Source organism: Argonema antarcticum A004/B2, assembly GCF_023333585.1.
Lineage (GTDB): Bacteria > Cyanobacteriota > Cyanobacteriia > Cyanobacteriales > Aerosakkonemataceae > Argonema > Argonema antarcticum.
The window spans coordinates 63,666-113,538 of the sequence record NZ_JAIQZN010000010.1 but is presented as its reverse complement, the minus strand read 5'-3'; the positions used below and the strand labels follow the sequence as shown (position 1 = coordinate 113,538).

Annotated in this window: 58 protein-coding genes and 2 pseudogenes; 32 read left to right on the top strand and 28 right to left on the bottom strand. The window is 44.3% G+C overall.

Features of this window, described 5'->3' with window-relative positions:
- The coding region (locus LAY57_RS06990) for a tetratricopeptide repeat protein (RefSeq protein ID WP_249065629.1) at nt 1-973 on the bottom strand (973 nt) is incomplete at its 3' end.
- 48 nt (nt 974-1,021) lie between these two features.
- Between LAY57_RS06990 and LAY57_RS06985 the strand changes: the two genes are divergently transcribed.
- The 16 genes from LAY57_RS06985 (at nt 1,022) to LAY57_RS06915 (ending at nt 8,500) form a co-directional block, all read left to right on the top strand.
- Nucleotides 1,022-1,237: a DUF6888 family protein gene (locus LAY57_RS06985; protein WP_249065628.1), complete on the top strand. Its 216-nt coding sequence runs from the start codon at nt 1,022-1,024 to the stop codon at nt 1,235-1,237.
- Nucleotides 1,221-1,445 (top strand): DUF6887 family protein, encoded by a 225-nt coding sequence (locus LAY57_RS06980; RefSeq protein ID WP_249065626.1) that lies wholly within the window; start codon nt 1,221-1,223, stop codon nt 1,443-1,445. Before LAY57_RS06985 ends, LAY57_RS06980 begins: the two co-directional genes overlap by 17 nt.
- Before the next feature lie 77 nt (nt 1,446-1,522).
- Nucleotides 1,523-1,735, top strand: a complete 213-nt coding sequence (locus tag LAY57_RS06975) for a DUF6888 family protein (RefSeq protein ID WP_420839070.1) — start codon at nt 1,523-1,525, stop codon at nt 1,733-1,735.
- The gene (locus tag LAY57_RS06970; RefSeq protein ID WP_249065623.1) at nt 1,719-1,967 is read left to right on the top strand and encodes a DUF6887 family protein; all 249 of its coding nucleotides are present in this window, start codon (nt 1,719-1,721) and stop codon (nt 1,965-1,967) included. Before LAY57_RS06975 ends, LAY57_RS06970 begins: the two co-directional genes overlap by 17 nt.
- On the top strand, nt 1,939-2,193 hold the full coding sequence (locus tag LAY57_RS36430; protein WP_420839069.1) for a DUF6888 family protein: 255 nt from the start codon (nt 1,939-1,941) through the stop codon (nt 2,191-2,193). The genes LAY57_RS06970 and LAY57_RS36430 overlap by 29 nt, the downstream gene beginning before the upstream one ends.
- On the top strand, nt 2,177-2,410 hold the full coding sequence (locus LAY57_RS06965) for a DUF6887 family protein (RefSeq protein ID WP_249065622.1): 234 nt from the start codon (nt 2,177-2,179) through the stop codon (nt 2,408-2,410). The genes LAY57_RS36430 and LAY57_RS06965 overlap by 17 nt, the downstream gene beginning before the upstream one ends.
- 65 nt (nt 2,411-2,475) lie before the next feature.
- Nucleotides 2,476-2,679 (top strand): DUF6888 family protein, encoded by a 204-nt coding sequence (locus LAY57_RS06960; RefSeq protein ID WP_249065620.1) that lies wholly within the window; start codon nt 2,476-2,478, stop codon nt 2,677-2,679.
- Complete coding sequence (locus LAY57_RS06955) at nt 2,676-2,909, top strand: DUF6887 family protein (RefSeq protein ID WP_249065618.1); 234 nt, start codon at nt 2,676-2,678, stop codon at nt 2,907-2,909. The genes LAY57_RS06960 and LAY57_RS06955 overlap by 4 nt, the downstream gene beginning before the upstream one ends.
- On the top strand, nt 2,875-3,165 hold the full coding sequence (locus LAY57_RS06950; RefSeq protein WP_249065617.1) for an element excision factor XisI family protein: 291 nt from the start codon (nt 2,875-2,877) through the stop codon (nt 3,163-3,165). The genes LAY57_RS06955 and LAY57_RS06950 overlap by 35 nt, the downstream gene beginning before the upstream one ends.
- A 46-nt stretch (nt 3,166-3,211) precedes the next feature.
- Complete coding sequence (locus LAY57_RS06945) at nt 3,212-3,439, top strand: hypothetical protein (protein WP_249065615.1); 228 nt, start codon at nt 3,212-3,214, stop codon at nt 3,437-3,439.
- Entirely contained in the window at nt 3,429-3,851 is a 423-nt protein-coding gene (locus LAY57_RS06940) for a putative toxin-antitoxin system toxin component, PIN family (protein ID WP_249065614.1), read from the top strand. The genes LAY57_RS06945 and LAY57_RS06940 overlap by 11 nt, the downstream gene beginning before the upstream one ends.
- Before the next feature lie 71 nt (nt 3,852-3,922).
- Entirely contained in the window at nt 3,923-5,284 is a 1,362-nt protein-coding gene (locus LAY57_RS06935; RefSeq protein WP_249065613.1) for a cystathionine beta-synthase, read from the top strand.
- Nucleotides 5,281-6,420: a cystathionine gamma-synthase gene (locus LAY57_RS06930; RefSeq protein WP_249065612.1), complete on the top strand. Its 1,140-nt coding sequence runs from the start codon at nt 5,281-5,283 to the stop codon at nt 6,418-6,420. The genes LAY57_RS06935 and LAY57_RS06930 overlap by 4 nt, the downstream gene beginning before the upstream one ends.
- 144 nt (nt 6,421-6,564) lie before the next feature.
- Nucleotides 6,565-7,239, top strand: coding sequence for a protein-tyrosine phosphatase family protein (locus LAY57_RS06925; protein WP_249065611.1), 675 nt, complete (start codon nt 6,565-6,567; stop codon nt 7,237-7,239).
- A gap of 42 nt (nt 7,240-7,281) precedes the next feature.
- Nucleotides 7,282-7,599 carry a hypothetical protein gene (locus tag LAY57_RS06920; RefSeq protein WP_249065610.1) on the top strand — a complete coding sequence of 106 codons (318 nt, stop codon included), beginning with the start codon at nt 7,282-7,284 and terminating at the stop codon, nt 7,597-7,599.
- A gap of 88 nt (nt 7,600-7,687) precedes the next feature.
- Nucleotides 7,688-8,500 (top strand): hypothetical protein, encoded by an 813-nt coding sequence (locus tag LAY57_RS06915; RefSeq protein WP_249065609.1) that lies wholly within the window; start codon nt 7,688-7,690, stop codon nt 8,498-8,500.
- Nucleotides 8,501-8,529: 29 nt separating this feature from the next.
- On the opposite strand, the gene LAY57_RS06910 is transcribed toward LAY57_RS06915, so the two are convergent.
- The 4 genes from LAY57_RS06910 to LAY57_RS06895 all read right to left on the bottom strand — a co-directional run bounded on the left by LAY57_RS06910 (nt 8,530) and on the right by LAY57_RS06895 (nt 11,757).
- A complete protein-coding gene (locus tag LAY57_RS06910; RefSeq protein ID WP_249065608.1) occupies nt 8,530-9,066 on the bottom strand; it encodes an MgtC/SapB family protein in 537 nt (178 codons plus the stop codon).
- Between the two features lie 200 nt (nt 9,067-9,266).
- Nucleotides 9,267-10,205, bottom strand: a complete 939-nt coding sequence (locus LAY57_RS06905) for a sulfite exporter TauE/SafE family protein (protein ID WP_249065606.1) — start codon at nt 10,203-10,205, stop codon at nt 9,267-9,269.
- Between the two features lie 277 nt (nt 10,206-10,482).
- Nucleotides 10,483-11,070: a Crp/Fnr family transcriptional regulator gene (locus LAY57_RS06900; protein ID WP_249065604.1), complete on the bottom strand. Its 588-nt coding sequence runs from the start codon at nt 11,068-11,070 to the stop codon at nt 10,483-10,485.
- Nucleotides 11,071-11,184: 114 nt separating this feature from the next.
- Nucleotides 11,185-11,757, bottom strand: coding sequence for a cupin domain-containing protein (locus LAY57_RS06895; RefSeq protein ID WP_249065603.1), 573 nt, complete (start codon nt 11,755-11,757; stop codon nt 11,185-11,187).
- A gap of 374 nt (nt 11,758-12,131) precedes the next feature.
- On the opposite strand from LAY57_RS06895, the gene LAY57_RS06890 reads away from it, so the two are divergent.
- The gene (locus tag LAY57_RS06890; protein WP_249065602.1) at nt 12,132-13,148 is read left to right on the top strand and encodes a sulfate/molybdate ABC transporter ATP-binding protein; all 1,017 of its coding nucleotides are present in this window, start codon (nt 12,132-12,134) and stop codon (nt 13,146-13,148) included.
- 33 nt (nt 13,149-13,181) lie between these two features.
- On the opposite strand, the gene LAY57_RS06885 is transcribed toward LAY57_RS06890, so the two are convergent.
- The 3 genes and pseudogenes from LAY57_RS06885 to LAY57_RS06875 all read right to left on the bottom strand — a co-directional run bounded on the left by LAY57_RS06885 (nt 13,182) and on the right by LAY57_RS06875 (nt 14,326).
- Nucleotides 13,182-13,580, bottom strand: a complete 399-nt coding sequence (locus LAY57_RS06885; protein WP_249065600.1) for a YidH family protein — start codon at nt 13,578-13,580, stop codon at nt 13,182-13,184.
- Nucleotides 13,581-13,708: 128 nt separating this feature from the next.
- Nucleotides 13,709-13,978 (bottom strand): annotated as a pseudogene (gene tnpA / locus LAY57_RS06880) (IS200/IS605 family transposase); the annotation flags it as partial.
- Nucleotides 13,979-14,032: 54 nt separating this feature from the next.
- Nucleotides 14,033-14,326, bottom strand: coding sequence for an FmdB family zinc ribbon protein (locus LAY57_RS06875; RefSeq protein ID WP_249065598.1), 294 nt, complete (start codon nt 14,324-14,326; stop codon nt 14,033-14,035).
- A 163-nt stretch (nt 14,327-14,489) separates the two neighbouring features.
- On the opposite strand from LAY57_RS06875, the gene LAY57_RS06870 reads away from it, so the two are divergent.
- The 4 genes from LAY57_RS06870 (at nt 14,490) to LAY57_RS06855 (ending at nt 20,684) form a co-directional block, all read left to right on the top strand.
- Nucleotides 14,490-14,753, top strand: coding sequence for a hypothetical protein (locus LAY57_RS06870; RefSeq protein WP_249065597.1), 264 nt, complete (start codon nt 14,490-14,492; stop codon nt 14,751-14,753).
- Between the two features lie 217 nt (nt 14,754-14,970).
- On the top strand, nt 14,971-17,622 hold the full coding sequence (locus LAY57_RS06865) for a CHAT domain-containing protein (protein ID WP_249065596.1): 2,652 nt from the start codon (nt 14,971-14,973) through the stop codon (nt 17,620-17,622).
- 306 nt (nt 17,623-17,928) lie between these two features.
- The gene (locus LAY57_RS06860; protein WP_249065595.1) at nt 17,929-19,869 is read left to right on the top strand and encodes a CHASE2 domain-containing protein; all 1,941 of its coding nucleotides are present in this window, start codon (nt 17,929-17,931) and stop codon (nt 19,867-19,869) included.
- Nucleotides 19,870-19,874: 5 nt separating this feature from the next.
- A complete protein-coding gene (locus tag LAY57_RS06855; RefSeq protein ID WP_249065594.1) occupies nt 19,875-20,684 on the top strand; it encodes a DUF928 domain-containing protein in 810 nt (269 codons plus the stop codon).
- 98 nt (nt 20,685-20,782) lie between these two features.
- On the opposite strand, the gene LAY57_RS06850 is transcribed toward LAY57_RS06855, so the two are convergent.
- Together LAY57_RS06850 and LAY57_RS06845 are read right to left on the bottom strand one after the other, a co-directional pair.
- Complete coding sequence (locus LAY57_RS06850; RefSeq protein WP_338022368.1) at nt 20,783-21,844, bottom strand: glycoside hydrolase family 10-like protein; 1,062 nt, start codon at nt 21,842-21,844, stop codon at nt 20,783-20,785.
- Nucleotides 21,845-21,932: 88 nt separating this feature from the next.
- Nucleotides 21,933-24,212, bottom strand: coding sequence for a GAF domain-containing protein (locus LAY57_RS06845; RefSeq protein ID WP_249065590.1), 2,280 nt, complete (start codon nt 24,210-24,212; stop codon nt 21,933-21,935).
- Nucleotides 24,213-24,667: 455 nt separating this feature from the next.
- Here LAY57_RS06845 and LAY57_RS06840 point away from each other — a divergent pair, with 455 nt between their 5' ends.
- From LAY57_RS06840 to thrC, 3 genes are all read left to right on the top strand, one after another.
- Nucleotides 24,668-24,928 (top strand): MoaD/ThiS family protein, encoded by a 261-nt coding sequence (locus LAY57_RS06840; protein WP_249065589.1) that lies wholly within the window; start codon nt 24,668-24,670, stop codon nt 24,926-24,928.
- Nucleotides 24,929-24,960: 32 nt separating this feature from the next.
- On the top strand, nt 24,961-25,128 hold the full coding sequence (locus LAY57_RS06835) for a hypothetical protein (protein WP_249065587.1): 168 nt from the start codon (nt 24,961-24,963) through the stop codon (nt 25,126-25,128).
- A 668-nt stretch (nt 25,129-25,796) separates the two neighbouring features.
- Nucleotides 25,797-27,098: a threonine synthase gene (thrC, locus tag LAY57_RS06830; RefSeq protein WP_249065642.1), complete on the top strand. Its 1,302-nt coding sequence runs from the start codon at nt 25,797-25,799 to the stop codon at nt 27,096-27,098.
- 85 nt (nt 27,099-27,183) lie between these two features.
- On the opposite strand, the gene LAY57_RS36140 is transcribed toward thrC, so the two are convergent.
- Together LAY57_RS36140 and LAY57_RS36135 are read right to left on the bottom strand one after the other, a co-directional pair.
- Nucleotides 27,184-27,351, bottom strand: a complete 168-nt coding sequence (locus LAY57_RS36140; RefSeq protein ID WP_338022367.1) for a hypothetical protein — start codon at nt 27,349-27,351, stop codon at nt 27,184-27,186.
- Nucleotides 27,302-27,406: pseudogene (locus LAY57_RS36135) on the bottom strand (hypothetical protein); the annotation flags it as partial. The pseudogene LAY57_RS36135 and the gene LAY57_RS36140, both read right to left, overlap by 50 nt.
- Nucleotides 27,407-27,478: 72 nt before the next feature.
- On the opposite strand from LAY57_RS36135, the gene LAY57_RS06820 reads away from it, so the two are divergent.
- Nucleotides 27,479-27,754 carry a MoaD/ThiS family protein gene (locus LAY57_RS06820; RefSeq protein ID WP_249065585.1) on the top strand — a complete coding sequence of 92 codons (276 nt, stop codon included), beginning with the start codon at nt 27,479-27,481 and terminating at the stop codon, nt 27,752-27,754.
- A 49-nt stretch (nt 27,755-27,803) separates the two neighbouring features.
- Complete coding sequence (locus LAY57_RS06815; RefSeq protein WP_249065583.1) at nt 27,804-28,487, top strand: DUF2996 domain-containing protein; 684 nt, start codon at nt 27,804-27,806, stop codon at nt 28,485-28,487.
- Between the two features lie 271 nt (nt 28,488-28,758).
- On the opposite strand, the gene LAY57_RS06810 is transcribed toward LAY57_RS06815, so the two are convergent.
- Nucleotides 28,759-29,226 (bottom strand): NINE protein, encoded by a 468-nt coding sequence (locus LAY57_RS06810; protein WP_249065582.1) that lies wholly within the window; start codon nt 29,224-29,226, stop codon nt 28,759-28,761.
- A 284-nt stretch (nt 29,227-29,510) separates the two neighbouring features.
- Between LAY57_RS06810 and acsF the strand changes: the two genes are divergently transcribed.
- Both acsF and LAY57_RS06800 read left to right on the top strand, forming a co-directional pair.
- Nucleotides 29,511-30,587: a magnesium-protoporphyrin IX monomethyl ester (oxidative) cyclase gene (acsF, locus tag LAY57_RS06805; protein WP_249065580.1), complete on the top strand. Its 1,077-nt coding sequence runs from the start codon at nt 29,511-29,513 to the stop codon at nt 30,585-30,587.
- Nucleotides 30,588-30,779: 192 nt separating this feature from the next.
- Nucleotides 30,780-31,481: a hypothetical protein gene (locus LAY57_RS06800; RefSeq protein WP_249065579.1), complete on the top strand. Its 702-nt coding sequence runs from the start codon at nt 30,780-30,782 to the stop codon at nt 31,479-31,481.
- Between the two features lie 274 nt (nt 31,482-31,755).
- On the opposite strand, the gene LAY57_RS06795 is transcribed toward LAY57_RS06800, so the two are convergent.
- The gene (locus LAY57_RS06795) at nt 31,756-32,223 is read right to left on the bottom strand and encodes a GAF domain-containing protein (protein ID WP_249065578.1); all 468 of its coding nucleotides are present in this window, start codon (nt 32,221-32,223) and stop codon (nt 31,756-31,758) included.
- A gap of 214 nt (nt 32,224-32,437) precedes the next feature.
- On the opposite strand from LAY57_RS06795, the gene LAY57_RS06790 reads away from it, so the two are divergent.
- Nucleotides 32,438-33,001, top strand: coding sequence for a Uma2 family endonuclease (locus LAY57_RS06790; RefSeq protein WP_249065577.1), 564 nt, complete (start codon nt 32,438-32,440; stop codon nt 32,999-33,001).
- Between the two features lie 129 nt (nt 33,002-33,130).
- Here LAY57_RS06790 and LAY57_RS06785 read toward each other — a convergent pair whose 3' ends face one another.
- The 12 genes from LAY57_RS06785 to LAY57_RS06730 form a co-directional block, all read right to left on the bottom strand.
- A complete protein-coding gene (locus tag LAY57_RS06785) occupies nt 33,131-34,315 on the bottom strand; it encodes a type I restriction endonuclease (protein ID WP_249065576.1) in 1,185 nt (394 codons plus the stop codon).
- 368 nt (nt 34,316-34,683) lie between these two features.
- Nucleotides 34,684-36,264, bottom strand: a complete 1,581-nt coding sequence (locus LAY57_RS06780; RefSeq protein ID WP_249065575.1) for an AMP-binding protein — start codon at nt 36,262-36,264, stop codon at nt 34,684-34,686.
- On the bottom strand, nt 36,264-36,656 hold the full coding sequence (locus tag LAY57_RS06775; protein WP_249065574.1) for a hypothetical protein: 393 nt from the start codon (nt 36,654-36,656) through the stop codon (nt 36,264-36,266). Before LAY57_RS06775 ends, LAY57_RS06780 begins: the two co-directional genes overlap by 1 nt.
- Complete coding sequence (locus LAY57_RS06770; RefSeq protein WP_249065572.1) at nt 36,649-36,825, bottom strand: hypothetical protein; 177 nt, start codon at nt 36,823-36,825, stop codon at nt 36,649-36,651. The genes LAY57_RS06775 and LAY57_RS06770 overlap by 8 nt, the downstream gene beginning before the upstream one ends.
- Before the next feature lie 42 nt (nt 36,826-36,867).
- Nucleotides 36,868-37,806 (bottom strand): GNAT family N-acetyltransferase, encoded by a 939-nt coding sequence (locus LAY57_RS06765; RefSeq protein WP_249065569.1) that lies wholly within the window; start codon nt 37,804-37,806, stop codon nt 36,868-36,870.
- Between the two features lie 40 nt (nt 37,807-37,846).
- Nucleotides 37,847-39,001, bottom strand: a complete 1,155-nt coding sequence (locus LAY57_RS06760; RefSeq protein ID WP_249065568.1) for a BtaA family protein — start codon at nt 38,999-39,001, stop codon at nt 37,847-37,849.
- 95 nt (nt 39,002-39,096) lie between these two features.
- Complete coding sequence (locus tag LAY57_RS06755) at nt 39,097-41,754, bottom strand: PEP/pyruvate-binding domain-containing protein (protein ID WP_249065566.1); 2,658 nt, start codon at nt 41,752-41,754, stop codon at nt 39,097-39,099.
- 46 nt (nt 41,755-41,800) lie between these two features.
- Entirely contained in the window at nt 41,801-42,715 is a 915-nt protein-coding gene (locus tag LAY57_RS06750) for a UbiA family prenyltransferase (RefSeq protein WP_249065564.1), read from the bottom strand.
- 4 nt (nt 42,716-42,719) lie between these two features.
- Nucleotides 42,720-43,223 carry a hypothetical protein gene (locus tag LAY57_RS06745; RefSeq protein ID WP_249065563.1) on the bottom strand — a complete coding sequence of 168 codons (504 nt, stop codon included), beginning with the start codon at nt 43,221-43,223 and terminating at the stop codon, nt 42,720-42,722.
- A 31-nt stretch (nt 43,224-43,254) separates the two neighbouring features.
- The gene (locus tag LAY57_RS06740) at nt 43,255-44,283 is read right to left on the bottom strand and encodes a hypothetical protein (RefSeq protein WP_249065561.1); all 1,029 of its coding nucleotides are present in this window, start codon (nt 44,281-44,283) and stop codon (nt 43,255-43,257) included.
- A gap of 16 nt (nt 44,284-44,299) precedes the next feature.
- The gene (locus tag LAY57_RS06735) at nt 44,300-45,457 is read right to left on the bottom strand and encodes a radical SAM/SPASM domain-containing protein (RefSeq protein ID WP_249065559.1); all 1,158 of its coding nucleotides are present in this window, start codon (nt 45,455-45,457) and stop codon (nt 44,300-44,302) included.
- Between the two features lie 130 nt (nt 45,458-45,587).
- Complete coding sequence (locus tag LAY57_RS06730; protein WP_249065557.1) at nt 45,588-46,385, bottom strand: PEP-CTERM sorting domain-containing protein; 798 nt, start codon at nt 46,383-46,385, stop codon at nt 45,588-45,590.
- A 466-nt stretch (nt 46,386-46,851) separates the two neighbouring features.
- On the opposite strand from LAY57_RS06730, the gene trxA reads away from it, so the two are divergent.
- Nucleotides 46,852-47,181, top strand: coding sequence for a thioredoxin (trxA, locus tag LAY57_RS06725; RefSeq protein WP_249065556.1), 330 nt, complete (start codon nt 46,852-46,854; stop codon nt 47,179-47,181).
- Between the two features lie 86 nt (nt 47,182-47,267).
- Here trxA and LAY57_RS06720 read toward each other — a convergent pair whose 3' ends face one another.
- Nucleotides 47,268-47,417, bottom strand: a complete 150-nt coding sequence (locus LAY57_RS06720) for a hypothetical protein (RefSeq protein ID WP_249065555.1) — start codon at nt 47,415-47,417, stop codon at nt 47,268-47,270.
- 9 nt (nt 47,418-47,426) lie between these two features.
- On the opposite strand from LAY57_RS06720, the gene LAY57_RS06715 reads away from it, so the two are divergent.
- Both LAY57_RS06715 and LAY57_RS06710 read left to right on the top strand, forming a co-directional pair.
- Nucleotides 47,427-48,596, top strand: coding sequence for an LL-diaminopimelate aminotransferase (locus LAY57_RS06715; RefSeq protein WP_249065639.1), 1,170 nt, complete (start codon nt 47,427-47,429; stop codon nt 48,594-48,596).
- A 502-nt stretch (nt 48,597-49,098) separates the two neighbouring features.
- Nucleotides 49,099-49,476 carry a response regulator gene (locus LAY57_RS06710; RefSeq protein ID WP_249065554.1) on the top strand — a complete coding sequence of 126 codons (378 nt, stop codon included), beginning with the start codon at nt 49,099-49,101 and terminating at the stop codon, nt 49,474-49,476.
- On the opposite strand, the gene LAY57_RS06705 is transcribed toward LAY57_RS06710, so the two are convergent.
- Nucleotides 49,446-49,679 (bottom strand): hypothetical protein, encoded by a 234-nt coding sequence (locus tag LAY57_RS06705; RefSeq protein ID WP_249065553.1) that lies wholly within the window; start codon nt 49,677-49,679, stop codon nt 49,446-49,448. The two genes, LAY57_RS06710 and LAY57_RS06705, sit on opposite strands and share 31 nt — an antisense overlap.
- Nucleotides 49,680-49,873: the final 194 nt, after the last annotated feature.

Sequence of the window (49,873 nt, the reverse complement as noted above, 5' to 3'; positions counted from 1 at the left end):
GGGTGCGAACAGTGAGTGCGGCGGTGTAAAATTCGATCGCTTTTTCGATATTCTCTGCCCTCTCTCCCCTGATTCTGGAATAGTAGGCAGCAGCCAGATTATTTTGCGTCATTGCCCAATTTTCGGGAAAGGCATCGGGGGTGCGAACAGTGAGTGCGGCGGTGTAAAATTCGATCGCTTTTTCGATATTCTCTGCCCTCTCTCCCCTGATTCTGGAATAGTAGGCAGCAGCCAGATTATTTTGCGTCATTGCCCAATTTTCGGGAAAGGCATCGGGGGTGCGAACAGTGAGTGCGGCGGTGTAAAATTCGATCGCTTTTTCGATATTCTCTGCCCTCTCTCCCCTGATTCTGGAATAGTAGGCAGCAGCCAGATTATTTTGCGTTTGCGCCCATTTTTCGCTTCCCGGTTCCCGATGGCTTAAAACTATTTGATAACCAGCGATCTCAATTTCAATATTATTCGCTCTCTTCCCACGCGGAAAGTTACTAATATCAATACTCAAATTTTCAATAATGGCGACAATCTCTCTAGTTGCTTCTGGATGTTCAGCTATAAAATTCGCAGCCACTTGCTGTAATATTTCTGCAAACCGGGCATTGAGGAGATGCTTTCTTCTGTCTATAATCGGATAAACTACCGCAATATCGCTATTGCTTTCCTCTTCTGCCTGCAATAATTCTTGAATAAACTCTAAATACTTGCGGGGATTTTCCCCTTCAGAGTTATCGCTATCTTCCTCATCATTCATCCCCAACAATTCCCCTAGCTGACTGGCCATACTTCGTAGAAAATCCGCCGCATTTTCCTGGCCTTCCCCTGCCAAGTTTTCTGCTATTATCTGGCAAACTTGCAGAAACTCACCATCAATCAATTCTGAATTGGCCTGTAAAATCTGCGGTTCCTCACCGTTGGGGCAACTTAGGAGTTGTTGAATCAGATTGGCGTAAGCTTGGGCGCGAGTTTCATCCACGATGGCGAGGGGGTAGCTAGTAACACCGAATCCATCCTATCATAACTTATGGCACAATTGGAGGATAACGCTATTTACCCAACCGACAAACAAGCCCAAACTTGCCTACGAGTCTGTCAGATGTTGTCCAACTACTACCGGGATATCCAGCTATTTAGTTTTAACGAACAAAAGGGATATGTCTACATTTTGACATCTGACAACTTAGAAATAATGGTATATCGCGATGGAAATTGGGAGTTTATCAATGAAACCACAATTTGAACAAATGACTCGAAAAGAATTGAGAGAGTACGTACTGACACATCGGGATGATTTAGAAGCTTTGGATGCTTTGGTAAATCGCCGCAGTCCAGACTCGAAAGCGATTATGTTCCACCCACCAAAGACAAAAGAAGAAGAACAAGAACAGTTTGAATTATTCAAGCGGATAGTGGATGAGAAGACCAGAAAGAAAACCGCTGATAGTTAAAATAGAGAGAGGGCGATCGCTTTTTTTTGGAAAGTGCGATCGGCCCTAGTTTGTAGTATTCTAATTTATATGTCAGAATTGAGGGAACAACCATCTACCCAACAACCAGACAAGCACTGATGTGCTTAATCCTTTGCCAAGCATTGTCCGACTTGCACCGAGATATCCACCTATTTCGCTTTAATGTAGAAACAGGAGAAGTATATATTTTGGCAGGCGCAAATGATGAAATTGAAATTATCGTACCCCAAAATGGAGTGTGGAGGTTTTTAGATGAAACCCAAGTTTGAACAGATGACTAAAGCAGAACTAAAAGCTTATGTTCTCGCACATCGCGATGATGATGAGGCAATCCGTGCTTTGTTTAGTCGCCGCAATCCCCCTGATTCAGAAGCAACAATTTACCCATCCATGTTTACTGAAGAAGGTTTGCCAATAGAAGAGAATATTCGCATAGGAAAAGAAGCGCTCCGCCAGCGAGTCGAGGCAGAAAATAACAAGAAGAAAGATCATCATAATTGATGAAAAAAAGAGTGCGATCGCACATAATATTTTCCGGGTTTATGGTTGTGCGAAAGCTCAAGCCTGTCTACGAGTCTGTCAGTGGTTATCCAACGGCTACCGGAACATTGAACTATTCCGTTTTAATCCACAAACCGGAATTGTATTCATTTTTGCCAGTGAAGAACTTCAAGTTGTCGTACCCCCTAACGGAGTCTGGAGGTTTTTAAATGCGACCGAATTTTGAAAAAATGTCTGGAAAAGAATTGAGAGAGTATGCGATCGCGCATCGTGGCGATAAAGATATTGATGAAGTTTTGAACGTTTTATATAGTCGCCGCAGTCCTGACTCTGAAGCAATCTGGTTCCACCCGCCAAAGACAAAAGAAGAAGAACAAGAACAGTTTGAATTATTCAAGCGGATAGTGGATGAAAAGACCGGAAATAAAACCGCTGATAATTAAAATAGAGAGAGGGCGATCGCTTTTTTTAGGAAAGTGCGATCGTCCTTACTTTGTAGTATTCTAATTTGTATGTCACAATTGAGGAAACAGCCATCAACCCAACCGACGAACAAGCTCAAGCCTGTCTGCGAGTCTGTCAGATGTTGTCCAACGGCTTTAAAAATATCCAACTATTCCGTTTCGATCCCCAAACAGGAGATGTCTATATTTTCGCAGGCGACGAATTGCAAATAATTGTACCCCCTAGTGGACTTTGGTATTTTCTATGAAACCGAACTTTGAAGAAATGACTAATGCAGAACTGAAAGCTTATGCACTTACACATCGCGGCGGCGATGACGATCTTGAGGCTTTGCGCGTGCTTTTCAGTCGCCGTAAACCAGACTCAGAAACGATTATATTTCACCCGCCAAAGACAAAAGAGGAGGAACAAGAACAATTTGAATTATTCAAGCGGATAGTCGATGAAAAAACCGGAAATAAAACCGCTGATAGTTAAAATAGAGAGAGGGCGATCGCTTTTTTTAGGAAAGTGCGATCGTCCTTACGCAGCAACCAGACGAGTGCATGGGTGTCTGATTCATGTGGATATTATTGATGGTAAGATTTGGATTCAACGGGATGGAACTGAGGAAGGAGTCGGGACAGAACTGATCAGCGCGGGGATACCGAAGAATCGGATCGTGTTGGGATTTCGCTCGCCAGAACTCAGACAAGATACCGAGGAAAGCGATCGCCTAAAGTCATTCGGCTGAAACAAGTAAAGTATGGTAAGATAGAGGTATTTTTAAGAGGTGACTGATGGAAACTAAAACTATTACAATTCGTGTCAATGCTGAAGTTGCCCGTATTTTTGAAACGGCATCTGAAGAACAACGCCGTAAACTTGAAGTACTGCTGAGTCTCAAACTTAGCGAAGCAACTCGGAATAAAAAAACGCTAGAAGAGGTTATGAGTGAAATTAGCCGAAAGGCTCGAGTACGAGGATTAACCCCAGAAATTTTGGACTCAATTCTCAATGACCAGTAAAATGCGCTACGTTTTTGATACAAACGTCATTATTAGTGCGCTCTTGTTTGAGAATGGAAAGCCTGCTCAAGCCCTTAGATACGCTTTAGCAAATGGAGAAGTATTGCTATCGCTTAATTTGTTGGAAGAATTGAATGAAGTACTAGGGCGCGAAAGATTCAATCGATACGTGACAAGCGAAGAACGAGAGGAGTTTTTAGAAGCTATAGTGGAGCGATCGGTTCTAATTGAAATAGTAGAGAACGTGCAAGAATGCCGCGATCCGAAAGATGATAAAGTTCTAGAATTGGCCTTGAGCGGAGAAGCTCAGTATATCATCAGTGGAGATAAAGATTTACTTGTATTGCATCCATTTCGCGGCATAGGAGTGGTTAAAGTCGAAGAGTTCTTGAGGACGATCGAGGCTGATTAGCGACAGCGGCATAACAAAAAGACGGGTGAAGTGAAACATGGTATGATAGAGATATTTTCCGCAGGTGGCTTATGGCAACTTACAATAACATTCTGGAAGCGATCGGCAGAACCCCCCTAATTAAACTCAACAGAGTTACCCAAGACATTGAATCAACAATCTACGCTAAAGTAGAATATCTCAATCCCGGCGGCAGCACCAAAGATAGAATCGGTCTTACCATGATTGAAGCCGCAGAAAAACAAGGGTTATTGCAGCCCGGTGGCACAATTATTGAGGCGACAGCAGGTAATACTGGTGTGGGTTTAGCGCTGGTTGCTGCTATCAAAAACTATCGCTGCATATTTGTAATGCCCGATAAAATGAGTCTGGACAAAATTAACTTGCTCAAAGCTTATGGTGCAGAAGTTGTCATTACCCCTACATCTGTTGCCCCTGACTCTCCAGAAAGTTACAATGGTGTAGCCGATAGACTTGCTAAAGAAATCCCTGGAGCTTACAGACCAAATCAGTTTGAAAACCCTAATAATCCTTTAGCTCATTATTTAACAACAGGCCCAGAAATTTGGACTGATAGTAACGGTAAAGTTGACGTTTTTGTGGCTGGTATGGGTACTGGCGGCACTATTTCCGGCGTAGCAAAATATCTGAAAGAGCAAAACCCGAATGTTGTCATTGTAGGCGCAGATCCTGAAGGTTCCATCCTTTCAGGAGATAGCCCCAAGTCTTACAAAGTAGAAGGAATAGGCGAAGATTTTATTCCCAAAACTTTTAACCGCCAAATCGTAGATGAAATGGTGAGAGTCAGCGATAAAGAGTCTTTTAATATGACTAGACGTTTGGCGTTAGAGGAAGGTTTGCTGGTGGGAGGTTCTTGCGGAACAGCGGTAGCAGCAGCTTTAAAGTACGCGGCTAGATTGTCGGAACCCAAACATATTGTAGTGCTTTTGCCGGATACTGGCAGAAATTACATCAATAAAATCTATTCCGATTCATGGATGCAGGAAAATGGGTTCTGGGAAGGTAAAACGGTAAAATCTATCAAAATCGGCGAGATACTTACCCAGAAGAAAGATTTTCCATCGCTCATTTCTGTGAGTCCAAGAGATAAGCTGATGCAAGCAATTAAACTTCTGCGAAAACACAATATATCGCAAGTGCCGGTAATTGATAATAATGATGTGGTGGGAAGTTTAAATGAAGCATCTTTGATGAAACTCCTGCATGAGGGGATAAACTTTGCTAACCAGGAAGTTTCGGCGGTGATGGGTAAAGGTTTACCCATTCTTGACGAAGATGTGGATATCTCAGAAGCTTATCGGGTGCTTTTGTCTGGAACTACTGGTATCATAATCAAACAGGAAGAAGTTCCTGTAGGATTAATTACGAGAGCCGATTTAATCAAATATTGGATCGGTCAAACGGAGGAATGATGGAATTTGAAACTAGGGCTATTCATGAGGGTCAAGCACCCGATCCGGTGACGGGTGCGGCGATTGTACCAATTTACATGACTTCGACCTATGAACAGGAAGCGATCGGTCAACATAAGGGTTATGAATATTCTCGCACGGGAAACCCGACCCGAACCGCGTTAGAACAAGCTTTGGCTTCCATTGAAGGTGCGAAATACGGTTTGGCTTTTGCTTCGGGAGTTGCAGCGACAACCACCGTATTGAGTCTGCTGAAAAACGGCGATAATATTATCGTCGGAGACGATTTATATGGTGGAACCTATAGAGTTCTGGAGAGGGTAATTAAAAATTGGGGTATTACCACAAGTTACGCAGATGTTGACGATTTAAACGATTTTGAAAAGGCAATTCAACCAAATACAAAGCTGATTTGGATTGAAACACCCACAAATCCGCTGTTAAAGATTGTCGATATTAAAATTATATCAGAAGTTGCACGGCGGCACAACCTGATTTTAGTTGTGGATAATACTTTTGCGAGTCCCTATTTTCAAAGACCGCTGGAATTAGGCGCGGATATTGTTGTCCACAGTACGACCAAGTATTTGGGTGGACACAGCGATATCATTGGCGGTGGTGTTGTTACTTCTAACGAAGAACTATATCAACAATTGAAATTTTACCAGAATGCGATCGGTGCTGTACCAAGTCCCTTTGATAGTTGGTTAGTGATGCGGGGAATTAAAACTTTGGCGGTGCGGATGCGAGAACACGAGAAAAATGCTTTGTTTTTAGCCCAGTTTTTGGAGAAGCATCCAAAGATCGATCGCATTTATTATCCTGGTTTGCCAAGTCACGCACAATATCAGCTTGCCAAACAACAAATGTACGGTTTTGGCGGGATGATCAGTTTGGAATTAAAAGACGGATTTGCTGCTGTTGAGGAATTTGTGGCGCGGCTGAAGTTATTTTTACTAGCAGAAAGTTTGGGAGGCGTGGAATCGCTGGTTTGCTATCCGGCGAAAATGACGCACGGTTCTATCCCGGAAGAGGAAAGGCTGAAACGGGGAATTAAAAATAATTTGGTACGTCTTTCGGTTGGGATTGAAAATATGAAGGATTTGAAAGAAGATTTGGAAAATGCTTTGTCTTAAAAGACCAATAGCACTAAAATAACTTAGTTTTTTCGTAGGTGCGTTAGCTTTTAGCGTAACGCACCACCAAGATATGTAATATTCAACTGATAAATATTATTTTCACTACAAAGTGCAGTATTAGGAATCTCACAAATCCTGGTAATGAAGTACGCTATTCTGTTTTTAATATTTGGCATCTATCTAATCCAAGTAAGTTTTGTATTTGCTATTGCTGGATGTTTGCTCTTTTGGTTTGGCGTTAGTTTTATTGCAGTAGGTTTGGCGTATGGATGGTTAGGAGCAAAAGTATTTGGAAAACTACCAAACGGAAAAATTGCTCGATCGGCTTTGGTATTACTCCTACCATATCTATTATTAACCTGGCTAATCTGGCATATTCAACGACTGGTAAGTCAGGAAGAATGCTGTAATGAAATTATACCAGGTATTTGGCTAGGTAGGCGAGCCTTTGCGAGGGAATTGCCACCTAATATTAGCTTGATTGTAGATTTAACTGCTGAATTTGCAGAAGTCGAAAGCGCGATCGCACACAAAACTTATATCTGCGTACCCACTTTGGACGCATCTGTCCCAGATGAGTTGGTATTTCGATCGCTCATCAAGCGCCTCGTTACTTGGCAGGGAAATGTATATATTCATTGTGCTTTAGGACACGGACGATCGGCAACTGTGGTAGCTGCTGTTGCGATCGCCAAAAAATTAGCCGATAATCCTCTCCAAGCAGAAGCACAGATCAAAAAAATACGTCCTGGTGTTGAGTTTAGTAAAGTCCAGAGACAACTACTGGATCGGTTTTCTAGGTCTATTATGGATTAAAAGGTAAATTAAGAGTTATGTGCCGAAATAAAGCAAAAAAAAATGATTCAACCCATAACCCATCCTACTCGCCGTCGGGGACGAGTTTTTCCCGAATATAATCTTCCTCCCGAACAGCTAGCCAAACGCCAAGCCGAAATAGATACCTTCGGACAGCGGTGTAAAATCATTTGGCAAAAAGTCTGTCCCGAATTAATCGAAAACCATTACAACTGGTTTATGATGATTGAGCCTGAAAACGGTGATTATTTCATTGACCAAGATGAAATTAAGGCTTATCAAAAAGCCCGTCAAAAGTATCCCCAAAATATGGTGGGCACGTTTCGGATTAATGAAACGGGAGCCTGCGGTCTGATATGATGCGAGGGTATTATCGACAATCAGATAAACAAGTGCGACAATAGGGAATCCTAGAAGTGTAAGTTGCAAAATTTTCGGGCAGTCAGTTATGAATGAAACTTCACCACAGAAAAAATTGGGTGTTCTCGATTTTTTAAAGATGATTTACAACGGACACCCGGAATACTCCCTGATAGCAGTCAAAGCACCCATCGACGAGACAGTACAGGCGTTTATCGAATTTCGCGAAGGGCAACAAACGAAGGAAAGAAGGGATTACAAAACCTTTGGGATGAAAGAACGCAAAATAGTGAGTCGAACGATTCAGTGTGAGCAAAACATTCCCATCCGAAGAAGTAAAGCAGTATACGATGATGATGAAGGAGGCGAAGAAGTCGCGTGGGGAATTCTGTTTCTTCAAGTGTATGACAGCGAATGGACGGTAATTTTGAGATCGCTGTGCTGGCTAAAATATGAACTGTACGATGTTCCTAAAGAAGCCAAAGCCCTTTCTGCCAAGCTTCAAACCAAAACAATTACGCTGATGGAAGAGGATACATCTGGTGCTATTGTGTATGAGCTATTGGAGAATGGCGAGTTACTGGAAAAATTTGAGTCCGCTGCGGGTTATGAGGAATTTTATTTCGAGTCGAAATTGCGCGAAAAACCGGACATCTATTTTAATTGGTATCCCGACGAGGATGAAGATTACGACCCCGACCAGGAATACGATGTCAGTGCAGAACCAAGAAATCAGTTTGTAGACGCATTTTTCCGCGAATTGGGAATCTACCTGCCTGCGTGCTATCCTGTTAGCGATGAGGGAAATCCAGCTTTAGCCGTAATGGAAACATCAGAAAACACCATCAACCGTGCAGATTGGGTTTCTGTAGAAGAGAAGCTAGAAGACGATCGCAATTAACCAGATCCAGATGATGCAGAATGAATGAATTATTGCTGTACATCTTTGGTCGATACAGCATCCTTTTCCCGTATTTTCCTCAGCTTGTAGCCATCAAGACGAATCAATGGAGATTTCTTAATTTTCTTGACTCCACTCAGAACTGCTAACGCCATCAGCGTTCCGATCAGACACATTCGCCACAATCCACAACCTGCTGCTGCTCCCAATCCAGCCGCCAGCCAAATAGTTGCGGCGCTCGTTAATCCCTTGACTTCTGTCTTACCAAATTTCTGACCCGATTGTTGCAAAATCATTCCCGCACCCAGAAATCCGATTCCCGCCGCAACTCCTTGGATGGTTCTACTCAGAGCATTTGTGGAGTAGAAGGTACTTTCACCATCCACCTGCAAGGGAATCATCACAAATGCAGCAGCGCCTAAGCTGACTATCATAAATGTTCTTAACCCAGCGGGTCTACCGGGTTGTTGGCGATTATAGCCGATCGCACCGCCAACCAGTAGTGCTGTACCCAGCCTGACGCCTATACTCTGCCAATCGCTGGGACTGAAAAAGATCGAACTCATTACCTGCACTCCCAGAAATACTAGAACACACATTCCTCAATCCACCAACGCACCGACAGAAAACTTAGGTAACTACGATAATTCGCTCGGCTTACTGGAGATTAATATCAGTTTAGGTTAAGGCTAGTTTAAATTCAACGATCGCACCTCTCCAGATTCAGATTTTGGCTTGTTTGTGCGATCGCGCTTCACAACCTGCATTAGGCGGCTTTGTATAAAGTTGAACTAAGTAGGTAGCCGTTTGGCTTCAATGACACAGTAACGAACTGCTTTTGGTGCGTAATTGTATAAATAACTACTAGAGGTTGAGGAATTTTGCGATCGGCCTTTAGCTTTTCTGCGATCGGTTGTTTAAGGCTGCTAATCCTTGTTTGCCAGAAAATGTAAATTGGTAAAATTGTCAAAATAGTGTGAAAAGCCAATCTGGCAACTAAATTTGGTATTTTTGGCAGCAACCGCGTTCCTATTTGCACACCGATCGCACCAGCAATTCCCAACATAATTCCCACTGGATACAGAACATTTCCTTTCAAAGCATGACCTGTGAAAGCTGACGATGCCGACAGAACAACCACTCCCAAACTCGTTGGTGCCGCAATATTCATCGGTTCTCCTAACAGCACAATTTGCAGGGGAACCATAATAATCCCGCCACCAATGCCAAATAAACCAGCCAATAAACCGGCGGCGCTACCAGTAAAAATCCGCCCCAAATTTAATAGCCAAGTTTCTTTTCGATCTGTTCTCGTGTCCTCCCGTTTGCTGAGGCTTCCCTGAAGTTTAATCACAAAAATATTCGCCACTAATAAGCAACCGAAACCACTCATTAGTAAATAGCCTGGAATATGTTTGATCAAATAAACTCCGAGTTGTGCAGTCAGCAAAGAAGGAAGCCCCAAAATTGCCACCTTCTGGAAGTTCAAGTTGCCCATCCGCCAGTTTTGCCAGCTACCGGAGATGGATATGAACAGCATGGCGAAGCTACTCGTGGCTACGCCTTGGACAGGTGTCAAACCCAGACCCACCATCAGAGGGACTAGCAAAATCCCGCCACCAATGCCCAAAAGCCCTGCTAAACATCCAGCAATCAAGCCGCCAAAACCTAGAGCGATCGAATACCAGGGGAGTATTAACGCCATAGAATTTATTAGAGATAGTAAGTAGGTGGGCATCATTAAACATAAAACTGTCAGGCCCTTAGAAACCGGGTTTCTGGGAGTTCAGTTTATTTATGCCCACCTACTTAATATCACTTATTTTAATCAAACTTACGCAGCAACCGGGCATAAGCAGCGCGAATACGTCGTTTGGCTCTTTCGGAGTTGCTATGCTTTTGTTCACTTAAGAACATTTTTATTTCTTTTCTCCTCTCCCCCTCTACTCAAATAGCATAGTAAGTACGGAAGAGCCGAGAGCCTAAATTTCATAATGCCAGAGGGACGGTTCTTGCACCACAACCAATTTGCGATGAACGCGCTCAATAATTCCCTGCTTTTCAAAATTATTGAGCATTCGAGTGACAGTAACTCTACTCGATCCCACAATTTCAGCCATTTGCTGATGGGTTAAGCGCAGATCGATGATTTGTCCTTGCTCAACCTCCCGCCCAAATCTTTTGCCCAGCCAACTTATCAGCAGTAGAAGTGAGGTTTCAATAGGTTTACTATGTACAATTTCCAAAAATTCTCCTAATCGCTGCATATGCAGGAGCATAGCATCAGTAGCTTGATACCACCTACTCGCAGGCAATAATGTTGCCTCTAGATCGGTTAAGCATTCAATTTGATAGGGATCGGCTTTTGATATAGCTCTACCAACAATATCTCCTGGCCCCCACAACCCAAAAGTGATACAGGTTCCATCTTCCCGCCATGTCATGGTGCGAACAACCCCAGATTCAATTTGCCATAGGTAATCTTGATTTAAAACAAGTAGCGAACCTCGTGCAAATTTACGTCGCGTAATCACATAAGCACCATTTGTTGTGGGAGTAAAGGGGGTCATTGCTAATTATTCCTGGGTTGAAAGAATGAAGACGGACTATAAATTGCGACTGAAAAATGGCTTAAAGGCATCTACTTATAACTCGCGAACCGATGTTATAGCTAATGATTCAAGTCAAGAACAGTTGCCGGGATATTTCCTAGCCATAGCTTTGCGGAAATAAATTTCAGTGTCGGTGTATTGAGGCATCCAGCCGCCTACGGTGGTGAAGTAGCGCACTGCTTTGAGATGAAGTGACCCTGTGGGACGGAACCAATGTTCAACGCCAGATGGCACATTGATATAATCTTGGGCTTCGACTATTAATTCCATTTGGCTGCCATCAGGTAGTACGAAGCCGAAGATGCACTCTCCGGCGAGTATGTAGAGGGCTTCGTCGTCTAGATGGGTGTGGCAGCGATCGAATTGGCTTATTAGTGCGTAGAGATAGGGCGAACCAGGGTGCAGCACCGTCAATTCGCGCCATTGATAGCCAGCAGTATGCTTGAATTCCTCAAAGTAGTCGTCAGCAGCAGCTAATATTTGTTCCTTTTGACTCAGGGTCAGAATGTCCTGCGCTAGTAACTCAGTAGTATGGGGCTTCTTTAAGGGCAAGCGCCTGATCTCGATATTCAGGGGTGCAAGTTCCTCTGCGATATCGCCGAGATTTGTGTAAATCGTACTGTCTTCAAGTTGCAGTCTGGCCATTGTAGACTCCAGTTGGGTGGAAGGGTCTTAGCTCGGACTTGGCAGAAATCTCAAGCCTAGAAAAATTGCATCTTAAAGGCATTCTACCAATAACTCCCTAATTCCGATAGAGTAAGTGTAGATTAAGTTTGGTAAAGTTGACAACACAAAGTCTAGAGCGCTTGCAATATCAGTATTAGTGGGCGCGATCGCAAATAAACTCAGCCTGACCAAATGTCAAGAAATCTCACCAAAATCAGTGGTGTATCTAGATCTATGCTAAAAAGTACTGTAAATTGAGCGAGTAACCGTAGATTACAGAAAGCCGTTCCACCAAATGCGGTTTTTCACAAAGTCAACCCCCACTAAAGGAAAATTCAGGGTAAAGGGCAATTATGAGCATTCTGATAGAGAACGTATCGAAAAGATTTGGCTCGTTTCAGGCAGTTGAGTCGGTCAATTTGGAGATTAAAAGTGGCACGCTGGTGGCATTGTTGGGGCCTTCGGGGTCGGGGAAATCCACGTTACTGCGGCTAATTGCGGGCCTCGAAGCCCCAGATAGTGGCAGAATCTGGATTGGCGATCGCGAAGTGACAGCCTCAAGCGTGCAATCGCGGGGGATTGGCTTTGTGTTTCAGCACTATGCCCTGTTCAAGCACATGACTGTCCGCCAGAACGTTGCTTTTGGTCTGGAGTTACGCAAAGCACGCGCAAATTATGTTCGAGAACGGGTAGAAGAACTTTTAGACTTAGTACAGTTGCGGGGTTTGGCCGAGCGCTATCCATCTCAACTTTCTGGCGGACAGCGACAACGGGTCGCCTTGGCGAGAACCTTAGCGGTAGATCCCCAGGTACTTCTATTGGATGAGCCTTTTGGGGCTTTGGATGCCAAAGTTCGCAAAGAACTGCGAGCTTCCCTGCGACACCTGCACGAACGAGTTAACGTCACCACCGTGTTTGTTACCCACGATCAAGAAGAGGCAATGGAACTCTCCGATGAAATTGTGGTGTTTAACAAAGGTCGGGTCGAACAGGTAGGCACTCCCCCAGATATTTATGACCATCCAGCAACCCCGTTTGTGATGAGTTTCTTTGGCCCTGTGAATGTGCTACCGAATAGCGCTGGTATTTTTGGCCTTAACAACATGGAATCTACAAATTCTCATGTGTTTCTGCGCCCTCACGATATCGTTATCCAGACTCACCATGAAGAAACTGCTGCCCAAGCTAAGGTCGATCGCATTGTGCATTTAGGTTGGGAAGTTATTGTTGAGTTGAGTCTCAGGGATGGTCAGCTAGTGACGGTAAATCTCACCAGAGAGCTATTTAAGCAGTTGCAACTGGAACCGCAACAGCAAGTTTATGTCAAACCCAAACGGGCAAAAACTTTTCCTCTTCACGCATATTCCTGAGAAATCGGCAACAAATATTGCTGTTTGCTGCAATTACTCAGGAACAACTGAACTCAGTGGGCTGAGGGGAGCTGCGAAAAGAAAATAAATAACTCCGGCTCCCAACAGCGTAATGGCAAAGCTAAAGAAGAGTACCCGACGGGTTGAAGGTTCGTAGTTGGCATCATCGATCGCATAACGGACGACGAAATAATACAGTGTTGAGATTAAAACCGTGACTAGGCCAATCATGGAGAACAGCAAACCCAACTTCCAGCCATTACCCGGATGAGGGACAAGGGGAGGGTGGAAAGCGCGAAGCCGCACGATGACGACGCCAAAACCCATGAGCGCGATCGAAGTACGCATCCATGCCAGATAAGTGCGCTCGTTTGCCAAGTGATCCCGCGCCCGCGATGGATTATCACGTCCTTTTAGCTGTGTATTCTTCAATTCACAATTTCTCTTTGACTAAATGCGTTGTAAATATTTTATCGGGAAACACCTAAAAATCGCGAAAGCGTGGTAGCCCCGTCAATTTATTGCGGGGCCCAAACGCGACACGGCGAATTTATTCGCCGTTACTTATAATGATGTGGATCGTTAATATAAGCTTCAATAATGGCTGAACTTACTTTACCAGTAGTGTCATAAAAATAGGCATGAGTCCAAAGAGTAGGAAGTTTAAGCAAATGTGGAAATTCTTGCCTAAGATACCGAGAGGAGCGCCCTTTAAAAGCTTTAACTATTGAATTAATAGGTGTATTAGGATCGTACTCAACCAGTAAATGAACGTGATCTGGGGCTATCTCCATGCACTTGATTATCCATTTTTTTTCAGTTGCTACTGACAACTGACAACTGACAACTGACCACTTACACTAGAGCCAGAAATACTAGCAGGACTAGGGCGTGACAATACGGCTCTCTCCATCCTTGGCAGTGACATTTTCGTAAACCCCAGAGTCTCGCTTCACCAGCTTTGTTAACCCCGCACTTTTGTAATCACTATCGGATGTAGGGACTAACAAGCAAGGCGCAGTTATCAACCGCTGCACGGGGGCATCAGGAGGGGTGTTGCCTGCGTCGCATTCAGCTAACTTGCATAACTCACCCCAAGTGGCGATTTTCTCGTGAATACTGTGGTGAACTTCAATTTTTTGGTTATTATTAGGACAAAAATAATCGTATGTAGGCATAAAATTTTTACTCCACCACTCAACCAATTTCAATACTGTCTGTTAATTTAGCGCCATTAGTGAAGCTTGACAACTGGGATTCAATGAGGATGTATGGTCAACTACTCGCGCTTCTTATATAGCAACCGATGAAAGTCTTCTGACCCTAGCAAGAGAGCCCCTAGTGCAAGTGGTCAGTTGTCAGTTGTCAGTTGTCAGTGGTAAAAATCAAGATTTCCAGAGCAATCATTGGCAATTTTTAGTACGGGCGGGTTTAGCAGTGAAAAAACTGTCGAAACAGCACCATCCTCCACAAAACCCGCCCCTACAACCTACATTCCGCACCCTCAACTGTCACACCACGAATTTTTGGGGGCTGGTGACTGGTGACTGGGTAGAAGAATTTCCGTATTTAAATGTCCTAAAAATTACAAACTGCTCGCTCTAAATTCCGAAAAAACCGAATGTGACAGTACAGGGTGCGGAATGTGAGATTTAAATTGACAAAACCAGAAGTCGGGGATATCGGCGGTGATGGAGATTGCTATTCAACATTGAGGTGCGTCACAGGAAGCTGGCACTATTTTCAGACAAATTTAAGTAGAAATTATGATGCGAAAGGCTATAACTGACTAAATCAGCAAATTCTTAAGAGGCATCTATCTATGCAGCGCCGTCTCCAGTTCCTCACCCTTGCCAGTGTAACTCTGCTGATATCCCTGAGTTTTCGTTTGTCGCCAGGAAGCATTAACCTGGGAGGTGCGATGGTATCGGCGCAGGCGCAGACGACGCAAGATAGAAATGATGAGGCGTTGCGGCTGTTCCAAGAGGGTAATCGGCAATATCGGCAAGGTCGATTTCGAGAAGCCTTGGAATACTATCAACAAGCTTTAGCCATTTACAAAGAAGTGGGCGATCGAGCGGGGGAAGGTACTACTCTCCATAATATTGGGTCAGTTTACGACAATCTCAGACAGTACCCCAAAGCCTTGGAATACTTAAACCAAGCATTAGCCATTCACAAAGAACTGGGCGACCGGGCGGGGGAAGGTAGTACTCTCAATAATATTGGGGGAGTTTACGACAACCTCGGACAGTACCCCAAAGCCTTGGAATACTATCAACAAGCTTTAGCCATTCGCAAAGAAGTGGGCGACCGGGCGGAGGAAGGTACTACTCTCAATAATATTGGGTTCGTTTACAACAAACTCGGACAGTACCCCAAAGCCTTGGAATACTATCAACAAGCATTAGCCATTAGCAAAGAAGTGGGCGACCGGGCGGGGGAAGGTGGTACTCTCATTAATATTGGGGGAGTTTACAACAATCTCGGACAGTACCCCAAAGCCTTGGAATACTTAAACCAAGCATTAGCCATTCACAAAGAAGTGGGCAACCGGACGGGGGAAGGTCTTACTCTCAATAATATTGGGGGAGTTTACGACAATCTCGGACAGTACCCCAAAGCCTTGGAATTCTATCAAAAAGCTTTAGCCATTCGCAAAGAAGTGGGCGACCGGGCGGGGGAAGGTATTACTCTCAATAATATTGGGTTAGTTTACAACCATCTCGGACAGTACCCCAAAGCCTTGGAATTCTATCAACAAGCATTAGCCATTAGCAAAGAAGTGGGCAACCGGGCGGGGGAAGGTACTACTCTCACTGGTATTGGGTCAGTTTACAGCAATCTCGGACAGTACCCCAAAGCCTTGGAATACTTAAACCAAGCATTAGCCATTTACAAAGAAGTGGGCGACCGGGCGGGGGAAGGTACTATTCTCGGCAACATGGGAGCAACTTATTACAATCTGAATCAATATCCCGATGCCGAAAAAACCCTATTCGCCACCATAGAAGTTTTGGAATCCCTGCGAGACACCAAATTAACCGACGACCAAAAAATCTCTATCTTTGAAACCCAAGCTGGCGCTTACCGTTGGCTGCAATATACCCTAATAGTCCAAAACAAAATCAATCCCGCCTTAGAAATTGCCGAACGCAGTAGAGCCAGAGCCTTTGTAGATTTATTATATTCCCGCTTATCAGAAAATACCAACAACCAACAAAAAGCACCATCCCCAGCAATCCAACAAATTCAACAAATCGCCAAAGAACAAAATGCCACCCTCGTTCAATATTCAACGATGTGGGATGAAATACTCTACATTTGGGTAATCAAACCTACAGGAAAAATCGCCTTTAAACAAGTTGACCTAAAATCCCTAGACACCACCCTCGAAAGCGTCGCCGAACGCGCCCGCGTCTTCGCCGCCACAGGCAGAGAAACCACCCCAGATAAACCCATCACCGCCGTCAATAACCGCAACCGTGGCGGCATGATTGCCACAAGAGACATCCAATTCAACCAACAAGCAGCCGACAGTCAAACCAAACCAATCACCTACTACCCAGTCTCCAACAGAAGCTTAAAACAAGTTTATGATTTATTAATAAAACCAATTGCCAATGAATTACCAACCGACCCCGATGCGCGAGTAATTTTCATTCCTCAAGCCTCATTATTCCGAGTGCCATTCCCCGCGCTAGTTGACGAAAATGGCAAATATTTGATAGAGAAACATACTATTCTTACTGCACCTTCAATTCAGATTTTGGAGTTAACGCACAAGCAGAAAACCCCACCCCCAGCCCCTCCCCGTGGGACGGGGAGGGGGGAAAGTATCTCCTCTGCTAGTGGGAGGCGGGAAAGAGGAGAGGTTCTAATTGTCGGAAATCCGACTATGCCATTCAGTCAAGATAATCCCACGCAAAGATATAGAGATTTACCCTTTGCGTTAGAAGAAGCCAAAGAAATTGCCACACTATTAAATAGCAAATTTATCACAGGTGACCAAGCTACAAAAGCAGCCGTCATTCAACAAATGCAAACAGCGCGAATCATTCATCTAGCAACTCACGGCTTATTGAATGACAAACAAGCATTGCAAAGTTCGATAGCCCTCGCCCCATCTGGTAAAGATAATGGTTTGCTGACTGCTGACGAAATATTCGATTTAAAACTAAATGCGGATTTAATTGTCCTCAGCGCTTGCGATACGGGAAGGGGAGAGATAACGGGGGATGGGGTAATGGGGTTATCTCGCGCTTTGATATCGGCGGGTGCATCTAGTGTGGTGGTGTCATTATGGTCGGTGTGGGATGATTCTACTAAGTTGTTGATGACTGAATTTTATCGCAATTTGCAACAAAATCCCGATAAGGCGAAGGCGTTGCGCGATGCGATGTTGTCGGTGATGAAGTCTAAACCTGCACCGCAACATTGGGCGGCGTTTACAATTATTGGGGAGGCGGAATAATGGGATATTTGGGTGGAAGTTCGTTTAATTCGTTGATGGTTTTGGTGCGCTGGGGTTCAAATGGCGGGCTGATAGCGAAAGCCCGCCTGGGGTTCAAACCCCAGGCTAATAGCGAAAGTCCGTTAAAACGGACTGAAGAAAAGAGAAATTCAGTCGGTTTAAACCGACTTTCGCTATTAGCCACGGAATTGATTCCGTGGCGGGCTGAAACTAGCAGCGGCTATATCCGATTTACGCCGTTAGCCCAGGTAAAATAGTGCTAGTCGAAGTAGTTCGTCTCTGTTCGTCTGCGGTTAATCAAAAAAGATGTCAGGAAAGATTAAATTATGGTCTAAAATAGTACAGCGATTGGCTGACAGCGAAGTGTCAGCTATTCTCGTCACCAGCATTGCAGTCACGGCGATATTGCTGGGTGTGCGGCATTTGGGAGGTTTGCAATCTTGGGAATTGGCAGTTTACGATGAAATGGTGCGGCTGCGTTCCGACCCCGGCCCAGATTCGCGATTATTAGTAGTGGGAATTACAGAAAAAGATATTCGGCAAACGCTGAAAAGATGGCCTCCTTCTGACGCTGTTTTGGCGCAAGTTTTAGCAGAATTGCAACGACACAATCCGAAAGCTATAGGTTTAGATTTGGTGCGCGATATCACCTACGAACCAGGACACAATCAACTGGTAACTCAATTAAAAAAAACAAATATCATCGCGATTACCTTTATCGGCAATACAGACGATGAAACTATTCCTCCACCCTTAATTATACCAAAAGAGCGTGTCGGTTTCAGCGATGTTATCAACGATGTTGATGGTTTGACTCGTCGCAATTTGATGTTTACTACTGATGGTAAAACTTCTTTTCACTCGCTTTCTCTTCGATTGGCTTTGGCTTACTTGGCCGATAAAGGTATCAAGCCGCAAATTACTGACAGCAAAGATTACCAGTTAGGTAAAAGTGTCTTTGTCAAACTTAAAGCAAATTCTGGTGGATATCAAAATATCGATGCTGGTGGTTATCAAATTCTGCTCAATTACCGCTCTCCTAATGTGGCGCGTCAAGTGACTCTGACGCAAGTTTTAAATAAGGAAATCGATCCGGCTTTAATTAAAGACAAAATTATTTTAATTGGCGCTACTGCACCCAGCGTTAAAGATTTTTTCTTGACTCCCTACAATGCGGCTGAACGAGGAAATCCGCAAACGCCCGGAGTGCTACTCCACGCCCAAATGGTGAGCCAATTTCTCGGTGCGGTTATTGACAATAAACCCCTGTTTTGGTATGCTGATGAATGGTTAGAAATGCTGTGGATTGCGGGATGGGCAATTGTGGGCAGCATCATCGGTTGGCGAGTTCACAATCCCCTGGTGTTCGGGTTGTTGGCGATCGCAAGTTTGGGGGTGTTATTTGGTTGCGGTTTTGTGCTATTTATGCAGGGTGGATGGATACCTCTGGCTGCTCCTGCAATAGCTTTAATGGTGACTGGTGGATTTGCCATTGTTTACCAAATTCAACAGTCGAGACAGCAGCAACAAATGGTGATGAAGCTGTTAGGGCAGCAAACGTCACCGGAAATAGCAAATGCGCTTTGGAAAGAGCGCGATCGCCTACTCAAATCCGGCATTCTAGCTGGGCAAAAACTAACTGCAACTATCTTATTTAGCGATATTAAAGGTTTCAGCACAATATCAGAAGAAAAACCGCCAGATCTTCTAATGAGTTGGTTAAATGAATACCTGAGAGCAATGTCTCACGAAATCATCGCACATCAGGGAGTAATCAATAAATATATGGGCGATGGTATAATGGCGGTGTTTGGAGTGCCGATCGAACGCAGCACCGAAGCAGAAATAGCAGCAGATGCAGTCAGGTCTGTCAACTGTGCTTTAGCGATGGGAAAGCGCTTAAAAGAATTAAATCGGGATTGGGAATCGCGCAATTTGCCAGTCATTCAAATTCGGGCTGGAATTTTTACTGGCCCCGTAATGGTCGGTAGTTTAGGAGGAACAGAACACCTGGAATATGGAGTAATTGGAGATAGTACAAACACTGCTGCCCGGTTAGAAAGTTGTGAAAAAGATCGTCAAGTAGATGATTGTCGTATACTGATTGCCAAGCAAACTCTAATTCACCTCCAGGGACAGTTTGAAGTAGAGTTTTGGGGGCCGTTGGAATTGAAGGGAAAACAGCAAACAGTTGATGTTTATCGTGTCATTAGTTGTAAGCTTGAAAGTATATCAAAAGAGAGTTAATACCCATGCAGTCGCGCCCCATTATATTAAGTTTTGCATCATTTTTAAGCTTATTTGCATTTAGCTTACCAATACTCGTGCTGGCAGACGACCCCGTACCACCCGTTAATAGCAGGCCCGATCGCACTATACCTGGTGGGCCACGATTTCATCCACCACGCCGAGGTGCCCCCTCGCGCAGATCAGGAGATGGCACGCGAGGCGCGGAAACTACTCCACCAGTCGATGACAAACCCACTCGCACGGTAACTGCTGGGCCGCGAGATGAGTGTTTGCTTGATAAGAAACCTTTAGCGGCATTAATTCCAGAAAATTTAGTCGGTTTAACTACTGCACAATCCCCGACCTGGTTTTTCTATATTCCTCAAAGTTCTGCAAAGGAAGCAGAATTTACTTTGCGCGATGAGAAGAACGAGCAAATATACAAAACTACTTTGAGAATTCCCAGCAAGTCGGGTGTGATTAGTTTCAGCATTCCCGATCTTTCGACATCATCAGCGCTAGAAGTTGGGAAGAATTATCGTTGGAATTTGGCACTGATATGCAGTTCTCAAGACGAATCTAAAGTTAAAGCTATAGGAGGATATATCCAAATAATTCAACCGAGTGCAGACTTGGTTGCCAAACTAAAAAAGGCGAAAACAATGCGCGATCGCATCAACATTTACGCACAAGCAGGTATTTGGTACGATACGATCGCAACTTTAGCTAAACTGCGTCGCGACAATCCTAATGATGCCGATTTAGCAAAAGATTGGGCAAGTTTATTGAAGCAAATTGGATTGAATGAAATAGCTGAAGAACCTTTATTATAATCATAAGATTGACGCTGGTAGTAGGTACGTTGTTGCGCTTTAGCGCTAAATCTGGCGCTAAAGCGCAACAACGTACCTTTTTTAAGGTGCCAGTCCTGTTAAGGATAAGGCGAACAAATTTCGGCATAAGGGCCATTTCGCAAAACTTTCGCTAGAGCATCATTATCAGCTCGCAAACCTTCGTAGAAGAAGAAAACTTCACCGGAAATACCGCGAGAACGATTGTAGCTAATTGCCTGCAACAAGTACTCAGGACTGATGCAGTAAGATGAGCCGATATTCATCAGAATACCAGGTGCCAAACGCTGAAGTTGTTTGCTGCTAAACTGCTCTATAACGAGTTTATCTACAAGACATTTATAACTATTGAAATCGCGACGATACAACTGTGGGTGAATAATATCGACCAATCCTTTATCTAGCCAAGATTTAGTATCTTGCAGATATTCTTGGAATCCCCAATCATAAATACTGGGTGCGAGCGATATCAATAAATTGGGATTAATAGCTTTGACTTCACAATAAATTTGAGCCAAAAAATCAGTGAGCAAATCAGCACGCCACTGCAACCACAGTCGATTTTTGCAATTGTGCGGCGGATGGCAATTAAACTCCTCTCGATAGCGACAAACTGTTAAGTAATCATAGCCACCTTCTGAGGGAAATGCAGGCAATCTGTCGTCTCCTTGGATGCCAGCAATATCATAATTATTGACTACTTCCAGAATCAAACTCAGCATAAAATCTTGCACTTCGGGATCGAAAGCATTCAACCACTCAAAATTATTCTTTTTAACTAAATTGTTGTTGCGATCGCGTGCAGCCCAATCAGGCTTTTTAGCTAGCAAATGTCCGCCATTCTGGTTGTAAGAACTGGCGAATCCATATTCAAACCAAGGGATAACCGCAATTCCTACACGACAAGCTTCAGCAGTTATATCGGCTAAAGGATCGCGCCCTTTGTAACGCGGGTCAATCTCAATTCCAAATAATTTTCCCATCACTTGAGAAGGATAAACCGTAAATCCTTTACTCCAAACGACAGGAAATACAACGTTGAATCCTGTTGCGGCAAGAAAATCCATTGCTTCTGCAATGCGTTGCTTGGAAGTAAGAACTAAGCAATCTGTATTAGGAATCCAGACACCGCGTATTTCCATAAAGCCGAACTTTTTATTAGTAAAAACCATAAGCTGCCATAGGTAAATAAATTCATTAGGCTGTTGTTTTTGTCTCTCGCTTTATTCTTCAAAAGTCATGGCTAATGGGTAACTCAACTAAGAAGCAAGTATGCGTTGCTCTACTTTGAACTTGTATCGAACCTCCTAAATAAGTTACCAGTTTATCCACTAGCGCCAGTCCCAGTCCAGTTCCTCCATATTTCCACGGATCGTTGCTGGGAATGCGGTAGAATTTGTCAAAAATTCGGGCTAATTCGCTAGCCGGAATTTCGATGCCTGAATTAGTGACTCTAAACTGAATTTTTTCGTTCTCAGAGCAAACAGCTACTGTAATTTTACCTTTGGCTGGAGTGTACTTACAGGCATTATTGAGCAACTCGGTGAGGACGCGCTTGAGACTGAATGGATCGGAGGTAAGGGGAGGCAGTTTGGGGTCGATGTCAATTTCTAAAATTTGTTGATGGTTCCAGGTTATATCTTTAAATGGCTCTACGACATCAGGAATCCAGTCTTCTAAATGGATGATTTTTGGGTCGGGAAGGTGAGTTCCGGCGTTGAGTTCCTGCAATTCCAGTAAGTCATTGATTAGGCTAATTTCTCGCTCGCATTCGTCATTCAAAAGGTGGAAATAACGCGCAGTGGAGCTTTCCCCTGGGTTGATTTCGGCTATTTTGCTGTGAAAGCCGCATTCCCGATTCATGGTAACTTCCAACATTTGTATTGCCATTTTCATGTTGGATACAGGCGTTTTTAATTCATGAGAAACCGTATTCAGAAAGTCGTCTTTGAGGTGGTTGAGTTTTTCGAGTTCCTGCACTTGACCTTGTGCTGCTTGGTAAAGTCGAGCTTGCCGAATTGCGATCGCGCATTGATTGGCTACCTGTTGCGCCAATCTAATTTCTAATTCATTAAAAACATATTCTTCATGCTTTAATAACCACAGGTCACCCAGAACCCCTTGATTATCCAAGATAGGACAAGCCAGGACTGCACAGGGACTGTTAATAGGCTGGATAGCCTGGAAATTTATTTCGCAAAATTGTAGATATTGACCTTGCAGAAGCTGAGAATAAATACCGGGAAAATCAGCCATTTGCACGAGGCGACCCCGGTATAAAGCCGATGAGGTTGCGTACTCGTAGCAAACAGTGGAAATTGCTTGTTCGAGGTCGTACAACCCCGTACCGCAGTAATTAACTTGAAGTCCCAGAACTAATTCTTGCACCGCTGTTTGTAAAATATGGCTTTCATCGAGGGTATCGCGAACTTTGTCAGTAATGCGTTTGAGCATAGCTTCAAAGTTGAGAGCCTGTTGCAACTGAGATGTACGTTCATTTACCTGCCGCTCTAGGTCAGTATTGAGCTTGCCAAGCTGTTGATATAGTTCGGATTGTTGAATGGCAATTGCTACTTGCGTTGCTAATTGCTGGAGCAATTCAATTTCTAATTTCTGCCATTGTCGCGGGCTGCTACACTGATGGGCAATAAGTAGCCCCCACAATTGGGAGTTTTGAGTTGAATTTTCTAACTCGGAATTGAAAACTAACAGATCGGAATTATCTTGTAAAATCGGTACTACTAAATGGGCTCTTACCTGAAATCCAGCCAGCAGATCGATCAAACATTGGGGCAGTCCTAGCGTGTATATATCTGCTTTGGCTTCAATACGGTTCTGTTTGTAGGAGGGAACATAATTTTTACTCAAATAAGGATAGGCAATTTTTTGACCCAGAATAGGCGTCCAAAGGTTTTCTACGGATTCTACCAATACGCTTCCACTCCAGTCGGAGTCGTAACGATAAATCAGGACGCGATCGGCCCCTAGAAATTCTCGAACTTCTGCTACAGTTGTGTTGAGTATTTCTTGGATGTTCAAAGACTGACGGATGCGCTGAGCTATCTTATTTATCAGTCGCTCTCGTTCGCTCTGCTGTCGTAATTCTTCTGAGGCTCGACTCGCCTCTAGCAGACGACGCACCCGCTGACGCAGTACTGCCAAATGGATGGGCTTGGTAATATAATCGATCGCACCCGCCTTAAAAGCTCGATCTACTGATTCTTCATCCTCTAGCGCCGTGATCATCAATATAGGTGTGCTATTCCCTCCTGGGAGCGATCGGATTAGCGTACAGCAGGTAAAGCCATCCATCACTGGCATCATCCCATCCACCAGCACTATATCTGGTTTTAAGCAAGTATAAGCGGCTAAACCCTCTTCTCCGTCGATCGCTTCTGCCACTTGGTAGCCTTCTTGTTCCATCGCTCGGCGAAGCTGTATCCGCATTAATCTGTCGTCGTCGATGACGAGGATGAGTTTTGAATTTTTCGGAGAAGGGGAGATATTCATACCTGATTTGGCGGAAGTTCTATTTGCATCCGTTACCTTGAATCTTTTATACTCAGCTTCAAGAATGAGTAATTTATCTTGACTGCCGGTCAGACCCTCGCTATACCCATAAGGGTTAGCGGGGATGAAAGGCTGTGATTGTGGGGGATTCGATCTCCCCGACAATCGCAACCTATGTTAGTATCTTATCAGTTCTGCAATTCTATAAATGCTAATTGCGAAGCTAAATTGCCAGTAACAGAATTGCTATTCTACCAGATTAAGAGCGATGTACAATAAAAATCACAGAGCAACAATAGTGCCTTAATTTGTCTATTCCATAGCGATCGCTAAATGCAAGTTTTTCAACAATTCCTCTGAGGTGTATGGTTTTGGTAAAAATATTTTCACGCTAGTTTGACTCATCTCGACAATATTCGCGCTAATCTAATTCCAGCCCTTCTCCATCAATTCTCATGTCTGAGCCTTCAATAACGATCGCACTCAAACTCTTCGCCGCTTATCAGGAAGCATTAGGCGTTCCAGACCTAGTATTGGAGTTCCCAGCTTCCACAAGAGTTGCAACAGTGCTGGATAGGCTAATCGCTGAACATCCCGAACTGGCACAATGGCGCGACATCACCCGCTTTGGCGTTAATCTCCAGTTTGTCGAGCCAGATACCGTACTCCAAAATGGCGATGAAGTGGTGCTGATTCCACCCGTCAGCGGAGGATAGGGGAAGGGGCTAGGAGCTAGTGCAAGTGGTCAGTGGTCAGTTGTCAGTGGTCAGTTGTCAGTGGTAAAAATCAAGATTTCCAGCGCAATCATTGGCAATTTTTAGTGGTGAGTTATTTCCGCCATCCTGCACTAGGGGAAGAGGGGAAAAGGGAAGAGGTAAGAGGTAAGAGGGAGAATTTTCTTTCTTTTGACTTTTGAATGAGTGACTTTTCCAGAAGCCGTTTATTTATCCAAACGCGACATCTTCATCTGGGTTACGGAGCGTACCCTGCGGTCAGCCGCTATCGCGTCTACATCTGTCTTCATCTGCGGTAAAAAATATTCAAAACTTACTTGGCAGATAAATTATCTTCGGCAAAACTATTGCCAAACAACAGAATTTTATCGCCAAAAGAAAGGCTTGAAAATTGCTATCTTTTGCTTTTCTGATATATACTTACTATAGATAGCGACAGCTTTAAGCAAACTAAAGTATAAAATATTACAATTTATTGATATAGATTGCCAGGTTTTGGTAGTTGAAGTTGTTGCTGAGTGGGCGTAAATAAACTGAACACCCAGAAACCCGGTTTCTAAGGGCACGGCAGTTTTAGGTTTAATTATGCCCACGTACTTATATGAGGATTTACTTTCTTATAGCCAGTAGCTAAGTAAGTAAAATTAATTAGACAAGTCTGCATATTTATATACATAAGAGAACTTATTTATTTTTATCTTTGTACAAAATAACCAGGGTTGACGAACTTTGTGAGGAGGGGCGAGGGAATAGACCAGTGAGGATACCCGACAAAATAAGTCGGGTATGTTTGACGGTGATTAAAGGTCGTGTTAGTATCAATCGACAGTTAAGACAGAGAGCAGAAATTATGACCCAGGCGATCGCAACCCAAACCAAGACAGCAGCCACATTCAAATCGCTCAAGTGTAAAGAGTGTGGTACTGAGTACGAACCCAAAGCAACTCACGTCTGCGAGTTATGTTTTGGCCCGCTGGAAGTGGCTTACGACTACGACACCATCCGCCGCACGGTTACCCGCGAAACTATTCAGGCGGGGCCAAATTCCATCTGGCGTTATCGCGCCTTTCTACCCGTCGAAACAGATAACCCTATTGATGTAGGAACCGGCATGACGCCGCTAGTACGCGCCAATCGCTTAGCGCGTCGCCTGGGATTAAAAAAGCTATATATTAAAAACGATGCCGTCAATATGCCGACTCTCAGCTTCAAGGATAGGGTCGTATCAGTTGCCCTAACTAGAGCTAGAGAGTTGGGTTTTTCTACAGTATCTTGCGCCAGTACTGGAAATTTAGCTAATTCAACAGCTGCGATCGCAGCTCATGCCGGACTGGAATGTTGCGTCTTCATCCCCGCCGACTTGGAAGCCGGTAAAATTCTGGGTACATTAATTTACGGCCCCACCGTGATGGCCGTGCAGGGAAATTACGACCAAGTGAACCGACTCTGCTGTGAAGTCGCCAATACACACGGTTGGGGATTTGTCAATATTAATCTCCGCCCCTACTATTCTGAAGGCTCGAAAACCCTGGGTTACGAAGTTGCCGAACAACTAGGTTGGGAATTGCCAGATCACATCGTCGCGCCTTTAGCATCGGGTTCCCTGTTCACCAAAATTTACAAAGGCTTCCGAGAATTCATCGAAGTTGGTTTAGTTCCTGAAAAAGATGTTCGCTTCAGCGGTGCCCAAGCAGAAGGATGTTCTCCGATCGCGCAAGCATTCCGGGAAGGGCGGGATTTTGTCAAGCCAGTCAAGCCGAGTACGATCGCCAAATCACTTGCGATCGGCAACCCAGCAGACGGCATTTACGCATTGGAAGTAGCCCGGAAAACTGGCGGCAATATCGAATCTGTCACCGATGCGGAAATAGTGGAAGCCATCAAGCTGTTGGCAGAAACCGAAGGCATCTTCACCGAAACCGCTGGTGGTACAACAGTTGCCGTGCTGAAAAAACTGGTGGAAGCTGGTAAAATTGACCCCGACGAAACAACCGTCGTCTACATTACCGGCAACGGACTGAAAACCCAAGAAGCTATCCAAGGCTATATCGGCGAACCGCTCACAATCGAACCGAAGTTGGAAAGTTTCGAGCGTGCCTTAGAACGAGCCCAAACACTCGATCGTTTGGAATGGCAACAAGTCCTGGTTTAAGTGCTGAGTGCTGAGTGCTGAGTGCTGAGTAGATCTACTCCTAATAATTGACAACTGACAAGTAACTTTTAAGTGCTGAGTAGATCTACTCCTGATAATTGACAACTGATAATTGACAACTGACAACTGATAATTGACAACTGACCACTGACCACTGACCACTGACCACTGACCACTGACCACTGACAACTGACAACTGACCACTGACCACTGACAACTGACAACTGACAACTAACAACTGACCACTGACCACTGACCACTGACCACTGACCACTGACAACTGACAACTGACCACTGACCACTGACAACTGACAACTGACAACTAACAACTGACCACTGACAACTGACCACTGACCACTGACAACTAACTACTGACTATTATGTCCGTCAAAGTTTTAGTTCCTACTGCTCTGCAAAAGTTCACCAACGATCGCGCTACCCTGGAATGTAACGCCAACAATATTGGCGAACTGCTAGATTCACTAGAGCAAAGCTGTCCCGGCATCAAAGGACGTCTTTGCGATGAAAAGGGTGAACCGCGCCGATTTTTGAACTTCTATGTCAACAGCGAAGATATCCGCTTTCTGGATGGAACCCAAACATCCCTCCAAGATGGAGACGAAGTGAGTATCGTTCCGGCAGTTGCTGGTGGTTAAATCCTCTCATCCAAAATCCAAAATCCAAAATCCAAAATTGAATTGAGCTATGGCAGAAGAAACCGATCGTAACGAAGCCGGAGAAATAGCTCCCAGCACTGTTGACGAGCAGGCTCCCAGCGTTTCCGAAGAACACGCTCCCAGCACTGAGGAGCCAGTGGCGACAGATCTTCCCACTGCAAATGCACCCGATCCAACAGCAGTAAATCCTGAAACAAATCCTAATGCAGCAGAAGAGAAAGCTGCTAAACCAAAAGCTGGTGCCAAAAAACCTCCTAAAGCAGAAGCAGAAGAAGGTGCTGATTCAGATGAAAAAGCTGGTGACAAAAAACCTGCTGCAAAAAAAGAGAAAGCTCCCGCAGTTGAAGACAAGCCCTTTGTTGAATTTATTCAACAAGACTACTTGCCAGCTTTAACCGCAGGACTTACCAAACAAGGCGTCAAAGATTTACAGATTTCTTTGGAAAAGCAAAAGATTCCGGTGATTGGCTATGCACAAGAACCTGAATGCTGGCAAATCATCGGTAACTGGGATAAGGGTTTTCGTCAGTTTCGCGTCTATTTCATCAAAGACGATATTCAAGGACAACGAGCTTTTTCCTTTGCTGAAAATGGTGGTAAACCAAGTACCCTGGAACCTTTCTTGATTGACGATCGCAAAATTACGCTAGATTTGCTGGTGTTTGGTGTCGTTCAGCGATTGAACGCGCAAAAGTGGTTGGTGAGAAATTAGGGTCTAGGGGCTAGGGGCTAGGGGCTAGGGAAGAGGGAAGAGGGAGAATTTACTTTCTTTTAACTTATCAAAGGGCTAGTGCAGGATGGCGGAAATAACTCACCACTAAAAATTGCCAATGATTGCTCTGGAAATCTTGATTTTTACCACTGACAACTGACAACTGACAAGTAACTACTGACAACTGACCACTGACAACTGACCACTGACAACTGACCACTGATCACTTGCACTAGGGATTTTTTCAAGTCTTAAGTCTTAAGTCAGTAGTTCAGATCTCTAGGAAATCATACATGACGACGCCGGAGACAGGGTGGTTGTCAATGCCGACATAGCCAGATTTGACCATTTCCTTCAAAACGGCTTCCACTTCGGCAAAGCCTATCCCCGTGTCCATTACAGCTTGGGTTACGGAGATTTTCCCACCTCTAGCAGCTGCCGCTTTGACAAGTTTGACCATCAGTTGGTCGCGAGTAGGTGGCACTACTCTTAAAACCGCAGCTTGATTTATAGGCACGCCTGTGGGAGAATAACCCAGTTTGGCTCTGACCTTGGTGTTGTGTTCCTCCACCATGCCGGGAATTAGAACCAAATCTATTACCTGCCCAATTCCAAATAAGCCAAAGGTACACAGCCACAAAAGCCCCGTGGCAAATTTGCGGTTGTACAGGCGATGCAGGCCGTGTAGCTGAAGTAAGCAGGCCAACCAAAGCAGATAGCTAGTGCCAAGGTCATTCATGGATCGAGCGCGCTAATACCTTTCAGTTCCAATGATAGATATTCTGAAGAGCGATCGGTTGCAGTCATCAGTAATGGGTTGGGAAAAAGAGTCCCTCTTGTCCCCTTTGCCCCCCCTTCTTCCCCTAGCCCCTAGCCCCTAGCCCCTAGCCCCTTCTTAACATTCTGTTGCAAGTCTTAATCAAATACCTAGCTTCTACTCCCCCTTAGCTTGGTAGACTGGAACGCAGCCAATAAAGCGCCCGATAATAAGTATCGACTCATAAGAAGAGAGCAAAAAAACTTATGGTAGATTCACTGAAGAAACCCAGCTTTGAAGAGTTAAGGCCCGGAATTAAAGTTCCAGCCAAGGAAACCATCCTGACGCCTCGGTTCTACACCACGGACTTTGAGGAAATGGGGAAGATGGACATCTCGGCTAACGAAGATGAGCTGAGAGCGATTCTAGAAGAGTTCCGTGCTGACTACAATCGCCATCACTTTGTGCGAGATGCGGAATTTGAACAATCTTGGGATTCTATTAGCGGAGAAACTCGCCGATTATTCGTTGAATTCCTGGAACGTTCCTGCACGGCAGAATTTTCTGGCTTCCTGCTTTACAAGGAAATGGGACGCCGTTTGAAGGACAAAAGCCCAGTCCTAGCAGAGTGCTTTAACCTGATGTCGCGAGATGAGGCCCGTCATTCTGGCTTCCTGAATAAGGCGTTGTCCGATTTCAACTTGTCGCTAGACTTGGGATTTTTGACTAAGAGTAAAAACTACACCTACTTCAAGCCCAAGTTTATCTTCTACGCGACCTATCTGTCTGAGAAAATTGGCTATTGGCGCTATATCACAATTTATCGCCATTTGGAAGCCCATCCCGAACATCGGGTTTATCCAATTTTCCGCTTCTTTGAAAACTGGTGTCAGGATGAAAACCGTCACGGCGATTTCTTCGATGCTGTGATGAAAGCTCAGCCGCAAACTTTGAATGATTGGAAGGCGAAGCTGTGGTGCCGGTTCTTCCTGCTGTCGGTGTTTGCTACGATGTATCTTAACGATATCCAGCGGGCTGATTTCTATGCGACGCTCGGTCTGAATGCGCGTGATTATGATATTCACGTGATTGAGAAGACGAATGAAAGTGCTGGACGGGTGTTCCCGGTGATTTTGGATGTGGCGCGTCCAGACTTCTACCAGCGGCTTGATACTTGCGTGCAGAATAATGCTCGGTTGAGTGCGATCGCAAACTCGAAGACGCCGAAGTTCGTGCAATTCTTCCAGAAGCTGCCTTACTATGTCTCGAATGGTTGGCAGTTGCTGCGGCTGTACTTTAATAAGCCGATCGATATGACGGCTTTGGAAGGAACAGTGCGCTAGTTTTCATTGTTGATACTCGATCGACTAGGTTCTGCTCTTGGCAGAACCTTTTTTTAACGCAAAGGAACGCAGAGGTAAACGCAAAGGAACGCAGAGAAGTCGATCGAAATGATAAGCTAATTGCCAAGGTCTTGGATCTCTGCGTAAACCTTTGCGTTCCTTTGCATTTAAAATATAAACTTAATACTCAAAATGAAGTTAATTTACTCGCTTTTATTTATCGGCAGTTGCTTGACATTGGTAACACCATCTGCTATTTGTCAAACCCCGCCACCAGCAAGTCCTTCTCCCGGTGCTAGGGATTTAGATTTAAGTCCAGAAATTATTGAAAATAGTCCAGTGTTGCAGCGGTGGATGCGAAAAGTGCCGGATGTTTTGCACGAGATTAAGAATGACCCCAGCTTTCGGACGCGGGTGCGGTTGGGTTATACTCAGTTTCCTTCTACCGATGATGCGGATGGTGCAATGGTTGGAGTGGAGGATTTGTTTGTCGGTAGAACTGGGTTGACGGTGAGTGGGGATTTTCAGACCACGTTTAATGGCGATCGCCAAACTTATGGTGGAGATTTGCGTTATTATGTGCTACCATTAGGCGGCTATATTAATATAGCACCTGTCGTGGGTTATCGGCATTTGGAAACTGATCGATATACAACATCTGGGCTGAATGTCGGTGCTAAGTTGCTGTTAGTTTTATCTCGCGGCGGTGCAGCAGATATTTCTTTAACTCAGAGTTGGGTGTCTCCCGGTACGAATGAGGAAGTGGGTTTGACGACGCTTTCTACTGGTTATGCGGTTACTCGCAATTTCCGCATATCGACAGATATTCAGAAGCAGAATGCAAGGCAAGATAAAGATACTCGCTTCGGAATTGCTTTGGAGTGGATGCCCTAAGACAATTTTAGATTTTAGATTTTAGATTGAAAAACTAGATGATATCATGTCCGGTAGCATCTGTTACCTAAAAAAGTCGTGTGATTATTCTTATCTGCGTTCATCTGCGTGTATCTGTCTACATCTGCGGTAAAAATTTAACCAAGGATGAAAACAGACAATTTGACGATATCACTCATATACTAACGATGCGACCGGACACAATATGACTTCAAAGCAAGGAAGCGACTGTGTTTGCACTCAGCACTTTGCTGTATAACATGATTAACCTGTTTTACTCAGTTAGTTTAAATTCTAATATTAAGGTTTGAATGCGATCGCGAAATTCAGCTATTATATTCTCGTCTAGCGGTAGAGCCACATCGTTGTAAAATGCCAATATGGCAACAACTTCGCCTGATGCCAGAATGGGTACACCCAAAGCTGCTTTTAGTCCGGCTTGTTTGGCAAGATGCGATCGATAATAGATAGCAGGTTCTAACTCTACATTTTCGATCCATTCCGGTTTTTGCATCATCCACACGCGACCTGGTAAACCCGCGCCTGCTGCGAAGGTAAAACTTTCCGATTCTTTTCGGAAATCAGCCAGTTCCTCCGATACCATATAATATGCGGGATGGAGACGCATCAGCTTGCTGTCTGGAATCCACACTTCAGCATACTTCCACCCAGTAGATTCGCAGATTTGTTTGAGGATGTTTGTCAGGTCAGCTTGCAAGTTGTCGATCGTAACTTTCTCCACAAGAGTGTTTTGGTTTGGGCGAACTACTGGCCAAGGTACAGCAATTTTGTGTGGGAAACTGAGTAATTTGACACAAAATCCTCAATGCTGTGAAGGCGACATACCCGACTTCTTTAAGAAGTCGGATATCTGAACTGCTGGGAGCGTCATTGGATAAGCCGTGATAAAATAGTTCTCATAACTCCGATACTTGCTTTCTGGGAAATTGCCCCAAATGGTACAAACACCATCCAAACCCGTCACATTAGAAGAGTTTCTGAAACTACCAGAAACAAAACCCGCCAGCGAGTATATTGACGGAAAAATAATTCAAAAGCCAATGCCCCAAGGAAAACACAGTACGATTCAGACGGAACAAGTTACTGTTATCAATGCTGCCTTAAAACCTCGGCGAATTGCACGGGCTTTTACCGAACTGCGGTGTACCTTTGGCGGCAGATCGATCGTACCGGATGTGTCGGTGTTTGTTTGGGATAGAATACCTCGCGATGAGAATGGCGAAATTGCCAACGTTTTTCAGTTAGCCCCCGATTGGACGATCGAGATTTTATCGCCGGAACAAAGCCAGACGAAAGTTACTAAAAATATTCTCCACTGTCTGAAATACGAGACACAGATGGGTTGGTTAATCGATCCAGATGAGAAAACAGTATTTGTTTATCTTCCCAGGGAACAACCGGAAATATTTGACGAACCAGAACAGCAACTTCCCGTACCTTCTTTTGCTAATGATTTACAGTTGACTGTAGGAGAGTTATTTAGCTGGCTTTTGGAGTAATGCAAGTTGGTAGTCAGTAGTAGGTAGGTTGTTGCGCTTTAGCGAAGACAGCGCAACAACCTACCAAATCCAGAAATTTTACGTGATGGTACGTTACGGCTTAAGCCTAACGCACCCTACCGGATTTATTTAGTGCTTGGCTGCTTCTGTCTCGTAACACTTAAGAATCAGAGATGTAAGCTTACTTAAATCGCTGACAGAGGAAATGATTACTCGTGATGCTGCATCTCCAAGTGAAGCTGAGACTTCTTGTACTTCAAAGCCTGATGCTAGAGATTTCACTTCATTTACAGGTAGGCGAGTTACAAAACTGTTTTTCTTTGGAGTCAAATACAGCCGCAGGAACCACCACGTAGTTTTACCCAGATTTACTCCGAAGTAGGAGACTGTATCTTTGTGGTTAATATCGAATTTGTATTTGGAAGTAGCTACAACAGCTTTGATTTTTTCAAATGCTTCCAGTTCTTCAGGAGTTGTTACAATTTTTGATTCTCCAGTTCCTGGGTCTTCTGGAATATCTTCTGGATCTGCGGTTTTTGTGGCTGTTCCAGCTACATTATATTGGGATATCTCCTGACTAATTGAGCGAGTCATTAGCTCAACTAAGCTAGCCTGAATCGCTTTTGTAATGATTGGTTTAAACCTTTCAACTACTTTACTATTAATCTTATTTATCTGGCCTTCAGCCGTCTTCAGAGGCGATGTTTCACCAAATTCCTCCAACAAAAAGCGAATAAATTTCTCGGAAGGAGAACGCAAAATATCTCCTACAAGTTGAGTCATGCCTTTTACATAGACCATCTCCTCCGCATACTTAATAATAGCTGCTGTATCGAAGTTATCGCGATGAAATAGCTTTAAGTCTTCAAGAGCTTTTAAGTCATATTTAAGAACGTTGAAGCTGAAAAATGGCTCCTTGTCCATAATGTTTTTATTATCCAAGTCGGTGAAGAAGCGGTATTCAACGCCGTTAGTGACAATACCAACTTTGGCTGGGACTGTCCAAGTAAAGTATTTGCGTAATTGACCGTCGTGGGCTTCAGGCTTCTCATTACGCGCTTTTGCTTCTACCAGCATAACAATCGTTCCATTGATAGCTATAGCGTAGTCAACTTTTTCAAACTGCCCTTGTTTCTTTGTCGCTGCGTCTGAAATATATTCAGGATTAACCTCTGCCGTATCCCAGATGTCATAGCCCAGCGCACTGAAGAACGGCAAGATGAGGGACTGCTTAGTTGCTTCTTCTCCAGTAACTTGGTCAGCTTTCTTGCGAACTTGTTCGGAAACCTTTGCAATATCTTCAATGAATCCCATATTGTTCCTCTTGTATCGTTAAAAGCCTGTTTTTGTAAATTTTCCCACCCAACTGAGAATTCTGCAAGCGTAATAACGCAGAGAGTTTTGCCTGGGCAGGTTGCAGATGGGGCATAGAGCGATCGCGCTTTCTGCCTCCCTAGTATTCCCATAAGACTGCCAGATCTAACAACTCGGCTGCATCCCAATTTCCATGCGATCGCATCCATACAAAAAAACCCTCTAGAAATGCCCGCAGGCTCAAGCCTGGGGCTACACGAACAAAGCCTGCATAGCCGCTTCAGAGTGTCGGTTTTTGAGAGAATGAAACCACCCTGCCTCCAATATTATTGCCAGATAGGTTATTTGGCATGCAAAATTTTTACTAACTATCGAGAAATCTGCAAAAGTTTGAGCAAAGCTGGGTAATCTATCTTACTATTATGGCGCTTGTCTACGGGAAGCTTTTTGCACACTTTAATAGCGTGAATCTGAGTATTTGCTAAAGATTGATGTAGAGATGTCAAGTTAATTTTTGATTTAGGATTATTTAATTCAACTACCAGAATTCGCCGTCCCCGATAGGAAACGATCGCGCATCGACGGATATTAGGATAATGTTGAACTACCGCTTCAACTGCAAACGGATAAAGAATACCGTATTCGTCTTCAATATAAGCACTACAGCGTCCCAATAACCACAAACGACCTTGCAAATCGAGATAACCACCATCGCCAGTTCGATGCCAGGGAATACCTTCTACGTTGAATTTTGTTTCTTCATTACCATATCCATATAAATAACCGGGCAAAACGTGGTTTCCGCTAACAACTATTTCCCCAACTGTTTCGGGGGGTAAACAAGCATTAGCAAATTCGGACTCGGTATAAGAAATAATAGGTTTTCCCCATTGCTGGCGGATAATTTTCAATTGAATTGCAGATACGGGTTTTCCTACTAACAAACCGCGTCCGTTGAGTGTGGCGGTAATGTCTTCGGATTTGATATCGCGATCGCAAATTCGGGCAATAGGTTCGGCTTCGGTGGAACCGTAGACGACGGTGAACTCTGCTTGGGGGGCAATCTGCTGCCATTTTGCGATCGCGAGAGGCATCACGGTAGCACCTCCACTAAAGATTTTCTCAATACTGGGCAGAGTTAAACGACGTTTGAGACAATATTCAGCCAAGCGTTCTAAAAATGCGGGAGATGCCAATATGCGACTCGGTTTGTGAGTTTGAATTTGTGCAATTATTGGAGATGGAGCGATCGCACCTGGAAACCGCAAATCTCCTTTAGGAATTACGCTAGTCATACCCGCAGCCAAATTTGCCAGAACAAAAATAGGCAGAGTAACTAACTCTACTTCTCCCGGTTTCGGTTGTAAACATTGTGCCAAAACTCGATTCTGAGATAGAAGAAAACCGTGTGTGCGTAAAGCTGCTTTTGGTTGCCCAGTGCTACCGCTGGTAAAAGTTAGCAAGGCAGGGGTATCATGGCTACAGCGCACAATTTCAGGATCTGGCGGTAAATGCCGCGCACTGTGCCAAGAAATTGCCCCCGGAACCGGAAACGCGATCGCAAATTTGAGCGGAATTCGACGCAAAGCTGGAGATACCAGGCGCAGCAAATGCGCTTTATGACTGGCAATCAAAGCTTTTGGGGGGTATAATTTACAACATTGATTAATGTGTTTTCTACCAGCACCTGGGTCTAGGAAAATCGCCACCAGCCCCAAGCGGAACAGGGCAAGCAGTGCAGTGTAAAGCTCCGCTGACATCGGATAAAACACCAGCACGGCATCTCCAGGCTGTAAACCGCAGCGACGCAGCAAAGTGCAAACACGACTGGCAGCTAGTTCCAGATCGGCAAAGGTGATGATGCGGCTGTGATGGCAATCTGTATCAATTATTGCCGGTAATTGCGGGTGAGTGGCAGTGCGATCGTGCAGGATAGTGGCAATGTTCATTAGGAATAAGCTTTATGCCCGACCTGCAAATCTTCCTGTGGCTGTCCTCTACCAATTGGTTTGAGATCGGACACTACAGGATCGAATTTGCAGTAACACAGCACGATTTCCAGCTTAGAGCAATCGGGAGAAGTGGCACTATAGCGCTCAACTCCGGTCACTACCCAGTCACCTTCTCTGCTGTGAGTTGAACTTTTTGGGAATTGCGGATCGGAGAATGCTTCGATTTGCAAAAATTGCCTGAACCGTTCTCCCACTTGCGGTATTTGACCGCTACCAGTGTAATCCCACTGTTCATCGAGAATGCCCGTTAGCCCTCCCATCGGAAGCTTGCGGTTTTCCCATCCAGGTTGATCGGGTTCGGCGTGAAATATAATCCAAGTCTCACTCATTGCGATCGTCCTCCATAAAACTTGTCTGCTCACCTTCAAAAATGCAATCTACCTTTAGTATAGGAAGCCCTGTCGGCTCAACTCGAATTAATTTCCATCGATTGCGCTTAGCCATTCTCTTGCACTGTTCGAGATCAGTAGCGGCGTGACGATTTTCTTTTTTTGCCATTTGTCATTAATTTCCTCCAACTTTTCCTTTTTTACCAATTCCCTATAGCTGTTTGGCAAACAGGGTGTAACGACGTATAGTTTGAGCGTAGCGACGGCTTAAATTGCGCGAAGGATTGGCATCGTGCATTAATGCGTGAATGGCTCGATTGTAACCTAAATGGTGCGCTACAGCATGACATTGTGCAACTAGCAAATTACCCAATCCAGCGTAGATGCGTTTAGGTAAAACTGCAACAGTTTTGATAATAACAGTGTTGATAGTTTCTCCCCGTTGTGCTTGCAGCCAGTCGGGTATGGCAAATAGAAAACCAACAGGATTATGGTTGTGTTCTGCTATCTGCACGAACTCTGATTTTAGATAAGGCAATAGGGGACGATACTGGGCAATGAATTCAGCTTCGCTGATGGGCGTGTAAAGAAAATTACTGCGAAAACTGGCGGACGATACCGTATAAATTCGGTGCAATTCCTCTTCAATACGCTCTAAATTCACCGAGCGAACTTGCACACCTGCATTCTCAAGACGCACACCAACTCGTTTTAGACGTGGGTCGCTGTAGCTTAAGTTTGTATTCAAAGCAGAACTGTACTCAGCCAGCGGTGTAAAGCCTTGGTCTAAAAAATCACATCGCCAATCATCGGGATTATCCGGTTCTAAAAAGAAAGCAGGTTCTTCGCCTCGTTCTGTCAGCAGTCGATAGCGTTGCCAAGTATTGCGATCGACGGGAGCAACTGCTAAAGTGCAGCCAAAAGCGGCTAATTGTTCGCAGGCGTGCTGAAGAATTCGCGCTGCTGCTGCGGCATCTTGAACATCATAATGACCGATCAATCCTAAGCGATGATTAGGTAAAGATGGAGTATTTTGCCACCACAAAGAGCAACGTCCTACTAAATTGCTTTCATCTCTAATTAAAACCCAATGAGCATCAGGCGGCGTTGGTGATTGGTGATTGGTAATTAGTAATTTCTCGTCGGTCATTTGTATTTTTTACCTAATTTAAAATTATTCACTCTTACCTCTAAATAATTTTTTCTACGATAAACTCTCTGTAAAAGAAAACTTTATCTTCTTGATATAACTGGTGAGCAAAACTGGACAAAGGTTGCAAACAGTCAGCCATCGATTCGGGGCGACGACGCTCTACCAACCGATTCCAATATACCAATCTTCCCTGGCGGCGTCCAACTAATATTATTTTTTTCAGCAGACGATAATAGCTCTCTAAAGACATAAACTCAAAAATATTACTCAAGTTAAAGCCATCGACATAATCTTCATCCAAAGTATCTAAAATATCCTCAATAGCGATGCAGTGCCATTCCAAACGGTCAAGTTTAGAACGGATAGCCTCGAAATTTTCATCCCGCAAAGCATAGGGGAGGATGTGTAAATGATGACCCATTAATATCCAATGTAGATAGGGATTTTTAGCCGGATTTAGAGTTGTCAAAGCATAGCGTGTGCGTTCCAAAAGATGCTCTGCTAAGTTAGTATTGGCATACCTCAAAAAACTAGGGTCTGTTCCCAATCGCCCCAGGAGAAACTGGGAGAAAAAGGCTCGAAATAAAAGCTGCCATCGCCAATTGTTCCAACGTTTTTGGTAGAAAATATGCCGTTGTTCTGGGGTATCTAGTTCAAGAAAGGCGACGATATCATCTCGATTGTGAATTAGGGGCAAAATGTAGCGACTGAACAGTGCCAAATAACGCTCGAATTTTCCGGCTGCACCAATACCAGAGGCGATCGCATTCGGACGATCGTCCCAAAACTCGCGCACGGTTGGCGATAAGTGCGATCGACAGCGCTGGTACAGATGAGTTCTCAGTTTGGAGATTTCTGGATTACGGGTTGCAGAAAAAAAAGTTTTCTCTTCTGGTTCCTCTAATTCATTCCTAGATCCGATCAATACTAAAAGTTCTGGATGTGTTAATTCTCGATAAGCTGCTACTCGTAATTCCAAACAGGCAATCTGTGCTGGACTCAAGTCTACCGCAATCACTCGTTTTGGACTGCGACTCAGCATTGCCAGGGTATTGTCCCCACCAGATGCGATCGACAAACAAACGCTATCTGGCTTGATATCCAGTGCTTCTAGTAGAATATCCGCATCTTCCCAACACTGGGCGTAACGAATTTCGGAAAATTTGGCAGCAAGGGCAATTTCAGTAGGCATTGGTAATTGGTAAACCTGAGTAGCACATTTAGAATACCCTGTGTTGCACTTATACAATCAAATCACTGATAAAGTTAGCGATTATCAATTGCCAATCAGCTAATCTTAGAAACTTTTCCTGTGCTGCCATCCAATTCTACCCAATCACCATCTTTTAACCACTGGGTAACGCCAGGAAGAGAGACGATCGCAGGAATTCCCAATTCGCGTGCAACAATAGCAGCATGAGATAGCAAACTTCCTCTTTCTACTAGCAAACCAGCAGCAGCAGGAAACAGCAAAATCCAACCCGGATCGGTGCGATCGGCAACAATAATTGTACCAGGTTGTAGGGGTACGCTTTGATCGGTTCCTACAACTTGCCTTGGATCTGTAATCACCCGCACAGCACCCCGCACCACTCCCGGAGAGCAACCAATACCTTGCAAATAAGAACTGGTGATTGGTGACTGGGAAACTCCCCCTTTCGTCCCCCCCGTGGACGGGGGGGGTTCCAATCCCTGATAAACGATTCCGCGTGTTTCAAAGCGATCGCTAGGAGATGGCATTTCCCGATATTTGGCAAACTCTCCCTGACGCACAGCTACCAATCCTTTCAGATCGGTGCAGGTAGCTGTACCTTCTATAAATCCCATAATTTCATTCACTTCTAAATAGAAAATGTCGCGGTGAGATTGCAGCAAATCTAGGGCATAAAAACGTCTTCCAAATTCTAGAAAAACCCGCCGTGCTAGACCAAAAACGCGGGTACGTTCAAACCGCAAATTTTCGCGATCGCGCACCCGTTTCCGGGCATTTTTCAGCACCCAATTAAACACCAATCGCCGCAGCGGATGACCCCTAAACGCTCTACGAAGACGCAATTCTGCTGTTTTTCTGAATCGAATTTGGATTTGGGATTTAGGATTTGGGATTTCGGTTAGAGAATTCTCTCCTACTCTCTCTATGCCTGCTAATTGTCCCACCGCACGCAATAGAGGTAGCGGATTATCGTGAAGAGTTGGGCTTTCTAGTTTGAGTTCTTCCAAACAGCGATCGCCAAATTTTTCCAAATATTCTTGATACTGCAATTTCAACTCAGTCAACTGCGCGATCGCTGGCAAAATTGCATCTAAAGAACCGTGACACAGCAGTTCGATAACTTCACGATTTCCAGCAATCAATCCAGCCATTTCCCGGATTCTTTTTGCCGGTTCTGCACTTATAATATTGCCTTCGCCACCAATCAAATCATTTTGTAGCGTTCTCGATTTATCATTACACCATTTCTCCGTTAAGCTTCGCAGAACACCGTAGAAAATCATGGCGAAGAAATCGTTAATTAAAGGCGCATCCCAACGAGTCAGCAATTGACTTTCAATCTGGCGATAGAAGGCAGCTAACTCATCAGGACGTAAATCTTCTAAATTGAATTGCGACAACTGCAAAGCTTTGTCTAATCGCTGATAAAATTGCCGAATCCGTCGCGGCAACAAGAAATAATTTGTGATTAAACCAACAACAGTCTTAACCAATCGCCAACTATCTTGCAGACGATCTTGCCAAGTGGCAGTTTGCAACTCAGCTACAATACTTTCTGGCAGAGATTCCCGCACTCCCATCATTTGTTCCATGAAGCGCCGATTTACTCTAAAACCGGGTAACAAAGCTAAAACTCGATACCAACTCAGCAAATTGTAATAAACTCTTCCTTGAATCAGCCCAATCATGCGACTAAATGTGTCATCGTGTCGATTAATTGTAGCTAGCGGTACTCCCATTAAACGGCAGAATTGGCGATAAACTTGCTCATAAGCTCGACGCGCAAAAGAAAAGGTTAGAGGTGTAGTAACGCCGCTATAACTTTCAGCGATGTTGCTGTTATCCCACAAGTTGAAAATGCCATCTGGATCTGGCATTTGTGCTAGTGTAGTAATGGGGCGAGATTGCAGCAGGTAAACTTGTCCATCTTCAATTGCCCACTCAATATCTTGAGGGCGATCGAAGTATTTGCTTACCTGACGCACCAGTTTGGCTACTGCTTGAATTTGCTCATCATCAAGAATAGGTTTTTCGGCAATAATTTGACGTTGAATTATGCGTTCTTTTAGATCGACATGATAAGTATCGGCATCGGTTTCTCCAGACACTAAAGAAGTACCCAAACCGGAAACCGCACTGATTACTGCTACGCCTCGTCTCCCCGTCACCGGATCTGCTGCAAAAGCAACTCCCGCTACTGTTGGATTAACCATCCGTTGAATTAGCACAGCGGGTGGATGCGGTATTGGGGACAAGCCAAGTTCTCGACGGTAATTCAAGACGCGATCGCTAAAATTCGATCGCCAAACTGCTGCTACTTTTTCTGCTACTTCTTCCAGCGGTACGTTCAAAAAACTATCGAGTTGTCCTGCGAAAGAATGCTGCACATTATCTTCATCAATTGCAGACGATCGCACCGCCACCAATTCCCCATTCGGGCAAAGTCGATGCAGGGTGTAGAGCATTTCTAATTTGACTGTTTCGTTTAGTTGGAGGTTTGCCAGCAATCTCTGTATTTCATCCTCATCTTGTTGTAGAGGCATTTCATGAAACGTCTCTACAATAGCTTCACGCAACTCAAGAGTAAGACTGGCTTCAAAAGCTGCTGGCGAGAGGACAAAGCCGTTTGGGATGAGGAAACCAGCTTGTTGTTGCAATTGCGCGATCGCTCTTGCCTTGCCCCCCATTAAAGACTCTTTTTCTTTATCCTCAAAGCGAATAATATAAGTCATACAATTTTAGATTTTAAATTTTATTTCCGGCATTTTAAACGGCTCATTAAGGCAGTATAAGTGGTATAATACCCAGACAAAGATATACTAGCAGTGTCCAGAGACTAGACATTTTTTCTATAAGTTTAGCCCATTTAGTCATGGGTTGACGCAGGAAAAGCCATGCTACAGCAACCGCAGCCATTACTAATATCCCCAGCAGCCAACCAACAAAAGTGGTAAAGTTAATTTGGTAGGCAGATATAAAAGATGCGATCGCAGTCAATCCCACCACACCCAACCAAGCCAAAACAGCATTTCGACGCCCCCAGACAGCGCTGTAAGTCTCAACGCCAAACTCTTCATCTTTAGGCGATCGAATCTTCCGCCCAATTTCAATTATCATCCCATTAAAAAAGCTAGCCACCAAAAACCAGAAAAGACCCCCAGGTGGGGACGCCTGCGCCACTAGCCAATCGCAGGCTGTTGCATACAAATTAATCAGCGGTACAATTACTATATGGCTCCACATATAAGCCAAAGGGTGAGCCTTTAGCCAATCATGCACAAAGAATTCCTTGCACATCAACCCAAAGTAAAGCCACACCAAAACCAGCAACAAAGCCAAAGTTGGTGCTAACCAAAGAGCGAAACCTAGCTGAATTATCCCAGTAGAAACACCCAGCCAACCTAACTCGCGTAAACTCACCAAACCTCTAGGAACCGGACGGTAAGGACGGTATCGCAAATCGTCTTCAAAATCTTTGAATTCATCTGCAATTCGCAGATGTAAAAAAAATATAAAAACGCTGACAAAGGCAACTATTATTGAACTAAAATTCTGCATTTTTGTCCCACCGCGCAGCAGGACAGAGTAGCCAAACGCAGAGCCACTGAATACCGCAATTAGCACGCCATGTGCCACAATTGGAAAGCGTTCTCGCTGATAAATCCACCAGCGATTTAACATTATTGGCTGCATAAATCTAACCCGCACTATTACTAATAATGCGTTGGGCTGACTCGATATCCTCGTCGCTCCAACCTTGCACCTTCAACCTGTTAGTAATTTGAGAATTGCTCCAACCGTAACTGCTACCTTTTCTCATGTATTCAATCACTGCTATTTGGTTAGGAGTTAGAGAGTTTCTTTCTTGACGAGGTACTGTTTCGTTAGGAGTGATTAATGGACTCTCTTGCTGAACTCTATCAAAACTTGTTTCTCTCCTAGCTGAATTGCGATTGAGATATAATAAAACCGGGAACCAAATTGGCCCTACTATTATCATACCTACCAACCAGGCAATAATACTAATAATAACAAGCCCAATTCCTAACGTACAGATTGTTAAAAACACTAAAATTGTTAGGGCGTTATTTAAACCTCCAGAAGTTATGGATAAGTAAGAAATAACAACGATCGCGCCAACCAGAAAACTCAAAATATGAAAAAGTGCCTGTCGGTCGTCAATCCTTCTTTGTCTCAGCATTTTATATTTCCCTCACAATCACTTGTTTACCTCAGAACTTATTGTCGATCGCAGTTTCCCAATAGCGAATGAACGCAATAATTAGCGCCATATAAATGGGTATCCCAAAAGCTATTTCTACTGGTGTATTGAAGAGAGGAGTTTTATAACCTATCCAAGTTTCGACAGCGCTGTGACCGTAAACTCGATAGCCATTGTTCATCAGCCAAGCCTCTATAGGAAAAGCTATAGCACTGGTAAGAATTACAGCAATAGCATATCTTTGCGGAGTTGGATAGTTGATGAAAAATCTACCTACTACAGCAGCAGCAAAGCCGACGATGAGAATCCACATTCCAGTCTGTGTAATGCTGATATCGTGAAATATGTACGACCACGTGGGAAAGTTTTGATTGTTTACCATCGGCTCAATCATTACTTCAAATAAGAAGATTGCTAAGAAAGCTAGAAAAAAGCTACGCACCCATTTTCTGCGCTTCACAGGTACTAAAGGTATATCGTCTATTATGAAACTCCAATATTTGTAAAAGCTGATGATTAATGCCATAAACACGGGTACGTAATATAAGATTTCTAGCGGTACTCCCGCTACCCAAATACCTGAGATAGCCTTGACAACTTCAGGAGAGTAACTGCGAAGTCCAATATTGACAACGATCGTTTCTAAAACGATGACTGCTACAGTCAATATCCCTATATAAACTGCAAATCTTTTCCAGTGTTTCCAATCTGGTAAAAGTTTGTCTACAAACAGCACAACTCCCAAAATTAAAGCTGCCCAACCTATCGTCAAAATCCAACTAACATCGTGGTAAACATAAGCCCATTGCCCCATTCTGAAGTTATTCCACATGGGAGCGGTGAATAACTCAAACATCATCACTCCCGAACTCATTATGAGAAAGCGTAGGGGCAATTTATCTGTGACTTTACGAAGTATAATGAAAGCGGCAGCAACTCCAGCAACAATAAAAATTTCAAACAGAACAATTGGTAAAGTAGGGCTTTTATCGAAGTTGCAGTTGGCCAGAATTGGATTGAGATAGAGGTGTGAAATCATAGGGTAATAGTAATTACTAAATGTGGATATTCAGGTTTCCGCCTGAGACAGTCTCTTTTTGCCGAAATTCAGAATCTTTAATTTTACATCCACCCCACTTTGCTTGACAAAATTCGGGTAGCGTACTCAATCTCTCCCAAATCCTCCACAGGGGTTCTTCAAGAATGCTGCCAAATTTGGCATGATTGAAATCGCAGGACATAATATCTCCGTAAGGAGATACGTAAAAATAACTCGTACCGCAGGAACAACCGACGCTGCGATGACTGGTGAAGTAAGAAAAGAAAACAACTCCGGGATAACTGGGATTTTGGTTGTATTTTCTGCCTGACTGGATCATATCTTCTACCCAGTTGTTGTTGTCAACTAAGTCTTGTCGCTCTTTATACCTTCCCGTTGGTAAAGCTTCAAATACCAGTATTTCATGAATTCCTATGTTTTTTCCTAGTTTGACAATTTTATCTAATTCTCCATCGCGGTAAGATTCAGGTGTCATGGTTGTGGAGATTCCTACCGAAAAGCCTAACTTTTTCGCTGTTTGGATACCCCGCATTGCTCGATCGAACAAACCTGGCTGATTCCGAAATTGGTCGTGCTTCTCTGGAGTTGCGGCATCAATGCTAATATAGATGCTGTCTAAGCCCGCTTTTTTAAATTCTGCTGCCCGCTTTTCTAAATGCCAACCGTTGGTAAATAAAACAGTCGTAGAAAAGTCTTTGTTGACCGCTCTAATAATTTCCGGTAAGTCTTTTCGGAGCAGTGGTTCGCCGCCGACAAAGTTAATTACAGATACTCCCAAATCTTGAGCGTCTTGGATGAGTTTTTTGGCTTGCTCTAATGTCAAAATATTTCTGCCTTTTTCTTCTACTCCGGTGAAGAAACTACAATGCTCGCAAGTGACATTGCAGATGTCATTGACAGCAAAACTCATCAAGTTGGGCAAGTTTTTATTTTGAATGCTGCGATATAATGCGCGAGCGATAAAGTTTGAGGCTGGCTTGCTGAATAAAGCTGGGGTGGATAGGGAATAAACCGGGTATCCGTTACGGTAGTGTATAATTTTGTTATGGTTTAAATAGATTTGATACAAAATTTTGACAAAATCGGCGCTATAATCTAAAGCCCTAGTGGCAAGAAACCATTTGAGGCGAATATTGCTAAGAAAGATATTCATAGATCGCTAACGTAAGTTGCTAGTTAGATTATTAAGGCTTCTGCACCAGGTACGTTGTTGCGCTTTAGCGCTCTTTGAGCGCTAAAGCGCAACTACGTACCCAATTAGCAACTTGACTTATTAATCGCGACTAACGCCGTTTTAGCACGGCACCAGCACCAGCAGCACCAAACACCAGCAAAGCTAAAGCAGAAGTTGGTTCGGGAACAGGCTTCGGTTTGTGCAGACCAGCCACAAAGGTGATATCTGCGTCAAACTTACCGGCGACGTAATCTCCTGAACCAAACCCACCAGTTTGAGGAGCGAAGCTACCGCCAAGGAATCCCCGTCCATCAGCGCCATTCACTTTGTCCGTTGCCAGCAAGTTGGTGATGCGGATAGCATCGATTTCTTCGTTGTTGCCAATACCGAAATCGCTTAAGTCGAAACCTGTGGCAAAAACGTTAGGTTCAAATCCATCGCTGAACTCGTATCTGAACTCGCTGAAGCTGCTAGAGCCTACTTTCCTAACAGAGACGGCATAAGCCTCTGGAGACCCCCAGCTACCGGTCTCGTATACTACCAAGTCCTTACCAGCCGCGTTTGTCAGAGACATCCCTTTTCCCCAGTTGAGTTCGATGACGCCTCTGTTGGTCTCATCGCCAAGGTCTATGGAGGTGCTGACGCCGGGATCGAAGCCAAGAATCGAGCCTACGGTTTTACTGGCAACTTCGGGCTTGTCTGCGAGGAAGTTGGCATAGAAACCAGAGATGTTCTGGCTTCCTGAGACGATCGATCCTCCGACTACAGAGTCGGCAGCATCCCAGGTGTAACCGGCAACGGTTAAAGAGGCGGCTGTCGCAGATTGCACTGTTGCAAATCCGACACCAGTGAGGATGGTTAGCGACAAACCGATTTGATTCCAGATTTTTGGAGTAAAAGTTTTCATAGAGGTGATGCCTCCCAACAAATGTGTTTCGAGCGTGGGGAGACTCAAAGGTGCGATCGCAAGAACGCTCCGATCGAAAGTATCAGCTAACCTTTTAAGACCTTACTTTATTTGTAAAGCTTAGGCATCTTGGTGACAGTTCCATCATTGCTGGTGATGAGAATTACCTTGGAGTCACTCTGCCCCCAAGCTGTTAATTCACCATTCAAATGCTTAAAGCCTATATACTTATGATCGAGCCAGCGACCCTCAATGAGTCTTCTTCCGAATGCACCCTAACATACTATTTATAGTCTCATAACCAGTGATTTTACATACATTCGATGAAGATATTGTGAAGATTGCGATCGCCCAGCAACCTTGGGCTACCCACCCAACTGGCACATATCCAACGCTCAAGCCCAGTTGAGATCCTGTCTGGGGTGGGGTAATTTGATCAATGACTGTTGTTGCGTGAAAAAGTGTCATGACCAGTTTGATTGCAATTACCGATTCTGAGTTTGAAACCGAAGTCCTGAAAGCAACACAGCCTGTGTTGGTATACTTTTGGGCCTCTTGGTGCGGGCCTTGCCGTCTAATGACGCCGTTAATTAGCTCGACAACCCAAAGCTATGGTTCTAGCCTCAAGGTCGTGAAAATGGAAGTAGATCCCAATCCAGATACCGTGGCAAAGTATAAGGTGGAGGGTGTTCCGGCACTTAGACTGTTTAAAAACGGTGAGTTGATCGGGACTGTTGAGGGAATCGAGAGCAAACAGAAAATCACCAGTTTACTGGAAACTCATCTCAGTAGCTAGGGGCTAGAAAAGTCAAAAGTCAAAAGTCAAAAGTCAAAAGTCAAAAGTCAAAAGTCAAAAGTCAAAAGTCAAAAGTCAAAAGGGGGCTAGGCGAAGAGTGGGGGAGTGGGAGAGTGGGGGGAAGTGACAACTGACCACTGACCACTGACAACTGACCGATGACAACTGACCGATGACCACTGACCACTGACCACTGACCACTGACCACTGACCACTGACCAATGACCAATGACCAATCAGAAAATATGCAGTTTGCCAAACGTTTAGATCCCCTACAATTTAATGTTTTCGCGGATATGGATCGGGCGAAGGCAAAAGCGGTAGCAGCGGGTAAGCAGTTAATAGATCTGTCGCTGGGATCTTCGGATTTGCCAGCCGCAACCCACGTTGTCGATGCGATCGCGCAATCCCTAAAAGACCCCAGCACCCACGGCTACTTACTGTTTCGCGGCACCAAAGATTTTCGAGTTGCAGCCGCCAACTGGTATACCCAAAAATTCGGTGTTCTGGTTGACCCAGAAACGGAAGTGCTGCCCCTAATTGGTTCTCAGGAAGGAACAGCCCATTTACCCCTAGCAGTTCTCAATCCGGGGGATTTTGCCTTGCTGCAAGATCCGGGCTATCCTTCCCACATGGGTGGGGTCTACTTAGCCAGCGGTCAGATCTACCCAATGCCTCTGCGAGCAGAAAATGAGTTTTTGCCTGTGTTTGAGGAAGTACCAGCCGCAGTTTTAGCGCAGGCGCGGATGATGGTGCTGAGCTATCCCCACAATCCTACTACTGCTCTAGCACCCCTGTCTTTTTTCCAAAAAGCAGTCGCCTTTTGCCAAAAACACAACCTGGTGCTAGTTCACGATTTTCCCTACGCCGATTTAGTGTTTGAAAACACCAAGGCACATTCAATTCTGGAAGCCGATCCCGAAAAAACTGTTTCGATCGAGTTCTTCACTCTTTCCAAGTCTTACAGCATGGGCGGTTTTCGGATCGGTTACGCTATTGGAAATGCCGAGGTAATTCAGGCGTTGCGGCTGGTGAAAGCGGCAGTTGATTTCAACCAGTACGGTGGTATTTTGAATGGTGCGATCGCAGCCCTTAATGGCCCTCAAGAAGGAGTCCAAGCCGCCGTTGCAACTTTCCGCTTGAGGCGCGATGCCTTCATCAACGCTTTACATCGCATTGGCTGGCAAGTGCCAACACCAGTTGCCACGATGTACGTCTGGGCTAAATTACCCGAACCTTGGACTACCAATTCGATCGAATTTTGCACCCAGCTAGTAGAAACAACGGGAGTAGCCGCTTCACCCGGTGCTGGCTTTGGCAATATGGGCGAAGGCTACATCCGCTTTGCCTTGGTACACGAACCACCAATCTTAGAAGCAGCCGTTGAAAGAATCGCTAAGTTCCTTTCTCCGTAATAACACGGATCTTACAAACGAAGACTTTTTCGTATTCTTCACACAATCTTTACCTAAAACAGAATAAAAATTTTAGGACTTACTCATTTGATTTTGCAACCACTACAGTAGGGGCAATTCATGAATTGCCCCTACTGTAGTGGTAAAAGCCGCTTCAACCTGTAAGTCCTAAATTTATTCTTTCTACCAATTCATGAATTTTCCATAAAGGTATCGCTTAATTACCAGTATTGCGAATGTATTGTCCTAATATAGCAACTTTAGGGCGATTAAGCCAACTCCAACTGTTACATGAAGTCCATAATCCCTTACGGAGTAACCTCTTCCCTCTTCCCTCTTCCCTCTTCCCTAGCCCCTAGCCCCTAGCCCCTAGTCCCTAGCTATATTACTCTCTAGGGAATTTCCCTAGCTGGCGTGACAGCTTTTCACGCTAGTGCTATCTAACAAGAAAAATCATGCTGAAAATGCACAAATCCCCCTTGCTCAGTCAGGAGAGCGAATTTTGACTGGTCGTATTTTACTGGTTGAAGATCACGAAGTAAATCGCCGCTTGCTAAGCGACTATCTCAGCTACCTGGGATACCAGGTTCTCTGCCTTGCCGAAGGGTCTACCTTTTTTGAGGCTATGTCCCACTTCCAGCCTCACTTGGTTTTGCTAGACCTGAAATTACCAGGTATTGATGGGTATACTCTACTCCAACAAATCCAACAGAAGCCAGACTGGCAGGAGGTGCCGGTGATAGTCGTTTCAGCGTATGCTTTTAAGGCCGACCAACAACGCGCCCTAAATTTGGGAGCTAAAAGGTACTTCGTCAAACCTGTGAATCTTTCTTATTTGCGGCAGGCAATTCAAGAAGAATTGCGAGATTTGAGGACATAAATAAATTTTCGTTTGTCTCTAGTTATTAGGCGTCTTTTCTTGGCGGTAAGTTTTTCTCCTATCAGGGATAAATTCTGCATAGAGTCTCTAACTTCGTCCATTTTAGCCTCAATTTGTGCCACTAACAGATTCACTGTTTGCAGGTGATTGAGCGTTTGATTCAAGGCTTCCCGATATTGAGTTTCAAGATTTTCTGAAGTCATGGATGCAACCCGGTTTGTGTGAGAGCAAACGGCAAAGGCTTCAAAAGTAATAGGCTCTTAGTTTTAATTTAAACTCTAGTTCTTGAAAAATAGTGTTTGCAGGTCATAATTTTATTTTTCCTGGCGATCTAGTTATAAAAGTTCAATAAATTGTGATTAATTGCATGACAATTGCTTTATTAAACTTATTGTTT

What these genes read in the sequence shown, in the direction of transcription:
- LAY57_RS06985 (WP_249065628.1), top strand. Translation starts at nt 1,022, where the DNA reads ATGGCACAATTGGAGGATAACGCTATTTACCCAACCGACAAACAAGCC.
- LAY57_RS06980 (WP_249065626.1), top strand. Translation starts at nt 1,221, where the DNA reads ATGAAACCACAATTTGAACAAATGACTCGAAAAGAATTGAGAGAGTAC.
- LAY57_RS06970 (WP_249065623.1), top strand. Translation starts at nt 1,719, where the DNA reads ATGAAACCCAAGTTTGAACAGATGACTAAAGCAGAACTAAAAGCTTAT.
- LAY57_RS06965 (WP_249065622.1), top strand. Translation starts at nt 2,177, where the DNA reads ATGCGACCGAATTTTGAAAAAATGTCTGGAAAAGAATTGAGAGAGTAT.
- LAY57_RS06955 (WP_249065618.1), top strand. Translation starts at nt 2,676, where the DNA reads ATGAAACCGAACTTTGAAGAAATGACTAATGCAGAACTGAAAGCTTAT.
- LAY57_RS06950 (WP_249065617.1), top strand. Translation starts at nt 2,875, where the DNA reads ATGAAAAAACCGGAAATAAAACCGCTGATAGTTAAAATAGAGAGAGGG.
- LAY57_RS06945 (WP_249065615.1), top strand. Translation starts at nt 3,212, where the DNA reads ATGGAAACTAAAACTATTACAATTCGTGTCAATGCTGAAGTTGCCCGT.
- LAY57_RS06940 (WP_249065614.1), top strand. Translation starts at nt 3,429, where the DNA reads ATGACCAGTAAAATGCGCTACGTTTTTGATACAAACGTCATTATTAGT.
- LAY57_RS06935 (WP_249065613.1), top strand. Translation starts at nt 3,923, where the DNA reads ATGGCAACTTACAATAACATTCTGGAAGCGATCGGCAGAACCCCCCTA.
- LAY57_RS06930 (WP_249065612.1), top strand. Translation starts at nt 5,281, where the DNA reads ATGATGGAATTTGAAACTAGGGCTATTCATGAGGGTCAAGCACCCGAT.
- LAY57_RS06925 (WP_249065611.1), top strand. Translation starts at nt 6,565, where the DNA reads ATGAAGTACGCTATTCTGTTTTTAATATTTGGCATCTATCTAATCCAA.
- LAY57_RS06920 (WP_249065610.1), top strand. Translation starts at nt 7,282, where the DNA reads ATGATTCAACCCATAACCCATCCTACTCGCCGTCGGGGACGAGTTTTT.
- LAY57_RS06915 (WP_249065609.1), top strand. Translation starts at nt 7,688, where the DNA reads ATGAATGAAACTTCACCACAGAAAAAATTGGGTGTTCTCGATTTTTTA.
- LAY57_RS06910 (WP_249065608.1), bottom strand. Translation starts at nt 9,066, where the DNA reads ATGAGTTCGATCTTTTTCAGTCCCAGCGATTGGCAGAGTATAGGCGTC.
- LAY57_RS06905 (WP_249065606.1), bottom strand. Translation starts at nt 10,205, where the DNA reads ATGGCGTTAATACTCCCCTGGTATTCGATCGCTCTAGGTTTTGGCGGC.
- LAY57_RS06900 (WP_249065604.1), bottom strand. Translation starts at nt 11,070, where the DNA reads ATGACCCCCTTTACTCCCACAACAAATGGTGCTTATGTGATTACGCGA.
- LAY57_RS06895 (WP_249065603.1), bottom strand. Translation starts at nt 11,757, where the DNA reads ATGGCCAGACTGCAACTTGAAGACAGTACGATTTACACAAATCTCGGC.
- LAY57_RS06890 (WP_249065602.1), top strand. Translation starts at nt 12,132, where the DNA reads ATGAGCATTCTGATAGAGAACGTATCGAAAAGATTTGGCTCGTTTCAG.
- LAY57_RS06875 (WP_249065598.1), bottom strand. Translation starts at nt 14,326, where the DNA reads ATGCCTACATACGATTATTTTTGTCCTAATAATAACCAAAAAATTGAA.
- LAY57_RS06865 (WP_249065596.1), top strand. Translation starts at nt 14,971, where the DNA reads ATGCAGCGCCGTCTCCAGTTCCTCACCCTTGCCAGTGTAACTCTGCTG.
- LAY57_RS06860 (WP_249065595.1), top strand. Translation starts at nt 17,929, where the DNA reads ATGTCAGGAAAGATTAAATTATGGTCTAAAATAGTACAGCGATTGGCT.
- LAY57_RS06855 (WP_249065594.1), top strand. Translation starts at nt 19,875, where the DNA reads ATGCAGTCGCGCCCCATTATATTAAGTTTTGCATCATTTTTAAGCTTA.
- LAY57_RS06850 (WP_338022368.1), bottom strand. Translation starts at nt 21,844, where the DNA reads ATGGAAATACGCGGTGTCTGGATTCCTAATACAGATTGCTTAGTTCTT.
- LAY57_RS06845 (WP_249065590.1), bottom strand. Translation starts at nt 24,212, where the DNA reads ATGAATATCTCCCCTTCTCCGAAAAATTCAAAACTCATCCTCGTCATC.
- LAY57_RS06840 (WP_249065589.1), top strand. Translation starts at nt 24,668, where the DNA reads ATGTCTGAGCCTTCAATAACGATCGCACTCAAACTCTTCGCCGCTTAT.
- thrC (WP_249065642.1), top strand. Translation starts at nt 25,797, where the DNA reads ATGACCCAGGCGATCGCAACCCAAACCAAGACAGCAGCCACATTCAAA.
- LAY57_RS06820 (WP_249065585.1), top strand. Translation starts at nt 27,479, where the DNA reads ATGTCCGTCAAAGTTTTAGTTCCTACTGCTCTGCAAAAGTTCACCAAC.
- LAY57_RS06815 (WP_249065583.1), top strand. Translation starts at nt 27,804, where the DNA reads ATGGCAGAAGAAACCGATCGTAACGAAGCCGGAGAAATAGCTCCCAGC.
- LAY57_RS06810 (WP_249065582.1), bottom strand. Translation starts at nt 29,226, where the DNA reads ATGAATGACCTTGGCACTAGCTATCTGCTTTGGTTGGCCTGCTTACTT.
- acsF (WP_249065580.1), top strand. Translation starts at nt 29,511, where the DNA reads ATGGTAGATTCACTGAAGAAACCCAGCTTTGAAGAGTTAAGGCCCGGA.
- LAY57_RS06800 (WP_249065579.1), top strand. Translation starts at nt 30,780, where the DNA reads ATGAAGTTAATTTACTCGCTTTTATTTATCGGCAGTTGCTTGACATTG.
- LAY57_RS06790 (WP_249065577.1), top strand. Translation starts at nt 32,438, where the DNA reads ATGGTACAAACACCATCCAAACCCGTCACATTAGAAGAGTTTCTGAAA.
- LAY57_RS06785 (WP_249065576.1), bottom strand. Translation starts at nt 34,315, where the DNA reads ATGGGATTCATTGAAGATATTGCAAAGGTTTCCGAACAAGTTCGCAAG.
- LAY57_RS06780 (WP_249065575.1), bottom strand. Translation starts at nt 36,264, where the DNA reads ATGAACATTGCCACTATCCTGCACGATCGCACTGCCACTCACCCGCAA.
- LAY57_RS06775 (WP_249065574.1), bottom strand. Translation starts at nt 36,656, where the DNA reads ATGAGTGAGACTTGGATTATATTTCACGCCGAACCCGATCAACCTGGA.
- LAY57_RS06770 (WP_249065572.1), bottom strand. Translation starts at nt 36,825, where the DNA reads ATGGCAAAAAAAGAAAATCGTCACGCCGCTACTGATCTCGAACAGTGC.
- LAY57_RS06765 (WP_249065569.1), bottom strand. Translation starts at nt 37,806, where the DNA reads ATGACCGACGAGAAATTACTAATTACCAATCACCAATCACCAACGCCG.
- LAY57_RS06760 (WP_249065568.1), bottom strand. Translation starts at nt 39,001, where the DNA reads ATGCCTACTGAAATTGCCCTTGCTGCCAAATTTTCCGAAATTCGTTAC.
- LAY57_RS06755 (WP_249065566.1), bottom strand. Translation starts at nt 41,754, where the DNA reads ATGACTTATATTATTCGCTTTGAGGATAAAGAAAAAGAGTCTTTAATG.
- LAY57_RS06750 (WP_249065564.1), bottom strand. Translation starts at nt 42,715, where the DNA reads ATGCAGCCAATAATGTTAAATCGCTGGTGGATTTATCAGCGAGAACGC.
- LAY57_RS06745 (WP_249065563.1), bottom strand. Translation starts at nt 43,223, where the DNA reads ATGCTGAGACAAAGAAGGATTGACGACCGACAGGCACTTTTTCATATT.
- LAY57_RS06740 (WP_249065561.1), bottom strand. Translation starts at nt 44,283, where the DNA reads ATGATTTCACACCTCTATCTCAATCCAATTCTGGCCAACTGCAACTTC.
- LAY57_RS06735 (WP_249065559.1), bottom strand. Translation starts at nt 45,457, where the DNA reads ATGAATATCTTTCTTAGCAATATTCGCCTCAAATGGTTTCTTGCCACT.
- LAY57_RS06730 (WP_249065557.1), bottom strand. Translation starts at nt 46,385, where the DNA reads ATGAAAACTTTTACTCCAAAAATCTGGAATCAAATCGGTTTGTCGCTA.
- trxA (WP_249065556.1), top strand. Translation starts at nt 46,852, where the DNA reads ATGACCAGTTTGATTGCAATTACCGATTCTGAGTTTGAAACCGAAGTC.
- LAY57_RS06715 (WP_249065639.1), top strand. Translation starts at nt 47,427, where the DNA reads ATGCAGTTTGCCAAACGTTTAGATCCCCTACAATTTAATGTTTTCGCG.
- LAY57_RS06705 (WP_249065553.1), bottom strand. Translation starts at nt 49,679, where the DNA reads ATGACTTCAGAAAATCTTGAAACTCAATATCGGGAAGCCTTGAATCAA.